The following is a 57,671-nucleotide window of genomic DNA, read 5'->3' as shown; positions in this document are numbered from 1 at the left end:
AATCCTTCCTAAAATGCAGAAAGGCTGCAAAACCTTACAACCTTTCCACCTTACAACTCTAAACTTAAATTCAAGCTTCCGACAACACCATCTTCTCCTTAACCTCACCCACAGACTCTTTCTTCGCCTTATTTCTCCTCCCCCACCAGATCAAAAATCCTGTCACCGGAAGTGAAGCGATAATCGCACTCAGGAAAAAAGCTAAAATCTTACCCGGCAAACCAGCAATGGCTCCCACATGCACATCATAGTTCATCCGCATGATTTTCTCGGCAACAGTAGCTTCTTCGAATCGGTTGTAAAAATGCTCCACAGGAAGTTCTTCCAAGGTATTCTGATCAAAATACCGGTAGTCAGACTTCCAATAAGTGGATGCATCCGGATTTGCATTGGCTGCAATCGCCGCTCCTTCGAATCCTGGAGGGTGAACTTCTATCCAATCAGCATTCGGATATTCCGCATTCATTTTCATCCAAACTGCGTCCAAAGCAGGGATTTCTCCCTTATAAGTCTGTGTGGAATCTGAAATAGGATCATAATATTCCACAAATTTCTCACCGCCGGAAGCGACAAAGTAAAGACCATCTCTGAACCACAAGAAGCCCCATACCAAACCTGTAATTGCAAAAACCAATGCAAAAGTCATCACATAGAATCCTAAGACTTGGTGCAGATCATAATTTTTCCTTCTCCACCGTGCTGACCACTTGACCTTCAGGCTTTGCTTCAAGTTCTTTTTCTTTGGCCACCAAAGGATCAAACCTGAGATCACCATAAATAGAAATATTAAAGTGAAGGAGGCTACTACGGGCTGACCTATTTCCGGTGGAAGCCATAGGTAAAAATGCCCGTCTAGAACGATTCGGAAAAAGTCCGCATACTCATCTTTTAGCTTGAGCACTTCACCGCTGTATGGGTTGATGTAGGCCGTCTGATAATGATCATGTCCCTCACCGTAGCTGAAGAAAATCGCCTGTGCAGATTTTTCTTTAGTAGGATAAAGTATGGCGTGAAGATGTCCTTCTGGAAAAGCTTCCTGAGCGATTTCACTGATCTGGCTTGGAGCCAAAACCGGAGCTTCCTGAGGCTCCACAGATAGAAACGGATAAGTCAAATCTTTGATCTCAGACTGAAAAGCATAGATGCAGCCAGTCACAGCCACTATAAACACAACGAGCCCGGATGTAAGTCCGAGCCAGAGGTGCAATTTATTTATTGTCTTTTTTAGATTCATCAAAATCTATAATTAAGGCTAAGCGATATGTTTCTTAGGTTCTGTGGGGTCACAGTGGACCAACCGGAATAATATTTTTGATCTGTCAGGTTATTGACTTTCAATGCTAAGAAATATTGAGAGCCGGTGTAAGAAAGTGAAGCGTTAAAAACCTGATAAGATGGAAGCGCAAACGAACCGATCACATCTCTATTGATAGTTAGGTATTCACTGGCAGTGTTTCCACCGAAGCCAAGACCGAAGCCTTTCAATGCGCCCGCTGAGAAATTATAGCTTGCCCAAAAATTGAACAAATCTGCTGGCCCTGCTTCTTCAGGACGTAGTCCCAAGTACCCACTTTCAGCATAATCCTTGGTCACTTCTGCGTCATTGTGACTAAAACCAGCCACCAAGTTCAATCCATTCACTGGACTTGCAATCACGCTAAACTCAAATCCTTTGCTGACTACCTCACCACCTTGGATAGAATTGTTCACGTTGGTAGGATCAGTCATCACGCGATTGCTGACGGTAATATTGTAGTAGCTGGCAGTTGCAGAGATTTTGTCGTTTAGCAAGTTGGTCTTCAGACCAAACTCATATTGGTTGGCTTTCTCAGCATCAAAAGTTTTAAAACGTGAATTGGTGCCGTCGGCATCTGTCACGGTGGTTGGTGCTATGTTTTTGAAGCCGTTCATGTAGTTACCAAAAATGGAAACTTTGTCTTTCACCGGCTGGTAAACCACTCCGAATTTAGGAGAAACAGCAGTTTGCGTATTCGATTCGTTATTGTCTCCCCAAGCTTCATTTTTGAAGTTATCCACCCGTAGACTTGCCATCACAGAAAGCTGCGAAGTCAATTCCAATACATCCGACACATAAGCACTCAAAACTCTCGTATTGCCGGTAGTATTTCCTTCGAACGTATCTTTCAACAATTCGTCTACGCCTGCCTGCGTCAAAACACCTGTGTCATTTCCATCAGAAAGTGTCACTACGCCATTTCCTACCCAGCCTGTGCTGCTGTTGATCAAATCCTGGTCATAATAATCTACACCTACGATCATTTTATTTTTCATAGCTCCCAACAGGAAATTGCCGATGAAATTTTGCTGAATGTCAGTGGAAATCGTCTGCGCATTTCTATCAGAAATATATCGGTAGAAAGAGTCTCCATCACTTCCATCAAATAGGTAGTGATAGTAACCGTCGGATTTGGTAGAGCTTCTAGAAACTACCGTCTGAGAAGTCCAGTTATTGGAAAGTTTGTAGAAAGCCTGAGCTTGAAGTGCATACGAAGCATTGTTGATACTCAGCTCATTTCCAGTAAATGAACGCTCATAATTACGTTCAAAAGGATCAATCGAATCAAAAGTGATTGGATTTGATCTGTTCAAAAAGATCATCGGCGCATTCACTGAAGTTGCGTTCAAAAACTCGGTGTTGATCAGGAAGGAAAGCCTTTCGCTAGCCTGAAACTTAAATGAAGGGGCAATGAAAAATGAATTTCTGTTTCCGGCATCCTGAAAGGTATTGTTGGACTGATATGCTGTATTTACACGCATAGAAGCATTTTCATTCAAAGGAACATTCACATCTCCTGTGATTCTATTTAACCCATAACTTCCTGTGATAAAACCAACTTCTCCTTTAAAGAAATCAGTGGGACGCTTGGTGGTGATATTGATCAAGCCTCCATAGGAAATCACTGAGCTACCGAAAAGCGTGCCTGACGGACCTTTGATCACATCCACAGTTTCGATATTTGCAGGATCAAGTCCACCATTATTTAAGCTTGGCATTCCGTTTACCATGGTTGGCTGCACAGAGAATCCTCTCATGGAATAATATTCTGCGCCATCACCTCCACGGCCAGTAGACTCCCAAAGTCTGGTAATACCTGTTGCATTTTTCAGGGCATCATTCATATTCGTTACCACTTGCTCTTTCAGAAGTTTGGAAGAAACTGAGTTGTAGACTTGCGGGTTTTCCAAATCTGTCAGAGGAAGTTTAGCTACAGTAAAGTTGCTGTCAGAATAAAAGCGATTGGAACTCATATCTGTAACGATCACTTCATTGAGATCAGTAGAACTTTCTGACAAAGTAAAATTCACAGAAAGTATTTCTCCAGCACTTAACTGGATATTTTTCTCCTGCTTTTCTATACCTACAAACGAAGCATAAACAGTATAGCTACCCGGAGCGATGTTCTTGATTTCAAAAAAACCATTTCTGTCAGTTGCATTGCCCTTCGCAAGGCCTTTGATCCCGACATTAACAAATTCCATCGGCTGGTCATCCGATGTCTTTACAAATCCTTTGATGCTGGCAGACTGGGCAAAAATGCCAAAAACGCAAAGGTAAAATAGGGTGGATAAGAGTAGAATTTTACGATTCATGTTGGTTTGGTTTTCAAATATTTCACAAACCTATTACTTAGAATAATTCTAAACAAGAGTTATTTAGAATTAATCTAATAAAGAATAAAAGAAATTTGTTTACTATTTCTCAAAGACTTTATTTCCAATACTTTAGAAAGAATTGATGCTTTATTTTTTGCCTCTCAGTAATTTCAGATACAGATGATATAAATGGTTAAGCCAGACAACTTTCTCAGAATTTTAAAAGTGCTTTCAATTGTGATCACAAATAAATCTATCCTCTCTTTTTTATTTTAAATATTTTGAAATCCACCAATTTACTTTTGCCAACAACAAAAACGTAAATCGTTGTCGAATAGATATTTAATCGTATTCAAACGTATTTTTCATTAGCTATTTCTGTGCAAAACTGATAACTTATTGCTTTCTTTTTAATGAATACTTTTAACCATTTATTTCATGTCTTATTTAAATTCTCCCCGCTTGACTTTTTCGGGACTGTTTCAGGCAGACCCATCCACAGTCAACAATGATCCTACCCATTTCAACAATGAAACCTTCCAGCCGAGTTTTCAAAAAATGCAAGAAGGTAAAAATGCCAACGGCTGGTGGAATCCAGAAGGCACAGGCAACTGGCGATTTCTGAATTGTGATGTAAAAAGTGTGACCTACCTTGATGGTACATTCACTACCAATAGTGCCGATGATCCAGTCCTGAGCATGTCTATCATGGACTCAGGCACAAAAGTGGCAGGTAAAATCGTCGACTTGGATACTCAGCAACAAATGGTCTCCGCACTATGGGGATTAGTTGTACGTCTCGTTTCTGGCGAAGAAGAAATACTCAAGGCTGATTACGAGGTTGCTTCATTCACCAATATCTGGATGAGTAGAGCTCCGTCTCTTAGTGGGGACACCACAGCAGCGGCCATCTATCAATCTGTTCTAAAAAACATTCATTGGAACATAGACCAGTCAGAGTCACGCTTCCTCAAAGAGCTTTATCTACTAGGAAGGTATCAACTCTCTATCCAGTTTACTGTGGATCTATACGACATGGATCATACTTCTCCACAATTTACCATCGGAAGAATTACGGGGTCCATAGCACCTCAATACAGTGAACCCAGTTTTTTCACCATTGGCAGACCACTTTTCCCTAACAGCAGCAAGGTAAATTATGCAAATGCCATCGTTGACCTGGAACAAAAAGCTATTGTACTGGACCTTGCCAATTCCTTTCCTATCAACCCCGATGGAAACTTATTAAACAATTCAAATTTATCGCTAGCGGTACTTGACAGCTCAAACAACAATAAGCCAATTGAAATCGGCGTGATCGATTTCCAAGATCCAAATTGGTACTCTGTGAAATCGGGAATTATGAGTTTCCCGATAGCAGATAAACTGGACCTTGTCGAAAACAACCCGTTGATCATCTTGGATCAAAATAAAAACGTGATTTTGAGAGAGAGTGTAGAATACGTATGCGCAGATAAATTTGTGTTTTATCTAAATCCAGGAGAGTCTTGTGAAGTAGAGTTCTATGCCACCACACTAGGCAAACCTCTCGCCAGCCAAATTATAGAGCTGCAACTCAATGCAAGTCAATTTGGCCCCACCCCTCCCCAAGTAGGATGGCCAGAATCAGCACTGTCATTTCCAGAAACTGTAACTCTGGATTACGCCGGAAGAGCAAAAGTGACTATCACTGCTGGTGATCCAGGGAATCCACGTGGATATATTGATGGTCAGGTGTATGGTATCGCCTATAATCTCTCTACAGATTTATTCTCAAACTGCAATCCCTCAAATTTCATCAGTATTCTAGTATTTGACAAAGTACCTGAAGATAAAATAGCTAACCCTACTTGGGATGACATACAGCCTATAATGCAGCAATATGCCAATCTTTACCCGCTGATGTCGAAAGGAATATTTAATCTGGCTAACAAAAAAGTCGTGGATGCCAATGCTGAGATTTTAAAATTTGTCTTTAGTAAGGATAAAACTGACCCCAACTACATGCCAGCTACTAGGGATCTCTCCCGAGATAAGTCCGCCATGATTCTAAACTATCTGGATTCTGTATTGAATCAAGGTACCCCGAAAGACTCCGTTACTTTTAAAAAATTATAATCCCTTAATCATGATTTTTCTTAAACAAATTTCTATTGACACCATAGAAGAACTCCGTACTGCCATTCAGACGGCAATTGAGCTGGAACATTCTACCATACCGCCATACCTCACAGCAAATTTCACACTATCCAATACAGGTAATGATGCTATCTCCAACGTGATCAGCTCGGTAGTCGGTGAGGAAATGCTTCATTTATCTATCGCCTGTAACCTGCTCAACGCGATCGGGGGAAGTCCAAATCTAAATCAACCTGAATTCATCCCCAAATATCCAGGGCCACTTCCAGGAGGTGTAGATACAGGGCTAATTGTTCCTTTGGAAAAATTTTCCGTAGAGCTGGTCAGTAATGTCTTTATGTCAATCGAAGAACCTGAAAAACCTATTCACATCAATGCTATGCCGGGAGCAGAAGGCTCTATGACCATAGGACAGTTTTATCAAAAAATAAGTGATAGACTCATCTTTTTTGAAAAAGAAGCCGAGAAATCAGGAAAAACAATATTTACCGGCGCCCTAGGCAAGCAACTTATTTACCCGAAGTTTTTCCCAGAAAAGTTACTTTTCCCTATCACAAGATTGGATGCAGCGCTGAAAGCCATAACAATCATTGTGGATCAAGGCGAAGGTACATCCACTGATCCTTTTGTCAGTCCAGACGACTCCGCTGTTGAAGAGCCAGCGCATTACTATCGGTTTCAGGAAATAGTCAAAGGAAAATCCCTGGTCCGTGATAGCTCAGGAGGATACTCCTACTCTGGATCTCCAGTGGCATTTGATCCTACGTCTGTTCCAAATATGAAAGCCAACCCCAAAATGGCTGATTTCCCAGTCAATTCCCTCGCTTACCAATACAGCAAATTGTTCAATTTTACTTACACCAGTTTGCTGAACAATCTGCATTTAGCTTTCAATGGTCAACCCGAGAAGATGGATGATGCTATGGGGCTGATGTTTTCGCTCAAACTCTATGCAGGCAAGTTGCTAGCGACCCCATATCCTAATCACCCGGGGTATGTTGCCGGCCCCAGCTTTGAATTCGTAGCCAATGAGGAAGTTCCTAAAGAAGGAAATCCTTTTATGGATAAAGCATTTTTTAAAGCAAACTCCTTAGTAATTAAGATCTCAGTAAGTGATATGGAAAGATCCAGGAATTTCTTTATACAGCTGCTGGGATTCACAGAGGATGAAAGGTACAGAATCAACAGCGGAGGAAATTTTGGAACGGAATCCTACATGCAACTAAACCTAACTAAAGGCGGACAAAATAGTGTGACTCTTGGCCTCTATAAAGACATCAACCAGCCTTTTCAGCCTGATCCACAAAATGGCACAGTGCCAAGTTTTATCGTTGAGGATATTGAGACTACTCTTAAGATTTTCCAGAAGGAACAGGTGAGAATTGATTTGCAGGATGGGCAAATTATAGTATCCAATACTTCAGACCAAGGGTATGTCGATCGCTTTTTTTTCTTCAGGGATCCTGACAATAACTCCTTTGTTATCCGTGAAAACATGACTTACGCGGATTAATCAATCCTAAAACTACAAATCCAAGAGACACCTCAATAATTGATTATTGAAGGTGTCTTTTTTTCTGGGGCGGATTCGCATTGTGATTCCTATAAAAATCATATTATGTATATCCGCTTTTCTGCCTATCAAGAGACTAAAGTAGTATAAGATTTGGCCAACATTAGTATTGAGGCTACTTCGGTCTCCCGATATCGGGACCTCATCGGTCTTCAAGCCAAAAAACCAAGGAAAATATGGCTACTGGCATCATTAAGGATAATCATAAACCATATTTAAGAATTCCTTAATACATATTTTAAAAAGAGTCTCACTTTTATACCCTTCTTTACATTCCTATTTTTACTAAACCACTGATTTAATGAATGCATCCAAGTACATATTCACCATTCTATTTTTAGTAGCGACATCCTCCACCCTTTTCGCCCAGCAATTCCTTCCATCCGAATTCCCAGATAGAATTGTACTAACCTGGTCAGATGATCCGATGACTACGCAGTCTGTGACGTGGAGAACTTCCCCAGAGATAACTGATTCCAAAGCGCAATTTATCTTAGCTCCAAATACTCCGATTTATACAGATAGTGTAGAGACATTTGATGCAAAAACAGAATTCTTGGATGTCGATAGCGTGCAGGCAAATTATCATTCCGTGACTTTCGAAGGCCTTCAGCCGGCAACTACTTATGCTTACCGAGTGGGAAAAGAAGGAACATGGAGTGAATGGTTTCAATTTACCACAGCACCGCAAAAAGGCACACCATTTTCATTCGTGTACTTTGGAGATGCGCAAAACAACCTGAAATCTCAGTGGTCTAGAGTTATTCGACAGGCATATTCCAATCTTCCCAAAGCGGCCTTCATGCTTCATGCTGGTGACCTCATCAACCGAACACAATCTGACTCGGAATGGGGAGAATGGAATTATTCTGGCTCATTTATTAATGCTATGATCCCGAGTATCGCCACTCCCGGAAATCATGAATATGACCGGGCAGAAAACGGAACCTTAGTCTTAGACTATCACTGGAAAAAGCAATTTACGCTTCCTGAAAATGGACCAAAGGAGTTTTCGGAGACTGTTTACTACACAGACTATTCAGATTTGAGAATGATCTCTCTCAATTCTCAAGAGATCGTTTTGGATGAAAATTCTATGGAAATCCAAAAAGTTTGGCTCGGGAAAGTATTGGAATCAAACACACAGAAATGGACGATTATCACTTTTCACCACCCGATCTATTCCTCAGGAACAGGGCGAGACAATAAGGAGTTTCGGGAAGCTTTCAAACCGATTTTTGACAAATACAAAGTGGACTTAGTTCTCCAAGGACATGATCACTCGTATGGCCGGGGAAGAAACTTACCTTCAGGGGTAGCCAATCAAGATCCGGAAGCCCAGGGTCCAGTTTATGTGGTTTCTGTCAGCGGACCAAAAATGTACAATCTCACCTTTGACAAATGGATGGATCGTGCGGCTTCCAATACCCAATTGTATCAGATAATTTCAATCGAAGGTGACCTATTAAGCTATGGTGCTTACACCGCAACTGGTGAATTATACGATGCCTTTGATCTGATAAAAGCCGAGGGCAAACCTAAGGAGTTCATCGATAGAGCTGACAAAGCAATCCAAGAAGCCATAGAACTTACTCCAGGATCAGAGAAAAAAATGACTCCTGAGGAAATGGCTGAATACATGCGAACTTATAAAAAAGGGAATTGAACAAAATTTAAAAGGCCTTCACACTAACAAAACATTCCTTAGTAGGTTTGTAAATAAAGACAACTTTATCGCATTCTGGCTTATTTCTTGACGGTTTATTAGGCTAGAGAAGAGGTCATTTATTTTCATCTACAAATAGTTTAATCCGATTAAAACTTTTCTTACCAAATTTTTCAAGATTTTAGGCATAGTGCTGGGTGTGATTTTGGCTTTAGCATTTATCCTGATTCTTTTTATCAGAAGCCCTTGGGGTCAGGGGATTATTGTGGACAAAGCCACCAACTACGTTTCTAACAAAACCGGCACTGAAGTATCAATAAAGCGCCTTTTCATCACGTTTTCCGGCAATATTTACCTCGAGGATTTGTACTTGGAAGATATCGATGGGGACACGTTGCTTTACTCAAAAAACTTAGAGGCTGGCGTTGCTTTTGCGCCCCTTCTGACCACAGGAAATATCAACGTGACAAAACTCGATTGGGAAGGTGTGGTCTCCAGAGTAAGTAGAAGTGCTGAAACTGAGAAATTCAATTTTGACTTTTTAATTGAGGCATTCGCTTCCCAGCCTGCGGATTCTACCCAAATAGCAGCAGACACCACTGCTTCCGATCCATTGAAAATTAAACTTTCGCCTATTTCTCTCAGAAATTTTGACATCACCTATTTGGATGAAGTGATGGGTATAGATGCGGCAATTGTTCTAGGAGAATTGGATGTCACGATTCCTGGTTTGGATTTAGAAGCATATGAGTTTGACATCAAACAGGTCTCGCTCCAAAACACCAAAATCAAGTATCATCAAACCAAGCCTTTTCCTCCATCTGAGGAATCAACGGAAGAATCTTTGATGCCAATAATCACATTGAATGAGTTGATTCTTAGCAATGTCTCCGCTGACTATATCAGCAAACCAGACAGCCAGGAAGCACAAGTTCAGATCGGCAATTTACTGGTAGAATTACCTGAAGCGGATCTTCAGTCTCAGACTATTATTCTTGAGAATATAGCGCTCGAAAACTCATCCATTTTATACCATGATTTCTCGATTCCACTCGCTTCTGACACAACAAATTCTACCCCGTCAGAACCTTTTACCTGGCCAGACTGGATCGTGGAAGCTGACAAAATATCGATAGCCTCTTCTTACATTGAATACAAATCTGAAGACATTTCTGTTAGAAAAGGGTATTTCAATCCTGAAGCAATCGTAATTTCTGATTTAACTTTTGATGCTGAATCCGTATTTCTGAAAGACGAAAAAGTTGGTGCAGATCTTCATGGATTCCATTTCTCGGAAGCCAGTGGTTTTGAACTGAAAGAATTCCAATTTGACCTCAAAGCCAGCAAGACTTCCGCAAGTCTCGAAAACCTACTTTTGGCTACCAATCGAAGTAAGTTAAATGCTGAACTTTCGCTGAAGTACCCATCGATTCAAGAAATAATAGAAAAGCCGGAAGCTATAAACTTTGATTTGCTGGTGAATGAAGCCATTCTGGAAGTAAAAGACAGTTACTATTTTGCCCCTGAATTGGCCCAAGACACCTTGATTCAAGAATTAGCTCTAGCGCCTTTTGCATTGGAATTACAGGCAACGGGAGATTTGGGCCGAATGGAAATCCCTAGGCTAGCTATCCATTGGGGTGAGTCAGACTTCAGCGCTAATGGCTCAGCAAATCAGGTGATGGATGTTGATCAATTGACATTTGATTTCCCGAAAATGAATCTACAGACCACACGGGAAACGCTCTTAAAATTTGTCAATGAAGAAGACTATGGAATAAAGTTTCCGGAAGACATAAACCTTCAGGCTAATGCCAAGGGAAAAATTGATGATCTCTTGGCTCAATTGGACCTTCAGACGGATATGGGAAATATTCTTTTGGATGGAGGATTTCAGAATGATGGCCAAATCGCGTTTGATGCCATTCTAAAAGTTGAGCAATTACAACTTGGCAATTTGATGAAGCAGCCTGAACTGGACACACTGACTTTTGAAATTAAAGCCAAAGGTTCTGGAGCTAGTTTAAATGAGCTGAATGCGGAATTGACCTCCACATTTGAGCGACTTAAACTTTATGGCTCAGATTACTCAGGCTTGAATTTGGAAGGAAAAATAGTGGATGGCAATGGAAATCTTAGCGCCGGATTGGATTCTGAGTTTTTGGATTTTGACCTTCTCACCAACTTTGAGCTAGATTCTACCAATTCAACTGTGGCGCTAAATTTAGACCTGAAAGGTGCTGATTTCTATGAATTGGGATTATCTGAGCAACCCTCACGAGCCCGACTTCAACTTGTTGCAAACTTTCAGGGAAACTTCGACGAATTCACCCTTACCTCAAAAGTGCAGGATGCAGTGCTGATTTATGACGGGAGAAATTATCCTGTCGGAACGATGGCTTTGGATGCCAATGTGAGTGAGGATTCCACCAGCGTTGATATTGCCAGTCGCCTGATTAATGGCTATATCAGTACTAACACCAACCCCACAGACCTTACTACAGCACTCTCATCTCATTTCCGCCAATACATAGATAAATCTGATTCTGTATACTCCTCAGGTGACCGAAATATTGTGATGAATATGGATTTAAAAATCGCAGATGATCCGTTGCTAACAGAAGTTCTATTGCAAGGGCTGGAGCAATTTGATTCTGCGAGAATTCAAACAACTTATATTCAAAACATAGACTCACTTACAGCTGATATCAATTTCCCATATATCAATTATTCGGGAACGGAAGTAGATAGTTTAGGCTTGAGAATCCGATCAAACAAGGAAGAATTGCGCCTGTATTTTGGATTCCAAAACCTGACCTCCGGACCACTTGATTTGGACAAAACGTTCTTGACTGGTCAGCTAGCTGATTCACGATTATTCTTTGATTTCCATTCGTATGAAGAGGATGACCGCACCTACCACGTGTCATCAGATATCGGCTTGAATAGCGATACGATTAGCTATCACGTCTCATCAATCGACCTCATACTAAAGGGAGAAGAATGGAAAGTACCGGAGAGGAATCTTGTGACATTCTCTGGAGAAAGCCTGGAATTTCGGGATTTCAAATTCACAAAAGGAAATCAGGAAATTTCATTTGTGAATAATGTGGATGGATTTACAGATGAAAACATCGCCATGTTATTCAGGGATTTCAGGCTGTCCACGATTACCAGTTTATTCAATCCAGAGGAGATTATTGCCGGAGGAAAAATGAATGGAAGGTTAGTCGTTGAAAATCCTTTTGGCGCTACTGGATTGATGGGCGAGTTAACAATAGATAGTCTAAAAGCAGTAAATGTACCGCTAGGAAACTTGAACCTAAAAGCCACAGCAAAAAGCCTTGGTAATTATATCATAGAACTAGGTCTAAAAGATGGAGGATTCGATCTGGATCTCAACGGGGATTTTGTAGCCAACGAGACTGGAGGAGACTTTGATATGAAACTCGATCTCAATAGGATCGAAATGGAAAAAGTAGCAGCGCTCTCACAGGATCAGCTACTGAATGCGGCTGGATATTTATCGGGTACAATTACGGCAAATGGAACCACCAATGATCCCAAATACCAAGGAGAAATTCAGTTTCATGAGACCTCCTTTGTTCCAGCTCAACTTAGCACCAAATATCTTCTCTCAGACGAAAAAATCAGCGTTGACAATGCTGGTTTGTATTTTGATAAATTCACACTAAGGGACTCAGAGAACAATACGTTTACAATTGATGGAACTGTAGGAACGGAGAGCTACCTCAATCCGACGTTTGACTTGAATCTGACCGCCAAAAACTTCATGGCTGTCAATTCAACCGACAAAGAAAATGACCTCATTTTTGGCAGAGGGACAATTGATGCCGATGTGTCGATTCAGGGAGATCTCATCCTCCCGATAGTACGAGCCACACTTGGAGTAAAAGACAATACAGACTTGACAGTGATCATTCCAGAGTCTGAACTTGACCTGGTAGAAAGGGAAGGTGCCGTAATTTTTGTCAATAAAGAAAACCCAGACGATATCCTGACAAAACAGTCTGAGGAAACGACGAGCGCGTTTTCCGGATTTGACATTCAGGCACTTTTGAAGGTAGATCCTAAAGCACTATTCACTATTGTCATCGATCCTGTCACAGGCGATAATCTTCAGATTGCCGGCGATGCAGATCTTCAGATGGATATCAATCCAAATGGTAGAATTACACTCAGTGGACTGTATGAGATTTCGGATGGGCACTATGAAATGTCACTTTATAACCTTGTCAGCAAGAAATTTGATATCAACCCCGGAAGTAGGATCAGTTGGAATGGTGATCCTATGGACGCTGACATGGACATACAGGCAATTTACAGGGTGGAAACCTCAGCTTCTCAACTGATGTCTGCGCAGCTTACCGGAAGTAATACCGAAACGCAGAGTCAATATCAGCAAAAGCTCCCATTTTTGGTCTACTTGAATGTAAACGGAGAATTGCTCAAGCCCGAAATCTCATTTACGCTGGACATGCCGGAAAATCAACGAGGTGCTTTTGGTGGAAATGTCTATTCTAGGGTTCTTCAAATCAACGAACAAGAGGATGAGTTGAACAAGCAGGTATTTTCATTACTTGTCCTTAATAGATTTTTCCCATCCTCAGGAAGTGATGGCTCTAATGGTGGAGCAGAAGCAATCGCTAGAAATTCCGTAAGCCAGGTACTCTCTGATCAAATGAATGCCTTGTCCAATAAATTATTTGGTGACAGCGGATTCCAAGTTGGGTTTGATGTGGACAGTTATCAAGACTACCAATCTGGTAGCGCGCAAAACAGAACTGACCTAAATATCAATGCACAGCAAACTCTATTTGATGATCGACTAGTGGTACAAGTGGGTAGCCAGGTAGACTTGGAAGGAAGCACTCAAGGATCCGATCAAGCCAATTCTATTTTAGCCAATGTGAGTTTTGAATATATGCTCACAGAAGACGGGCGCTGGAGAATTCGGGCTTTCCGGAAGAATCAGTTTGAAAGTATTATTGATGGGCAACTTGTAGTCACTGGTGGAGGTTTGATATTCAATAGAGAATTCAATGAATTTTCAGAGTTGTGGAGAGCACCTATAGCTCCAGAAGATCAGGACAATACTAATCCTATTGATGAGCTAGAGAAAAAGAACAAGAAGAAAAAAAAGGAAAAGAAAGTTAAAGAATCGGAAGAAAATGAGGATTAAGGGATTCCTATCGACGATGTGCATACTACTCATTGCGGCCACAGTAGGCTGTAATGTGAAAAAGTATATCCCAGAAGATGAATTCTTATATAAAGGTGCAAATCTAAAATTTCAAACCGAAGCTGATATTAAAGGACTAAAAGATATTGAAGAGGAATTGGAAGGGCTGCTGCGTCCTGAGCCTAATACAAAATTCTTAGGCATGTATGTGGGCCTTTGGGCTCACTACAAAGGAACGCAGGAAAAACCGGGATTTATTAATCGCTTTTTGAACAAAAAAATAGGGCAAGAACCTGTTTATTTCAGCCAGGTAAGTCCAAGTCGAACAGAAGAGCTTATCATAAATAGGCTTGAGAACAAGGGTTTTTTCTTCAGCACAACCAACTCAGAAGTCACTCGTGGAGAAAAATTCGCAGAGGTATCCTATTCAGCGAATATTTCTGAACCTTATAAACTCACCGAAATAGAAGTGGAGCGAGATAGCCTTGAAATAGACAAGGAAATCATTGCTCTGATGCAGGAGACATCGTTGGATTCTGGGAGTCGATTTGACTTAAATACATTGAATTTCGAAAGGAATAGAATTGACTCCGCACTGAAAGCCAAAGGTTATTACAATTTCAACAGCGATTATTTAATTTTTGAAGCAGACACTAACATTTCTGATACTGCCAGACTATTTAAGCTCTATCTAAGACTTAAAACCAATGTCCCTCAGAATGGAACAATCCCTTACAAAGTCGATACTATTAATGTTTTCCCGAACTATTCAATCACTGAAAATGGAGAGAAAATCGATACTGTGTCAATTGACGGGAAGAATTTCATTCAGGGAAATGATGTCTTCAAACCAAGGCTTTTGAACGATTACATACTTATTGAAAAAGGGCAGCGATATAACCCCAAACTTTCAAGACTTTCGAGCAATCGACTTAGCTCAATTGGAAATTATAAATTTGTCAATTTACGCTATGAGGAGTTAGGTATTTCAGATTCCCTTGGACACTTAAGGGCCAATTTCTACTTATCCCCAATGACCAAAAGATCAGTGAGGGCTGAACTGCTAGCAGTATCCAAATCCAACAATTTCGCTGGCCCGGCTTTAAATTTGGTCTACAGAAATCGTAATCTATTCAACGGTGGCGAGACCCTAAACCTAACAGGAAGAGTAGGCTACGAATTCCAAGTTGCTGGGGGCGAAGGAAGAAAAGGACTTCAATCCTTAGAGCTAGGTCTAAATGCAGATCTGATTTTCCCGAGAGTGATCTTTTTCGTCCCTATCAAGGAGAAATTCAGCTATTCAGTTCCCAAAACAAAAATGGGAGTAGGTATAGAATACCTGAGCCGAGGCGGACTGTATCACCTTAATTCAATTTCAGCCAATTACGGCTACTTCTGGAACGCAAACCAGTACGCTTATCATGAAATTAACCCGATAAGTCTGAGCGTGGTGAATCTAAGCAAGACCTCTCCTGAGTTCGATCAGATTTTGGCAGACAACCCCTTCCTTCAACGAAGCTTTGAGCAGAATTTTATCGCAGGAATTAATTACACGTTTAACTACAATAAGTTAAATGACAGATTCCGTACGCATGGTTATTTCATTGGCTTAGGACTGGATTTTGCGGGTAATACGTTGCATCTAATTGATAAAATTTCAGGTAAGGATGACGGTAAATTCCTTGGACTGGAATATGCGCAATACGGAAAAGCAGATCTTGATTTGCGATATCATCTAAACATTGATAAAAACCAGACAATTGCAACTCGACTATTTGCTGGATTTGGATTCCCATTTGGCAATTCCTCCTCTCTTCCCTACATCAAACAATACTTTTCGGGTGGACCTAATAGCGTAAGGGCCTTCCGCATCCGGTCCATCGGTCCAGGCACTTACCGTCCTGAGGACCAGAATGTCAATTCCTATTTTGATCAATCAGGGGATATCCGGATTGAAGGAAATATAGAATACCGCTTTCCTATTGTGTCCTTACTGAAAGGTGCTCTATTTATGGATGCTGGAAACATCTGGCTGGTGAATGAAAATGACGCCCTACCTGGAGGTAAATTCACATCTAACTGGTGGAATGAGCTAGCAATTGGCACAGGATTCGGGTTACGTGTGGATATTCAGTTTTTTGTGATTCGCTTCGATCTGGCGACACCTCTTCGAGTACCTTATTTACCTGAAGGAGAACGGTGGGGAAACAGCTTTGATATCGGAAGTAAAAGTTGGAGAAAACAGAATTTGATTTTCAACTTTGCCATTGGGTATCCATTCTAAGTTTTTATAGGAAAAAAGCAGAACTTTTCATAAGCCAATCAATTGGTTCAATTCCTCTGGCAATCGCTTAGTTTCTCAGTATATTGAATTTTAGAAATTCCGAAATGAATTTCAGCTTATTGTCTAACACCAAATAAATTCCACTAATAACTATGGCATTTATAGATTACTATAGCGTACTCGGCATTGATAAAAATGCAAGTGAGGCAGACATCAAAAAAGCTTATCGAAAGCAGGCGCGAAAATACCACCCGGATGTCAATCCCGATGATAAGGAAGCTGAGCTAAAGTTCAAGGAAGTCAATGAGGCCAATGAAGTTCTCAGTGATCCGGAAAAGCGTAAGAAGTATGATAAATACGGCAAGGACTGGAAGCACGCTGATCAGTATGAGCAAGCAGGGGCTAGAAGCGGTGGGCAGCAACGCAGCCAAGGAAGTACTGGTGCTGGATTTGGTGGAGAAAGCTTCGGGGGAACAGACTACTCGGATTTTTTCGAATCGATGTTTGGAGGATCTGGAGGAGGATTTCGACAAGGCGGCAGAAGTAATAAATTCAAAGGGCAAGACTTCAATGCACAACTGGAATTAAGCATTCACGACGCTTATAAAACACACAAACAAGTACTGACAGTCAATGGTGAAAATATCCGTCTCACTATAGCTGCGGGAATAGAAGATGGCCAAATAATCAAAATAAAAGGAAAGGGTGCACAGGGGATAAACGGCGGGCCAAACGGTGATTTATACATCAAATTTGTGATCAATAACAACACAAAATTCACACGCGAGGGAAATAATTTATACGCCCCTATTGAGTTGGATCTATACACCGCCATGTTAGGAGGTGATATTATTGCTGACACCTTTGATGGAAAAGTCAAACTCAAGGTTGCGCCCGAAACCCAAAATGGCACGAAAGTACGACTCAAAGGAAAGGGATTCCCTGTCTATAAAAAAGAAGGAGAGTTTGGGGATTTGATTCTTACCTACTCGATTAAAAATCCCACAAATCTCACAGCAGAAGAGAAAATGTTATTCGAAGAACTCCAAAAACTACGATAAGATGGCACAGCAAGAATTGATTTTGATAGAGACCCTTTGTACTCATTACGAGATTGAAGTTTCATTTGTGGACTCATTGTACAGTTTGGGTTTGATCGAGATTCAGACCGTAGAAAAGACACGTTTTATCCCTGAAGAGAAAGTAGCTGATCTCGAAAAAATGATCAGAATTCATCAAGATCTGGAGGTCAACCCGGAAGGCATAGATGTGATTTTTAATCTGCTTCAACGAGTAGATGATTTAAAAAGTGAATTGGCAGCTACTAAAAATACGCTGAAGCGATACAAACTTGAAAACCAATAAGGGAACAATCCAAAAACAAACTATGAATATAAATTTCGATATCTGGAGAAATACCCGATCCATCTACTCTAAATACCTTCAGAGCTATTCATTAGAGCAACTAAATAAAATCCCAACCGGATTCAGTAATAATTTGATGTGGAATATCGGACATGTGATTGTGGTGCAGCAGCGATTGGTTTATGATCTTTCAGGCCTCAAAATGAATATATCTGAAGATCTCTTTCTTAAATTCAAGCCTGGAACAAGGCCTGAAAATGCAGAACCAATTGAAACTTTAGAACTATTTAAAGAGCTTTTGATCTCGCCTATCGACCAGACCATAAGTGATTTCGAATCAGGCAACTTCAACACCTACAGTCCGCTTACTACCTCCAAGGGCTTTCATCTTGCCAATACAACAGATGCCATTATTTACAATAATTATCACGAAGCCATGCATCTGGGCACTATGATTTCCATCTCAAAATTTCTATCCTAACATCTCATCGTCATGAATAGATTCCTCGTTTCAGCCACCGCGTTGACAGGGGCATTCTGCCTCGGTATTTTCTTTAATTCAATATTCTATTTTGATCTTAGCCCATCAACTACTACTCAGCCTAAAACAAACACAGCCATGAAACTAGGAGCATTTTCTATTAGCCTTAGCGTCAAAGACCTTAAAGCTTCCAAAGCATTTTATGAGGATCTAGGTTTCACCCAGTTTGGAGGGGCAATGGAAAGCAATTACTTAATCATGAAAAATGAAAGTACCCTGATCGGATTGTTTCAAGGCATGTTTGAAGAAAACATCTTGACTTTCAACCCAGGCTGGGATGAAAATGCACAGGAAGTGGAAGGATTTCAGGATGTGAGGAAAATCCAGCAGCATCTTAAATCCGCAGGAGTAGAAATAATTAATCCAGCAGATGAAAAGAGCTCAGGACCTGCCAGTTTTGTAGTGAAAGATCCAGATGGAAATATGATTCTTTTTGATCAACATCTTTAATCATAAAACTTTTTTTTAAAACTTAGTCTCACTTATGAATAAATCCAGTACCGCAGAGATCCGCGAAAGATTCGACAATGATGTAGAACGATTTTCGAATCTAGATACAGGCCAGGTAGCTACCATCGATGCGAAAATATCCTTAGAACTCATCACAGAAGCAGCCAAGCGAATTGTCCCAAATGCAAAATCAATTTTAGACGTGGGTTGTGGGGCTGGGAATTATTCGCTCATGATGCTTTCTAAATTACCCGGGTTAAACTGTACCCTAGTAGATCTTAGCGGGAAGATGTTGGAAAAAGCAATGGAAAGAGTGTCACTGGAAACCAATGGTGATGTTTCTATTTTCCAAGGTGATATTCGAGATATTTTACTTCCTGAAGGCAACTATGATATAATTTTAGCTGGAGCTGTTTTGCATCATTTACGGGAAGATGAAGATTGGGAAAGAACCTTTTCGAAGCTCTATAAACTTCTCAAACCTGGAGGATGCTTGATGATTTCTGATCTAATCACTCAAGATACGGATTTGGTAAATGAGTATACATGGGAACGGTATGGCAACTATCTGGAAGAAATAGGTGGGAAAGAGTATCGGGAAAAAGTGTTAGCATATGTAGCAAAAGAAGACTCCCCAAGGTCAATGAATTATCAGCTTGACTTAATGAAAAAAGTAGGTTTTACTAAAGTTGAAATCCTTCATAAGAACATGTGTTTTGGAGCTTTTGGAGGGATAAAATAGAAAGACAAATGTTAACCATTTGTCACTAAAAGGAAGTTTTATGGGGAATAATAGAATCTAAAATCCTATTTTAGATCTAGCCTTAATTTTTAGAATTTACCCATGACTAACCTTCCCCTTTCCAACCACAAGCGGTTGGTTTCCTTAGATGTTTTCCGAGGGATAACCATGTTTTTATTAGTAGCTGAAGCTGCTTCTGTTTATCACACTTTACTGCACGCAAATCCTGAAGGCAGCTTTCTTCACAATTTCTTCGAGCAGTTTACTCATCATCCTTGGCATGGCCTGCGTTTTTGGGATTTAATCCAGCCATTTTTCATGTTTATAGTGGGAGTCGCCATGCCTTTTTCTCTAAACAAAAGAATGTCAGTAGCCAGGGACCGAAGTAAGGTGACTGGCCACATACTGAAGCGATGTCTTTTACTCTTTCTCTTCGGGACTTGTTTGCATTGCGTCTATGCGGGAGAGTTGGTATTTGAGCTTTGGAATGTTTTGACTCAGTTATCATTCACCATTCTGGTGACTTATTTCCTTTTAGATAGGTCATGGAAAGTACAATTGGGAGTTTCAATGGGACTGCTTGCCTTGACAGAAATCATGTATAGACTCTATAATCCCGAGGTACCTTATGAGCACGGATCCAACTTTGGGAATTACATGGATCAGATTCTGATGGGCCAGATAAATAAGGGAGGATGGGTAGCAATAAACTGCATCCCTACAGCTGCCCATACGATCTGGGGAGCAATTTGCGGGAATTTACTTCTTTCCAAAAGATCAGAAAAAGATAAAATAAGAACCCTAGTGGTAGTGGGAATACTCGGATTAGGATTAGGATATGGATTAGATCTAGCAGGAATTACTCCGATTGTAAAGCGGATTAGCACCACAGCATTTGCATTTGCTTCAGGTGGATATGCAATGTTGGCTTTAGCTTTCTGCTATTGGTTGGTGGATGTCAAAAAGGTAAATTCCTGGGTTTTCCCTTTTGTGATAGTTGGGATGAATTCCATATTCATTTATCTCTTTGCTGAGATTCTGGGCCATAGATGGCTTTATAGCTTTATAGAAATTTTCAGTAGTGGGGCTTTAGAACCGATTGGAGTTGGTGACTCTCTTATCGCCATTATTACCGCCTTCCTCACATTAGGGGCAATGTGGCACCTATGCTATTTCCTGTTTAAGAAGAATATTTTCTTTAAAATTTAGAATATATCGAAAAAAAAATGTGATCCAGTCTCTTGGATCACATCATTAACTTTAAAGAATTTTCTACTAAACTTTTAGAGTTCCTTCAATGGAATCATCCATTGTTTTGCCTGAAATAGCACTGATCAAAACCTTGATTCCAGCGACTGCATTTCCATGCTTATTGTCCCAGTAATATCCACTGTCAGGGATAAATTGGATCACTGAAATTCTAGGATCATCTTTTCCTTCAGTAAACCATGCTTTGACTGTTGGATCCCAAAGCTCTTCAATTTTTGCTTTATCATCAGTAATTCTCGCGTGACCGTTAAGCTCCAAGAAATCCGAGTAGGATGAGCCCTGAAAGTAAAGTGTCACATCGGTATCAGCTGCGATCTCCATATTTTTCATACTGTCCTTTGCGCTGAGAAACCAGATATTTCCAGCATCATCCGTTTTTTGCACAGACATAGGACGGGATTTATGGGAATTGTTAAGGCTGGTAGAAGTCACGAAAAAGCAAGACCCTGATTTATCTATCAGATCTCTAATTTTCTCCACAGCTTCTGATCCCATCAAATCTTCTCTATTTTTCTCTTCTTGGTTTTCGTTAATTGAGTTCATGGTATAGTTGGTTTAATATTTCAATTTGTAATCATTCGTTTTTACAATTGAATTAATGCAAACCCTCTGCCCAAGAGAACTCCGCTCTTCTAAACGATTCAAAATCCTTCCTAATAACCAACGGAGACGTATATGAAGGGTGATTCTTCATTTAAACAAGAAAATTACTCAGCTATTTTATAGCGATTATACCTCAATAGGGGAAAATGATTCCTAAGAAGTAATTAACCAAAAAGATCCGAACTCAAATATCTATCGCCGCGGTCACAGGTAATGCAAACAATAACACCTTCTTTCAACGATTTGGAAAGTTCAATAGCAGCATGCAATGCTCCACCACTACTCATACCTGCAAGGATCCCCTCTTCTCTAGCCATTCTACGGGTCATTTCAGTAGCCTGTTGCTCGCTTACATCTATTACCTGATCTACTCTATTTGGGTCAAAGATCTTAGGCAAAAATTCCGGAGACCATCTTCTTATCCCAGGGATACTGGATCCGTCTGTAGGTTGCGTACCTACAATCTGAATATCAGCATTTCTTTCTTTCAAGTATTTTGACACTCCCATGATCGTACCCGTAGTACCCATGGCTGACACGAAATGTGTGATTTCACCATCAGTATCTTCCCATATTTCAGGCCCGGTAGTCTTGTAATGAGCGAGGTAATTATCAGGATTCCCAAACTGATCCAGCATGAAGTAGCCCTCTTTGCTCATCTGCTCTGCAAGAGTTCTAGAATATTCAATAGTCTTTGCCGCAGGGGTCAAAATCACCTCAGCTCCGTAAGCTTCCATAGAGATTACCCTCTCTTTAGTGGAGTTATCAGGCATGATCAACGTCATCTCCAATCCAAGAACTTTGGCAACCATGGCCAAGGCAATGCCTGTATTCCCGCTGGTTGCCTCTACCAGCTTATAACCGGATTTGATTTCACCACGATCCATGGCACTTCGCAACATATTATAGGCAGCGCGATCTTTTACGCTTCCTCCTGGATTCTGACCTTCCAGTTTACAAAAAATCTTGACTTTTGGATTCACTGGAATATGTTCCAGTTGTATCAAAGGAGTGTTTCCTATCAGTTCAAATAGCCTCATCTTGATCGTTTTTGAAAATATACATATCCGTCACAGCAGATTCCGCATGATACATTTGTGTTTGATAATAGACTTTACTTCCTCTAGCCACGCTTTTGGTAAGCCATACATTGCCTCCTATCACACTTCCTCTTCCTATAACTGTATTACCGCCTAAAATCGTTGCGCCTGAATAGATCACCACATCATCTTCTATGGTTGGATGTCTTTTACTGTCGGCATCTGCTTTGTCCACACTTAAAGCTCCAAGAGTAACTCCCTGGTAGATCTTCACATTATTCCCGATTTCAGTAGTTTCCCCTATCACAACGCCAGTTCCGTGATCTATGCAGAAATACTGACCGATAGTTGCTCCTGGGTGAATATCAATCCCTGTACGGCTATGCGCAAATTCTGTAATCATTCTTGGAATCAATTTAACTCCCAATCCATTGAGCGAATGTGCAATTCTATAGGCTGCGATTGCATAAAAACCTGGGTAACTTCTAAGGATCTCAGTCCTTGATTTGGCTGCGGGATCACCTGCAAACATGGCATCTACATCCTGATGAATCCAGTCGAAAACCTGCTCAAGATTCAGAAAGAAAGCATGGGCTATTTTAGAACCAATTCCGTTATGTAAATGAGGATTGCGATCAAGTATCGAGGAAAGGTCGCTCTTCAATTGAAACAATGCAGCTTCTATTTGTGATTCCTCACTAATTTTATCAACCGTAAATTCTGGGAAAAGCAAACCTAGTGTATCTTCGAAAAACTGTTGAATTACCTTCGGAGAAGGACATTCTGAGCAATCCCGATGAGATTTGTATAGTTTTGAAACAAAAGAATCCATGAAAAGTGAGTTAGAAGTATCTACAGCACAAAACCCACACGGATCACGTATGGTTCACCATAGGGCGAACGAAGATTGTCATGTAATACATTATATAAGAAGGTGAAATTAACTCCACCTCTGGAACCAAAAGGCGCAAAATAACCACCTCCTAAAAAAAGTGCATTCGACCAAATTCGCTCAAACTCATCAGATAACAAATTGTAATTGTCAAAATTGATCGATTCATATTCTGCATGAGCAAAAATATTCGGAAAGATATTATACCTACTAAAAAGCCTTCCACCATAGGAAGAGGTCTCCCCACCGATATAGCGCTTATCATTAAAGTACTGGTAAGTGATCCCAACCCCTGAGGAGAATTTTGGAGTGATCATCACACCAACAAGAGGGGAAAAATCAATTAAAGTAACAGTACCAAATTGCATCCCAAAGTTCCCCCCATAATATAATCTCTCTTTGAAAGGAATGGAATCGCCTTCGTATATTTCTCGCTGAGCAAATGCGGACGTTTGAAACAGGACAAACCCTAGAAAAAATAAGAATAGGTATTTACTTTTTAACAATGACATAGAGATCTTCAGTATTTTTCTTCATTAAGTACTTCTCACGGGCAAACTTCTCCAAAAGTTCAGGATTACTCATCAATTCCTCTCGTTCAGCTTTGATTTTCTCTTTACGCTCTAGATAGAACTCTTTTTGATCTTCAAGTTGGCCCAGCTTACTACTCAACTTTACCTGGTTAACAACATTGTTTGAGTCAATAAAAATCATCCATGCAATAAAAAAAACAAGTCCCAGAAAATAGAAGCTTTTGGTGTACTTAAGGTATTTGCTCATATGAAATGATTGTTATACGGTTTCAAGTTACAAAAATGGTGCAAAAAAAAGACAGCCTACCTAGGTAAGCTGTCTTAAAAGAATACTTTTTATAAAGCACTGAATTAGAACTTGCCGTTGAAAACAGCTGAATCTCCTAATTGCTCTTCAATTCTAAGTAATTGATTGTATTTAGCCATACGATCAGATCTAGATGCTGAACCTGTTTTGATCTGTCCACAATTCAATGCAACTGCAAGATCAGCGATAGTTGAATCTTCAGTTTCACCTGATCTATGAGACATTACCGCTGTGAAACCTGCTTTGTGAGCAAGGTTAACTGCATTGATGGTCTCAGTCAATGTACCAATTTGGTTTACTTTGATCAAGATTGAATTTGCAGATTTCTCTTCAATTCCTCTCTGAAGGAATTTCACGTTAGTAACGAAAAGATCATCTCCAACTAGTTGTACCTTATTGCCAATTTTGGCAGTCAACATAGCCCATCCTTCCCAATCTTCTTCAGCACAACCATCTTCGATAGAATCGATAGGGTATTTTTCAGTAAGCTCAGCTAGGTAAGCAACTTGTTCTTCTCTACTTCTTGCTACGCCAGTAGAACCTTCAAATTTTGTATAGTCATATTTGCCATCCACAAAAAACTCAGATGCTGCACAATCCAATGCGATTGTAATATCATCACCAGCTTTGTATCCAGCCTTAGCGATAGCATCCAAAATACTTCCAAGAGCTTCTTCAGTTCCTCCAGAGAAGTTAGGAGCAAACCCGCCTTCATCACCTACAGCAGTGCTTAAGCCTTTGTCATGAAGAATTTTCTTCAAATTGTGGAAGATCTCAGTTCCCATTCTCATTGCTTCTGAGAAAGTAGGAGCACCCACAGGGCGGATCATAAATTCCTGGAACGCGATAGGCGCATCAGAGTGAGAACCACCGTTGATGATGTTCATCATCGGTACAGGAAGTGTATTTGCATTCACACCACCGATGTATCTGTAAAGTGGTTGATTAGACTCCATAGCTGCAGCTTTAGCGACTGCCAAAGAAACACCCAGAATAGCGTTAGCTCCTAAATTACCTTTGTTAGGTGTGCCATCAAGATCAATCATGATCTGGTCAATCGAATTTTGCTCAAATACGTCAAAACCTACAAGTTCAGAAGCTATGATGTCGTTCACATTGGCAACTGCTTTCATTACGCCTTTGCCCATATACGCACCCTTCTCACCATCGCGAAGCTCAACAGCTTCGTTGATACCAGTAGATGCGCCACTTGGAACAGCAGCTCGGCCAAAGGCTCCATTTTCTGTATATACATCTACTTCAATAGTAGGATTTCCTCTAGAATCGAGGATTTGTCTTGCATGAATTGATTGAATCAACGTCATAGTTTTAAAAGGTTTAAGGGTACTAGTTTTTATTAATTAAAGAAATAAAATCGTCAAACAAATAACGGGAATCATGCGGTCCTGGGGATGATTCCGGGTGATATTGAACGGAAAAAGCAGGTTTGTTTTTTAGACGGATTCCAGCAACAGTATTATCATTCAAGTGTACATGCGTAATTTCTACATCAGAATTTTGCTCGGTATCCTCACGGGTAATATTAAATCCGTGATTCTGGGAAGTGATTTCGCTTTTTCCAGTCAAAAGATTTTTGATAGGATGATTCAATCCTCTATGTCCATGGTGCATTTTATAAGTAGAGATGCCACATGCTTCAGCCAAAAGTTGGTGACCTAAACATATTCCGAAAACAGGCTTTCCCGTTTCTAAAATATCTTTAGTAGTATCTACCGCATATTCCATTACTGCTGGGTCTCCAGGACCATTTGACAAGAAATATGCATTAGGCGCCCATTCTTCCATTTCTGAAAGAGTTGTTTTGGCAGGAAAAACCTTACAATATGCACCACGATCAGCCAAGCTTCTCAAAATATTCTTTTTTATCCCGAAATCCATACAGGCCACTTTTATTGAAGAATTTTCATCTCCAAAGAAATAAGGTTCCTGAGTGGATACCGTGGAAGAAAGCTCAAGGCCATCCATATCTGGAACCCTTTCAAGTTCAGCTTGCAACCCTTCCAAATTATCTTCATATTCAGAGCTGATAATTGCATTCATTGCACCTTTAGAGCGAAGATGTCTAACCAATTGCCTAGTATCAATATCGGCAATCCCTGTGATGCTATTCTTTACAAGGTAATCCTGTAAAGAACCAGAAGCGTCTAGACGAGAGTATACATCCGAAAATGTATTGACTACTATTCCACCTATAGTAGGATGGTCAGATTCTACTTCTTCATCTATCACACCATAGTTTCCAATATGTGAAGTAGTTGTTACAATGATTTGACCAGTGTAGGAAGGATCTGTATAGATCTCCTGATAGCCTGTCATTCCGGTGTTGAAGCAAATCTCGCCACCATTCGTTCCTGGATTACCGATTAAAGAACCGTGAAAGACCGTTCCGTCGGCCAAGAGTAAAGTTGCTTTTTGTTTGATCATTTTGCTAAGTAATTGCCCAAAGTTAAATATTTATTGGGAAGGAAGTTAAATGAAAAGGGTATAAAAAAAGGATTGAACAAATGTCCAATCCTTCCAATATCGTGAATCCACTGACCAACTTATTTGTTATCAGTTTCTTCTTCAGCGGAATCAGCAGAAGCTTCAGGTGCCTTAGGCTCCTCAGTGTCCTTTGCAGGTGCTTCTTCTACTGCAGGTGCAGTAGTTGCTTTAGTTTCCTCAGCGGCAGCAGATTTACCAGAACCTCTACGAGATCTTCTAGTAGTTTTCTTAGCAGGCTGAGCATCTTTCAACATCAATTCGTTGAAGTCTACCAATTCGATGATACACATTTCTGCATTATCACCCAATCTGAAACCAGTTTTAATAATTCTGGTGTATCCACCTGGACGAGTAGCTACTTTAGAGATTACTTCACCGAATAGTTCGATGATAGCTTCCTTATTTTTCAAATAAGCGAAAGCCATACGTCTATTGTGCGTAGTATCTTCTTTAGCTCTTGTTACCAGTGGCTCCAAGTACTTCTTCAATTCTTTTGCCTTGGCAAGCGTGGTTGAGATACGCTTGTGAAGAATCAGCGAAGTTGCCATATTAGAAAGCATTGCTTTTCTATGAGCGGCCTTCCTTCCAAGGTGGTTAAATTTCTTACCGTGTCTCATTATTATTTATTCTTCATCAAGTTTATACTTAGAAATATCCATCCCGAAGGTCAGGCTTTTTTCTTGGATAAGTTGCTCAAGCTCAGCTAGGGATTTTTTACCGAAGTTTCTGAATTTCATCATATCAGAAATTTCAAGCTTGGCAAGATCGCCCAAAGTCTTCACGTCAGCAGCTTTAAGACAGTTGAATGCTCGAACAGAAAGGTCAAGGTCACCCAAAGAAGTCTTAAGAAGCTTTCTCATGTGCAAGAATTCTTCGTCAATTGGCTCCGGCTCCGCAATTCCTGTTGAATCTAGAACCATAGTCTGGTCAGAGAACAACATAAAGTGCTGGATAAGGATTTTGGCAGATTCCTGAAGGGCTTTCTCCGGGTGGATAGAACCGTCAGTAGAAACTTCCATAATCAATTTTTCGAAGTCAGTCTTCTGCTCTACCCGCGTATTTTCCACACTGTATTTCACATTCTTAATAGGAGTGAAAACAGCATCGATCGCAATAGTACCGAAGATTTGCTCTTTTGGTTTGGATTCTTCAGCTGGTAGATAGCCTCTTCCTTTTTCCATCGTTAACTCAATCTCAAAGTTTTTAGTCTCGTCGATGTGACAGATTATCAACTCTGGGTTTAAGATTTCGAAAGAAGAAGTGAACTTAGCAATGTCCCCTGCAGTGAACACAGACTGATTTTTAATCTCAACAGTGATTTTTCCGTCAAATGCTTCGTGCACCTTCTTGAATCTCACTTGTTTCAGGTTCAAAATAATATCTGTAACGTCTTCAACTACACCTTCGATGGTCGAAAACTCATGCACTACACCAGGAATCTTGATGGCAGTGATGGCATAACCTTCCAAGGAAGAAAGCAAAATTCTTCTCAGGGCGTTACCGATTGTAACTCCATAGCCTTTTTCGAGTGGTTTGAAAGTGAATAGGCCATGAAAATCATCGGCTTTTTCCATTACCACTTTCTCGGGCATTTGAAATGCTAGTATGGACATATATCTCGTTCTTTTTTAAAAGCTGAAAATATTAAAATATTACTTAGAGTAAAGTTCGACAATGAGTTGCTCCTTGATATTCTCTGGAATATCATCTCTGCCTGGAACACTGACGAATTTGCCGGTCAATGATGTGCCATCCCACTCTAACCAGGAATATTTATTAGCACCTCTACCTGCTAAGCTACTTGTGATTGCTTCTAGAGACTTAGATCTTTCTCTTACAGAAACTACATCACCTGGCTTAAGTGTAAACGAAGGAATGTTAACTACCTCACCGTTTACAAGCACATGCTTGTGAGAAACTAGTTGTCTAGCACCTCTTCTGGTAGGAGAAATTCCCATTCTATATACCGTGTTGTCCAATCTAGCTTCAAGAAGCTGAAGAAGGTTCTCTCCGGTGATTCCAGTTTTTCTGGAAGCAATATCAAACATCTTAGCGAATTGTCTTTCCAATACTCCGTAGATGTATTTTGCTTTTTGCTTCTCAGCAAGCTGGATTGCATATTCAGACTGCTTTTTTCTTCTACCTCTTCCGTGCATGCCGGGAGGGTAGTTTTTCTTTGCAAGTGCTTTGCTATGTCCTTCTATAGCTTCGCCGAATTTTCTGGCAATTTTTGCTTTAGGACCTGTATATCTAGCCATTGTATTACAATTTTATGATTAAACTCTTCTACGCTTAGGAGGACGACAACCGTTGTGCGGCATTGGAGTCACATCGATGATCGTAGTCACATCCAATCCTACATTTTGCAATGTTCTGATCGCTGATTCACGACCAGATCCTGGACCTTTTACAAATACTTCGATTTTTCTCAAACCTAAGTCATATGCTACTTGTCCACAGTTTTGCGCCGCCATTTGAGCTGCGTAAGGAGTATTTTTCTTTGAACCTCTGAAACCCATTTTACCGGCAGAAGCCCAAGATATTACTTGACCTGCATTGTTGGTAAGAGAGATAATGATGTTGTTGAAGGATGCTCTGATGTGAGCCTGCCCTACAGCTTCAACCTTTACTACTCTTTTTTTACCCTTTGCTTTATCGTTTCTTTTCTGAGCCATAATCTAATCAGGTTTTATTTAGTCGCTTTTTTCTTGTTAGCAACTGTTTTTCTCTTACCCTTCCTTGTTCTGGCGTTGTTCTTGGTATGCTGACCACGAACTGGAAGTCCTTTTCTGTGTCTCAAACCTCTATAGCAACCAATATCTTGTAGTCGCTTGATGTTCAATTGGATCTCTGACTTTAATACACCTTCGGTTCTGAACTCTTCAGCAATAATATTACGGATAGCAGTTGACTCATCGTCATCCCACTCACCTGCTTTTTTATCGAAAGAGATACCGGCCTTGGTCAGGATAGCTTTGGCTGCAGATCTACCTATTCCGAAGATATAGGTAAGACCGATTACGCCACGCTTATTGTCTGGTATATCTACACCTGCAATTCTAGCCATAATTTAACCTTGTCTTTGTTTAAACTTAGGATTCTTCTTATTGATGACATACAAAACCCCTTTTCTACGGATTAGCTTGCAGTCAGCACTTCTTTTTTTGATGGATGTTTTTACTTTCATCTCAGTCTTATTTATATCGATATACAATTCTGCCTTTACTCAAATCATAGGGAGACAGTTCCAACTTTACTCGATCACCAGGAAGAATCTTGATATAATTCATCCTCATCTTACCAGATATGTGAGCGATCAGTTGATGCCCATTCTCTAGTTCCACTTTGAACATCGCATTAGACAATGCCTCTTTAATCGTACCGTCTTGCTCTATTGATGTTTGCTTGGCCATATTAGAATTTAAAATTCTCTTCTATGTATTTATGAGAGGTTAACACCTCTGTTCTATCTTCAAATATCGCTACTGTGTGCTCATAATGTGCTGAAGGTTTCCTATCCGCAGTACGAATAGTCCATCCATCCCGCTCTTGGACAATATTCCGTGTTCCAAGATTTATCATGGGCTCAATTGCGATCACCATTCCATCTTTAAGTAAAGGACCGCTTCCCTTTTTTCCATAATTAGGAACTTCAGGTGCTTCATGTAGACTTCTACCCAATCCATGTCCAACAAGCTCTCTGACTACGGTGTAGCCTTTTGCTTCTACAAACTTCTGAATTGCATTGCCTACATCGCCAATTCTTTTCCCAAAGACAGCTTGCTCAATTCCAATGTAAAGTGAATCTTTAGTGGCTTTTAATAATGCTTTTACAGCAGGAGAGACCTCACCAATAGGGTATGTATAAGCGGAATCGCTATGAAAACCTTGGTGAAAGACTCCACAATCTACTGAGATTATATCGCCATCTTTCAATTCATATTCACTGGGAAAACCATGTACAACTACTTCATTCACAGAAATACATAGTGAAGCAGGAAATCCATTGTAGCCCTTAAATGAAGGAACTCCATTGTGATCCCTGATAAACTCCTCAGCAATTTTGTCTAGAAAAGAGGTCTTTACCCCTTCCTTAACATACTTCGCTACTTCCCCATGGGCTTTTGCTAATATGTCGGCACTTTCTTTTATTAACTTAACTTCTTCCGAAGTCTTGTAATTGATCATCTTAGGCAACTTGGTAATTAGAAGGATTATTCTTCACATTACCGCTTTTCATCATGCCTTCGTAGTGTCTCATCAACAAGTAACTTTCAATCTGTCTCAAGGTATCCATGATCACCCCTACCATAATTAATAGAGAGGTACCACCATAGAACTGAGCAAACTCTCCACCCACTCCGGAAATAATTGCGAGAGCAGGAAGAATAGCTACTGCAGCTAATAGAATAGATCCCGGAAGTGTAATTTTGGAAATAATTCCATCAATAAATTCCGATGTAGGAGCTCCCGGCTTAATACCTGGAACAAAGCCTCCATTTCTCTTCATATCTTCAGCGATCTGCTCAGGGTTAACTGTAATAGCAGTGTAGAAGAAAGTGAAAAGAATGATCATTGCTGCGAAAAGCAGATTGTATTGCCAAGAAGTGAAATCACTGAACGTAGCTCCAATATAGTTGGCGATGTCATTTTCTGAAGCCCAAATCTGAGCGATCAAAGCTGGAACAAACATCAACGACTGTGCAAAGATGATTGGCATGACTCCAGACGCATTTACCTTGATAGGTATATACTGTCTTTGTCCACCATATACTTTACCACCTACTACTTGCTTAGCGTACTGTACAGGAATTCTTCTAGTCGCTTCGGTCAAGGCAATCACCCCAACTACCACGAAGAACAATACGGCGGCTTCAATAAGAAGAAGCAACATACCTGAAGTACCTTTCTCTAGACCTTCAGCTATGATCGCTCCAGGGAATCTAGATATGATACCAATCATAATAAGCATTGAGATACCGTTACCTATACCTTTTTCAGTGATTTTCTCTCCGAGCCACATGCAGAACATGGTACCGGCAGAAAGTAAAACCAAAGAGCTAAACATAAATAAAGTAGAGCTAACCATCACCGCACCTGTAGGCATTATAGTAGCGGAAACATATCCGATACCTTGCGCAATAGTGATTAGGATAGTCAAAACTCGAGTGATCTGGTTGATTCTTTTTCTACCAGATTCACCCTCTTTTTGCATTTTTTGAAAATATGGTACTCCGACAGTCAATAACTGCAACACAATGGATGCAGATATATATGGCATGATGCCTAGACCGAAGATAGATGCGTTACTGAACGCTCCACCAAGGAAGGTATCGATCAATCCAAAGATCCCTTCTGGGGCTTCACCTAAACGAGAAGGATCAACACCAGGAAGAACTATGAACGACCCTAATCTGAATATGATCAGAAAACCGATCGTATTCATGATTCTAACTCTAAGGTCTTCGATAGAGAAAATGTTCTTAACTGTCGAAATAAACTTTTTCATTAACTTAAATTGTGTTTACCGTTCCACCCAACTTCTCAATAGCTGCTGTTGCAGTTGCTGAGAATTTATGAGCAGTTACGTCTAATTTGGATTTCAATTCACCTCCACCGAGGATTTTGATTTTGTCATTCTTAGAAGCAATACCATGAGAAACCAAAGCTTCCATGTTTACAACTTCAAGATTGTATTGCTCAGCAATGCTTTGCAATGTATCCAAATTTACTGGTTTGAACTCAACTCTATTCAAGCTTTTGAATCCAAATTTAGGAACTCTTCTTTGAAGTGGCATTTGACCACCTTCAAAACCTAATTTAGACTTGTAGCCTGATCTAGATTTCGCTCCTTTATGACCTCTTGTAGAAGTTCCACCTCTACCTGAACCTGTACCTCTACCAATTCTCTTACGATTTTTGGTAGATCCTTCAGCTGGTGTTAATGTATGCAGTTTCATAATTAAGCTTCCTCCACTTTTACAAGGTGATTAACTTTATTTACCATACCGGCAATCTGAGGCGTATTCTCTACGGTCACTGATTTGCTGATACGACCAAGACCCAAAGCAGTGATAGTTGCTTTTTGATCTTTTGGTCTATCAATGGTACTTTTGGTTTGCGTGATTTTGATCTTAGCCATTTCGATTATCCGTTAAAAACTTTAGACATTTTAATGCTTCTCTGTTGTGAAACAGCGATTGCATCTCTTAGCTGAGTCAAAGCTTCAATTGTAGCTTTTACCACGTTATGAGGGTTAGATGATCCTTTAGATTTTGCCAATACGTCAGTAACGCCAGCACTCTCTAACACTGCACGCATTGCACCACCTGCGATAACGCCTGTACCTGCTGCTGCTGGTTTGATCAAAACAAATCCTCCACCGTATTTTCCAATTTGCTCGTGAGGGATAGTGCCTTTCAAAATTGGCACTTTCACCAAATTCTTCTTTGCGTCTTCGATACCCTTAGTGATTGCATCTGTTACTTCGTTGGCTTTACCCAATCCATAACCTACAACACCTTGGCCATCACCCACTACAACAATTGCTGAAAAAGAGAATCTTCTACCACCTTTTACCACTTTGGCAACTCTGTTGATAGCTACTACTTTTTCCTTTAGATCTGTATCTGTAGCCCTGATAGGCTTTCTTCTTAATTGAGACATAGCTTATTAAAATTTAAGGCCTCCTTCTCTGGCACCATCTGCCAAAGCTTTCACATTCCCATGATACAAGTAGCCATTTCTGTCAAATACTACGGAGTCAACTCCGTTTGCAACAGCTCTTTCAGCAAGTTTTTTACCTACTTCTTTGGAAACTGATACATTAGCGTTAGCCTTTGCTCCCAATTCTTTGGAAGAAGCCTGCGCCACAGTCTGACCTTTAAGGTCATCGATAAGCTGAGCGTAAATGCCAGTATTGCTTTTGAAAACTGACAAACGAGGTCTGGAATCAGTACCAGAAATCTTTCTTCTGATACCCTGCTTGATTCTAAGTCTTCTGGAATTCTTATTAAATGCCATAACCTATTATTTTTTAGCGGCAGTTTTACCAGCCTTACGTCTAACTTGTTCACCAACGAAGCGCACACCTTTTCCTTTGTAAGGTTCAACCTTACGAAGTGATCTGATTTTTGCAGCAACTTGTCCAATCAATTCTTTATCTATCGATTCTAAGGTAATGATTGGATTCTTACCTTTTGCAGTCTCAGCTTTAATAGCAACCTCTTCAGGAAGCATCATAAAGATGTTGTGAGAGTAACCAAGATTCAATTCAAGAATCTGACCTTGATTAGACGCCTTATAACCTACACCTACAAGCTCCAAATCCTTCTTGTACCCTTCAGAAACACCAATCACCATATTGTTGATTAGTGATCTGTAAAGACCATGAATAGACTTGTGTCTTTTGGAATCAGTAGGTCTAGTGACAACGATCTCGTTGTCCTCTACTTTCACTGTAATATCGGGATTCACATCCTGAGTCAGTGTACCCTTTGGACCTTTAACAGTCACAGTTCCATGAGCTGTGACGTCTACAGTAACACCGCCGGGTATATTTATTGGTTTTTTACCTATTCTAGACATGATAGTAAATTAGTATACGTAGCAAAGAACTTCTCCACCTACACCTTCAGTGCGGGCTTCTTTGTCTGTCATCACACCTTTAGAGGTAGAGACGATTGCTATGCCGAGCCCGTTGATTACTCTAGGAAGCTCCGTATGTTTCACATATTTTCTCAAACCTGGCGTACTAACTCTCTTCAAGCTTACAATAGCATTTTGCTTAGTGACAGGATTGAATTTCAGAGCAATTTTGATAGATCCCTGAGGACCATTTTCTTCAAACTTGTAATTCTGAATGTATCCTTTGTCGTGCAATACTTTTGTAATCTCTTTCTTGATGTTAGAAGCAGGGATTTCTACGATTCGGTGAGATGCCTTGATGGCATTTCTCAACCTAGTCAGATAATCAGCTATTGGATCAGTCATTGTATTTTATAGTCTAGCTACACCCGTTTTGGGCGTGCAAAGTTACGAATTGATTTTTATAATAAAAACTACTGTCGTTATTTTACCAGCTGGACTTTGTCACTCCAGGGATCTTGCCTGCTGAGGCCATTTCTCTGAAGGTTACCCTGTTGATACCGAACTTTCTCATGTAGCCCTTAGGACGACCAGTTAGTTTACATCTGTTGTGAAGTCTAACTGGAGACGCGTTCTTAGGCAATTTATCAAGTGCTTCATAATCGCCAGCAGCTTTAAGTGCGGCTCTTTTATCAGCATACTTGGCTACCAGACGCTCTCTTTTTCTCTCACGAGCTTTGATTGACTCTTTTGCCATGACTATTCTTCTTTAGTTTTTTTAACGAAAGGCATTCCGAAAGCTTTGAATAATTCTAAGCTTTCCTCATCTGTTTTAGCAGAGGTAACGAATGTAATATCCATACCTGAGATTCTGTTGACTTTCTCAATGCTGATCTCAGGGAAGATAATTTGCTCTTGCACACCAAGTGTGTAATTGCCTCTTCCGTCAAATCCTTTATCAGAAATACCTTTGAAATCTCTTACACGTGGAAGTGCAATAGTGATCAAACGATCAAGGAATTCATACATAGTCTGACCTCTCAAAGTAACTTTAGCTCCGATTGGCATTCCTTCTCTCAACTTAAAGTTGGAAACAGAAGTCTTTGCGATAGTCGAAACAGCTCTCTGACCAGTGATCAAAGAAAGCTCTTCTACACCTTGGTCTACCAATTTTTTATCTGCTACAGCAGCTCCGATACCTTTGTTGAGAACAATTTTCTCCAACTTAGGTACTTGCATTACTGAAGAGTATTGGAATTTCTCTTTCAAAGCAGGGACGATTTCGTCCACGTACTTTTGTTTGATTCTTGGATTAGCCATTGATCACCTCCCCAGTTTTCTTAGAGTATCTTACTAATTTACCATTTTCACCTTCTTTGCGACCTGTTCTAGTGGCTTCACCAGTCTTAGGATCTACAAGTTTCAGGTTACTAATATGGATAGAAGCTTCTTTCTTATCGATACCGCCCTGAGGCTTAGCTGCTGTAGGCTTCACGTGTTTAGTGATCATGTTAAGACCTTCCACGATTGCTCTACTTTTTTGCTTATCTACAGAAAGTACTTTTCCTGTTTTGCCATTGTCATCACCTGCGATCACCTTTACAGTGTCACCAGTTTTGATATGAAGCTTTGTTTGCTTGTTCATTTTTCTTTCCATGATTACAATACTTCAGGAGCCAATGAAACGATTTTCATAAACTGCTTCTCTCTCAACTCTCTAGCCACTGGGCCGAAGATACGCGTGCCTCTTGGCTCATCGTTGTTGTTCAATAACACAGCTGCGTTGTCCTCGAAACGGATATAAGAACCGTCTTTTCTTCTTATTTCTTTACGAGTACGCACGATTACCGCTCTTGAAACGGTACCTTTTTTCATGCTGCTGGAAGAAAGCGCAGATTTTACTGTCACAACGACTTTATCGCCGATGGAAGCATATCGCTTTTTTGTTCCTCCCAATACGCGGATTACCAATACCTCTTTGGCACCAGAGTTGTCCGCTACGCTTAGTCTTGATTCTTGCTGGATCATAATTACTTAGCCCTTTCAATAATTTCAACTACTCTCCAACGCTTGTTCTTACTCAGCGGACGAGTTTCGCTGATTTTCACCAAGTCACCTGGGTTACAATCATTTGTCTCGTCATGAGCCATAAATTTGGTTGTTTTGGTAACAAACTTACCATAGATGGCGTGCTTTACGCGACGCTCGATCAATACGGTAATGGACTTATCCATCTTGTTACTTACCACCTTACCAATTCTTTCTTTTCGAAGATTTCTCTCTGTCGTAGCCATATTCTTTTTGTTAGCTATTATTTGGCAGCCAATGCAGTCTTTAATCTTGCGATAAAGCGCTTGGTCTCGCGGATTCTGTTAGGATTCTCTATAGGAGATATCGAGTGCGCAAACCTAAGTTTGGTTAGATTCTCCTGCTCAGCGACTAGTCGCTCGGCGATTTCACTGTTAGACAGTGATTTGATTTCAGTATTTTTCATAGTGCTTATTATTCAGCGTAATCTCTACGAACAACAAATCTAGTGCTTACAGGTAGCTTTTGCTGTGCAAGTCTCAACGCCTCTTTAGCTGTCTCCTGGCTCACGCCAGTAGCTTCGAAAAGGATCGTTCCTGGCTTGATAACGGCTACCCAATATTCTGGAGCACCTTTACCTTTACCCATACGAACCTCTGCGGGCTTTTTAGTGATAGGTTTGTCAGGGAATATTCTGATCCAAACCTGTCCTTCTCTTTTCATTGCTCTCGTCATCGCGATACGAGCTGCCTCGATCTGACGGGAGGTGATCCATCCTGCTTCAAGGGACTTGATGCCAAAGTTGCCAAAAGAAAGCGTATGCCCTCTTTGTGCAATGCCTTTGACACGGCCCTTTTGCATTTTCCTATATTTAGTTCTTTTTGGCTGTAACATGAGTTCTCACTTATGGGCGAAAATTAGTTATTTCTTTTTCTTCGTCTTGGACCATCATTTCTCTTAGGACCTGCATTACGAGCACCTTTAGGCTCATTAGCTGCTCCCTGATTAGGAGAAAGATCTCTCTTACCGTACACTTCACCTTTGAAGATCCAAACTTTGATTCCGATCAAGCCATATACCGTAAGGGCTTCTGACAAGGCGTAATCAATATCTGCTCTCAATGTGTGAAGAGGAATTCTTCCTTCTTTGTACATTTCAGAACGGGCCATTTCAGCTCCGCCTAGACGTCCAGAAAGTTTAACTTTAATTCCTTCCGCTCCCACTCTCATGGATGCTGCAATAGCTTGCTTCATAGCTCTTCTGAAAGAAATTCTTGCTTGAAGCTGCTGAGCGATTGATTCACCTACCAATTTCGCATCCAATTCAGGACGCTTGATCTCGAAGATATTAATCTGAATATCCTTGTTGGTGATATTCTTAAGTTCTTCTTTCAGTTTATCTACTTCGGCTCCACCTTTACCAATTACAACACCTGGACGGGCAGTATGTATCGTAAGAGTGATTCTTTTAAGCGTACGCTCAATAATCACTTTAGAAATACCTCCCTTAGGAATTCTGGCAAGGACGTACTTACGGATTTTCTGATCTTCATATAGCTTTTCAGCGAAGTCTTTCCCACCATACCAGTTGGAATCCCAGCCTTTGACTACACCAAGTCTAAATCCTATTGGGTTGATCTTTTGTCCCATAGTCTGTTCTTAATTTGCCTTTTCGTTTGTTTCTACTACATCAGCGGTAACTTCTTGCGTGTCGAATGAATCAACAATAAGCGTTACATGATTTGATCTCTTGCGGATTCTATGACCTCTACCTTGAGGAGCTGGTCTTAATCTCTTAAGCATTCTACCTTCATCTACCATTACAGTCTTGATGAATAGGTCAGCTTCTTCCAATTTGGCATCAGGGTTTTTCGCTTGCCAGTTGGCTACAGCGGAAAGCAACAACTTCTCAAGTCGAGCAGCTCCATGATTAGGAGTAAACTTCAATATGCTAAGTGCCAATCCTACTCTCTTGCCTCTGACAAGGTCAGCCACAAGGCGCATCTTACGCGGAGATGTAGGGACATTATTTAATTTTGCTAATGCTTCCATGATTATCTCTTTCCTTTATCTTTTTTGGCAATGTGGCCTCTGAAATTTCTGGTAGGAGCAAATTCACCTAGCTTATGACCTACCATGTTGTCTGTTACAAATACTGGAATGAATTTATTCCCATTATGCACAGCGAAGGTATGTCCTACGAAATCCGGAGAAATCATTGATTTTCTTGACCAAGTCTTGATTACCGATTTCTTGCCTGATTCGTTCTGAGCATCCACTTTTTTCACAAGATGGTGCTCGATATAAGGACCTTTTTTTAATGAACGTGCCATAATTATTTAGATCTTTTGCTTACGATGAACTTGTTTGAATACTTCTTAGGAGATCTTGTTTTCTTACCTTTAGACAATAGACCTTTTCTAGATCTAGGGTGTCCTCCAGAAGAACGACCTTCACCACCACCCATTGGGTGATCTACTGGGTTCATTGCTACCCCTCTTACACGAGGACGAGCTCCGAGCCATCTCTTACGACCGGCTTTACCCAATACTACGTTCATGTGATCACCATTGGAAACAGTTCCAATAGTTGCCATACACGTATTAAGAACAAGTCTCATCTCACCAGATGGAAGTTTCACTGTCACGTATTTCCCGTCACGGGCTACGATCTGTGCATAACCTCCGGCACTTCTTACCATTGCGGCACCTTTTCCTGGCTTCAACTCCAAACAGTGTACAATCGTACCCATTGGAATGTTCACCACTGGCATCGCGTTGCCCACTTCTGGAGCAACTTGCTCACCGGAAATCACTGTTTGTCCCACTGACAAACCTTCCGGGGCGATAATGTAGGCCTTCGCACCATCTGCATAATATAGTAGGGCAAGACGTGCTGTTCTGTTTGGATCATACTCGATAGATTTAACTACCGCAGGTACGCCGAACTTGTTTCTTTTGAAGTCTACAATACGTAGTCTTCTCTTATGACCACCGCCAATATTACGGACAGTCATTTTGCCTTCATTATTTCGTCCACCTGACTTCTTGATAGGAGCAAGAAGAGATTTTTCCGGCTTTGACGCTGTAATCTCGTCAAATGCTGGAGCTACTCTGAATCTTGTCCCTGGAGTTACAGGCTTCAACTTTTTAATTGCCATGATATAGATTCAATTAAATTTCTCCGTAAAAATCAATCACTTCACCGTCGGCTACTTGCACGATTGCTTTCTTGAAAGCATTGGTAAAGCCTGAAACCACTTTAGCTTTGGTGTATCTAGATTTATGCTTTGCTGCATATCTGATGGTTCTGATAGAAACCACTTTCACACCAAACGTTTTTTCTACAGCAAGTTTGATTTCCGGTTTCTTCGCAGTTTTTTCCACGATGAATCCATAAACGCCTCTTTCGTTCATGGCAGAAATCTTTTCTGTAATTAAAGGCTGCTTTAGAATATCCATTGTCTTATTTCGATAAAATGGTTTCCAACTTACTTAAAGAACCTTCACAGATCACTAGGTGATCAGCGTTAAGAACCTGGTAAGTATTTACATCATTTACAGTCACAACTTTTGCCTTTGGCAAGTTTCTGCTGGAAAGGAACACGTTAGCATTTTCCTCAGGAAGTACTAGTAACGTCTTCTTATCTCCTAGAGACAAACCGTTCAGCAATGCCAAGTAACTCTTAGTTTTTGGAGAGTCAAATGAAATGCTTTCCAATACTGACAAGCTGTTATCTTTCACTTTATAAGTAAGTGCAGATTTTCTGGCTAGTTGTTTTACCTTTTTATTCAATTTGAAAGAATAGTCTCTTGGCTGCGGGCCAAATACTCTTCCTCCTCCTCGGAATAGTGGCGACTTGATAGATCCAGCACGTGCACTACCAGTGCCCTTTTGCTTTTTGATCTTACGAGTAGAGCCAGCTATCTCATTTCTCTCCTTAGACTTGTGCGTACCTTGTCTTTGGTTTGCCAAGTACTGCTTTACATCAAGGTAGATCGCGTGATCGTTTGGTTCGATTGCGAAGATCTCATCAGACAAGCTGATTTTTCTACCTGTGTCTTCTCCTTTTTGATTAATTACTGCTAATTCCATGGCTTACTTCTCTAGAATAACGAAAGAATTTTTAGGACCAGGTACAGAACCAGAAACCAATAGTAGGTTTTTGTCAGCATAGATTTTCAACACTCTAAGGTTGACAACCTTCACTCTGTCTCCGCCCGTTCTACCAGCCATTCTCATTCCTTTGAATACTCTGGATGGCCAAGAACATGCACCAATTGAACCTGGGTGTCTACCTCTGTTGTGCTGACCGTGAGTTTGTCCACCCACACCAGCAAAACCATGACGTTTTACTACACCCTGGAATCCTTTACCTTTTGAAGTTCCGATAGCATCTACGAAGTCACCTTCGATAAATACCTCACCAGCCTTCACAGTAGCTCCTAGATTTACCTGGCCTTCAAATTCGACCCGGAACTCTCTGAACTCAACAACTTTGTGCTTTGGTGTTGTACCAGCCTTTTTAAAATGACCGATCAATGGTTTTGGCGTATTTTTCTCTTTACGCTCACCATAAGCCAACTGCACTGCGTTGTACCCGTCTGTTTCAACGTTTTTTACTTGCGTCACTACACAAGGACCAGCTTCTATTAGCGTGCATGCGACGTTACGTCCATCGGCACTGAAAATGCTAGTCATTCCTACTTTTCTACCTATTATACCAGACATCTTTTATAAGATAATATAATAACCCACAGGCATTTGTCTGCCGGGGCTCCTTTTAAAGGACTGCAAAGTTACTGAAATAAAATTCTGTAACAAATCCGAAATCCTAAATTTTAACTCTATTGCAAAATATTTCCGTTGTGACTCAGGCATTTATAGCCCTAGAGCCTCCGTATAAACCCACTTAAGCAAAAAAGACCTGCTCCGAAAAGCAGGTCTTTAGTATATTAATCCAGTCCGATCAAACTTTGATCTCTACATCAACTCCACTTGGAAGCTCGATTTTCATCAAAGCATCTACCGTTTTGGAGGAGTTAGAGTAGATATCCACCAATCTCTTGTAAGTACAAAGTTGGTATTGATCTCTAGCTTTCTTAGACACGTGTGGAGATTTCAATACGGTGAATTTCTCCTTCTTTGTAGGCAATGGAATTGGCCCTACTACTACTGCGCCAGTGGCTTTCACTGCCTTTACAATCTTCTCTGATGACTTATCCACCAGGCTGTGATCGTATGATTTTAATTTTATTCTGATTTTCTGATTCATCGCAAATATTATTTAGTCCTTCTGACCTTTTACTGTAGCAATTACACCTTCGGCAATGTTGTTAGGCACTGACTCATAGTGAGAGAATGTCAATGAAGCTGTAGCTCTACCAGATGTGATAGTTCTTAGATCAGTAATGTAACCGAACAACTCAGACAATGGTACAGATGCTTTGATTACAGAAGAAGTACCTTTAGTGTCCATTCCCTTCATCAAACCTCTTCTTCTATTCAAGTCACCAGTGATTGGACCAGTGTACTCATCAGGAGAAACCACATCTACTGCCATAATTGGCTCAAGCAATTGAGGCTTACATCTTTTAGCGGCATCTTTGAAGCCAAGTCTAGCTGCTAATTCAAAAGAAAGAGCATCTGAATCGACATCGTGGAATGATCCATGGAACAATCTCACTTTCATAGACTCGATAGGATAACCTGCCAAAGGACCATTTTTCATGGACTCAGCAAATCCTTTCTGTATGGAAGGGATAAATTCTTTAGGGATTACACCACCTACGATAGCGTTTACAAACTCAAGACCTGGCTTGATTTCTCCAGTTTCTGGATCTGGATCTCTCGGGCTAAGTTCGAATGATATATCCGCAAATTTACCCTTACCACCTGTCTGCTTCTTGTAAACTTCTTTATGTTCAACAGAACCAAATAAAGCTTCTTTGTAAGCCACTTGAGGAGCTCCTTGGTTGATTTCAACCTTGAATTCTCTCTTCAAACGATCGATGATAATATCCAAGTGAAGTTCACCCATTCCTCTCAAGATAGTCTGACCAGTTTCGTGATCAGTGTTCACTTGAAGTGTAGGATCTTCTTCTACTAGTTTAGCGATAGCCATACCTAGCTTATCAACGTCAGCTTGAGTCTTAGGCTCGATAGCATAACCAATTACAGGCTCAGGGAATACCATTGATTCCAATACCACCTTACGGCTTTCGTCGCAAAGTGTATCACCAGTTTTGATATCTTTAAAGCCTACCACTGCACCAATATCACCAGCTCTTAGGGCATCGATTTGGTTTTGCTTGTTAGCATGCATTTGGAAAACTCTAGAAATACGCTCTTTATTTCCAGAACGGCTATTGTATATATAAGAACCTGAATTCAGGATACCTGAATAAGCTCTTACAAAGCAAAGACGACCTACAAATGGATCTGTAGCAATTTTGAAAGCAAGTCCTGCAAATGGCTCAGTCTCATCAGGAGAGATTCTTACGTCTTTCTCCTCGTCATCTATATCATGTGCAATGATATCGTCCTTATCCATAGGAGAAGGAAGCAATTCCATTACTAGATCAAGCATGGTCTGAACACCTTTGTTTTTGAAAGAAGATCCACATACCATAGGTACAATCTTCATGTCAATCACTGCTTTTCTCAAAGCTTTAAGGATTTCCTGCTCAGTGATGGACTCTGAATCCTCAAAGAATTTCTCCATCAAAGACTCATCGTAATCAGCAACAGCTTCAAGCAAGTACTCCCTGTATTCCGCTACTTCGTCTAGCATATCTTCAGGAATCGGAACTTCTTCGAAAGTCATTCCGAAATCTTCCTCATTCCATACGATCGCACGGTTATTGATCAAATCAACTACACCGCGGAATCTATCTTCAGCACCGATAGGAAGTTGCAAAGGAACAGCGTAGCTGCCTAGCATTTCTTTTACCTGCTTACAAACCTCAAGGAAGTTTGCGCCGGCACGGTCCATTTTGTTTACGAATCCAATACGGGCAACTTTATAGTTATCCGCAAGTCTCCAGTTAGTCTCGGACTGTGGCTCTACGCCATCTACAGCACTGAAAAGGAATACCAATCCATCGAGAACACGAAGTGATCTGTTTACTTCAACAGTAAAATCAACGTGACCGGGAGTATCGATGATGTTGATCTGGTATTTTTTCTCTCTGTAATTCCAAAAAACGGTAGTCGCAGCAGAAGTAATAGTAATACCTCTTTCCTGCTCCTGAGCCATCCAGTCCATGGTAGCTGCACCGTCGTGAACCTCACCTATTTTGTGAGATACGCCCGAATAAAAAAGAATTCGTTCTGTCGTTGTAGTTTTACCCGCATCAATGTGCGCGGCAATACCAATATTTCTGGTAAGTGTTAAATCTCTTTTAGCCATATTGATTAGAATCTAAAGTGGGAGAATGCTTTGTTGGCCTCAGCCATTCTGTGCGTATCATCTTTCTTCTTCACTCCGGCACCTTCGCCTTTGGAAGCAGCGATAATTTCGCCAGCTAGTCTGTCCATCATTGTCTTCTCACCTCTTCTTCTGGCGTAGCTGATCATCCATTTCATTCCCAATGCAACCTTTCTGTCAGGACGGACTTCCATTGGAACCTGGAATGTAGCACCACCAACTCTACGACTCTTCACCTCAACGGATGGAGAAATATTGTTTAGCGCTTTTTTCCAAACTTCAAGACCATTCTCACCTACTTTTTCTTCAACTTTTTCTACTGCATCGTAGAAAATTCTGTAAGCAATACTCTTCTTCCCATCTACCATTAGGTTGTTCACGAATCTAGTCACTAGCGTATCGTTGAACTTCGGATCAGGAAGAATATATCTCTTCTTTGGTTTCGCTTTTCTCATTTTTTCTAAATGTTATAAAGTATTATTTCTTTGCCGGAGCGCCTTTTCCAGCCTTCGGTCTTTTAGCACCATACTTAGAGCGACCTTGCTTACGGTCTTTAACTCCTGCGGTATCTAGTGCACCACGGATGATGTGATATCTCACACCTGGTAGATCTTTCACACGACCACCTCTGATCAAGACGATCGAGTGTTCTTGTAGATTGTGACCTTCTCCAGGAATGTAAGCATTCACTTCTTTTCCGTTTGTCAATCTCACCCTCGCCACTTTTCTCATTGCAGAGTTTGGCTTCTTAGGGGTTGTAGTGTATACTCTGGTACAAACTCCTCTTCGCTGTGGACATGCATCCAAAGCTCTAGATTTTGATTTGGTCTCCAGTGTAGTTCTACCTTTTCGTACTAACTGTTGAATAGTAGGCATTAACTGATAAAATTTAGTTTTCCCGTAAACTGTTAAATTTTGGACTGCAAAGGTAAACAAAGTAATAAGAGTAACAAAGCTAAGCAGTTATATTTTTACTAGGCTTCTCCCGGTGTTCCGAAACTTATCGGAAACTGGGGTGCTCCTCCTGACTGGCTTATCTTTCCAAAGGCTGCTTCATACTTCTCGATATTATCTTTTAAAGCTGAAAGCAACCTCTTCGCATGATCCGGAGTCACGATGATTCGTGACTTCACTTTTGCCTTGGGCACGCCAGGCATCAGGCGAATAAAATCAATAACAAATTCTGAATTAGAATGAGCAATCATCGCCAAATTGGAATATACTCCCTCAGCAACTTCTTCTGAAAGCTCTACATTAATCTGCTGGTCTGCTTTTTTTTGTCCGTTGTCGTCTTGCATGGTTGATGTTATTTATATAATTATCCCTAATGATGCCAGTACCGCTATTTCCTTTGTTTATTAGGCTGGAAGACAGATGACAGGTGACCGAAGTAGCCTCAATGCCATTGTTGATCCAACTCTGTAATGCATAAGTCTCTTAACTATTAACAAGGAGACTAATGAATACTAAATTACCTATAACCAATTAACTAGCTTATTTATCCAGTTGGCAACTCTGGTTCATCATAAGATATCTAAACTGCGTTCTCTGCGCAAACCTTCGCGTCCACCGCGGTTAATAAAGACATTCATAAAAAAGGCCTGTCGCGAAACAGGCCTTTTAAATTAATTTACTAGAATATTACAGGATTGCTTCGCTTGATCTTTTAGCGTTACGCTCCATGTTTTCTGAAAGCTTCTCATATTCTTCCTGAGAACCCACGATGATTGGCTGCAATCTTCTCTGGCCGGTACCGGCAGGAATCAAGTGACCAACGATTACGTTCTCTTTCAGACCTTTCAATTCATCTCGTTTGCCTCTGATAGCTGCCTCGGAAAGCACCTTAGTAGTCTCCTGGAAGGAAGCTGCAGAGATAAATGACTCAGTACCCAAAGATGCGGCAGTGATACCCTGTAGTGTAGGCTTAGAAACCGCAGTTTCAGCATCACGTACTTGCACCAGCTTAAGATCCTTACGCTTCAAGCTAGAATTCTCATCTCTCAATCTTCTTGCAGAGATAATCATACCTGGCTTCAACGTAGAAGAATCACCAGCATCCATAACCACCTTACGGTCAAGAATATTATCATTCTCTTCTCTGAATGCCCACTTATCCACTACTTGGTTCTGCAGGAATCCAGTATCACCAGCATCAAGGATTTCAACTTTCTGCATCATTTGAGATACGATCACCTCGATATGCTTATCGTTGATTTTCACACCTTGAAGACGATAGACTTCCTGGATTTCATTTACTAAGTATTCTTGAACAGCAGTTGGGCCTTTGATAGACAAGATATCATTTGGAGTGATCGCTCCATCAGAAAGTGGTTCACCAGCTCTGATAAAGTCATTCTCCTGAACCAAGATATGCTTAGAAAGAGATACCATGTATTTCTTAATTACTCCATCTTTGGACTCAATGATGATTTCTCTGTTACCTCTCTTGATACCTCCATAAGATACTACACCATCAATTTCAGAAACTACAGCCGGATTGGATGGGTTTCTTGCTTCGAATAGCTCGGTAACTCGTGGAAGACCACCGGTAATATCTCTAGTCTTACCAACAGATCTTGGGATTTTCACCAAGATTTGACCTGATTTCACTTTGTCTCCAGCCTCAATTGCCAAGTGAGCTCCTACAGGAATGTTATATCCTTTAGACTCTTCACCATAGTTGACAATGATTGCAGGGTTCTTAGTTCTATCTTTTGTATCGATAATTACTTTCTCACGGAAGCCTGTCTGATCATCGGACACTTCTTTGAAAGTAACGCCTTCTACGATTGCTTCGAATTCAATTTTACCATCGAATTCAGATAGGATAACTGCATTATATGGATCCCACTTACAAAGAGTCTGACCCTTAGTAACTTTCTCCTTATCCTTCACATTGACAATTGAACCATATGGGGCATGATTAGACACTAATGTCTTACCTGTCTTAGGATCATTCACTTTGATCTCACCAGATCTACCCATGACCACCGTTACTGGTTCGCCATCCTTATTGGTAGTCTCGATTAATCTCAATTCATCGTCAAATTCTACAACACCGTCGAACTTAGCTATCACACTCGCTTCTACAGCCATGTTTGATGCAGTACCACCTACGTGGAAAGTTCTAAGTGTAAGCTGAGTACCAGGCTCACCGATTGATTGTGCAGCGATAACACCTACAGATTCACCTGTCTGTACCATATGGCCAGATGAGGTTAGATTTCTTCCGTAGCATTTCCCACATACACCTCTACGAGTCTCACACGTCAATACAGATCTGATCTCAACCTCGTCAATACCAGATTCGTCAATCAACTGAGCAACCTCATCGCTGATCATAACTCCTGATTCAATGATCAACTCATCCGTTTCTGGATGGTATATATCATGGACAGAAACTCTACCTACAACTCTCTCAGAAAGTGGCTCGACGATATCGTCATTATCTCTCAATGGCTGAACCATCAATCCTCTCAAACTACCACAATCGTCTTCAGTCACAATCATATCCTGCGCCACATCCACTAGACGTCTGGTTAGGTAACCAGCATCGGCAGTTTTCAATGCAGTATCGGCGAGACCTTTACGTGCACCGTGCGTAGAGATAAAGTATTCCAATACATCCAGTCCTTCTTTGAAGTTTGAAAGGATTGGGTTTTCAATGATCTCACCTACAGAACCTTGAAGGTTTTTCTGTGGCTTAGCCATCAAGCCTCTCATACCACCCAGCTGACGAATTTGTTCTCTGGAACCACGGGCTCCTGAGTGCATCATCATGTAGATCGCATTGAATCCTTGCTTATCCTCTTCCATCTGCTTCATTAGATTATTAGTCAAATGAGAGTTGGTACGAGTCCAAATATCAATTACTTGATTGTATCGTTCGTTATCCGTGATTAGACCCATTAGGTAGTTGTTCCATACTTGGTCAACTTCGTCTTTGGCCTTAGTAATCATCGGCTCTTTTTCTTCTGGGATGATTACATCATTCAGACCCATAGATAGACCTCCTTTGTAGGCCATCTGGAATCCAAGGTTTTTGATATCATCTAAGAATTGAGCTGTACGTGCCATTCCACACACCTTAACCACCTTAGCAATAATCTGCTGAAGTTTTTTCTTGGTCAAAAGCTCATTTACATAACCTACTTCTTTTGGTACGAACTGGTTGAAAATCAATCTACCGGCTACGGTTTCAATGATCTCATCCTTGTAACCTCCATCTTCGGTTCTTACCTGCACTTTACACTTGATATTCGCATGTTTGGAGATTTGCTCTTCATTCATTGCGATAATCACTTCTTCAGTGCTGTAGAATGTCATTCCTTCACCTGGAACCTTCTCCTCTGGAGTAGATCTCTTACCTTTGGTCACGTAGTATAGACCCAATACCATATCCTGAGAAGGTACAGTAATCGGAGCTCCGTTAGCAGGGTTAAGAATATTGTGCGAAGAAAGCATCAACGTAGAAGCTTCCAAGATTGCCTCATGTCCAAGCGGTACGTGAACTGCCATCTGGTCACCGTCAAAATCGGCGTTGAATGCAGTACATACCAATGGGTGAAGCTGGATAGCTTTTCCTTCTATTAGTTTTGGCTGGAAAGCCTGGATACCTAATCTGTGAAGCGTAGGAGCACGGTTAAGGAGCACAGGGTGTCCTTTTAGTACATTTTCCAAAATATCCCAAACCACTGGATCTTTACGATCAACAATTTTCTTGGCCGACTTAACTGTCTTCACAATACCTCTTTCGATCAGTTTTCTGATGATGAAAGGCTTGAAAAGTTCAGCAGCCATATTTTTAGGGAGACCACACTCGTGAAGCTTCAACTCTGGTCCTACCACGATCACAGAACGACCGGAGTAATCCACACGCTTACCGAGCAAGTTTTGACGGAATCGACCTTGCTTACCTTTCAACATATCAGAAAGGGATTTTAAAGCACGGTTTCCATCAGATCTTACCGCATTTACTTTTCTAGAGTTATCGAATAGAGAATCTACAGCTTCCTGAAGCATTCTTTTTTCGTTTCTCAAAATGACCTCTGGAGCTTTGATATCTATCAAACGCTTCAGACGGTTGTTTCTGATGATAACTCTTCTATAAAGGTCATTCAAATCAGAAGTCGCGAAACGACCGCCATCCAAAGGAACCAATGGACGCAATTCAGGTGGGATCACAGGAACCATACGAACTACCATCCACTCAGGACGGTTTTCGATTCTGGTTCTAGCATCACGGAATGCTTCTACCACTTTCAGTCTCTTAAGTGCTTCTGCCTTTCTCTGCTGAGAAGTATCAGTAGCAGCTTGGTGACGAAGTGCATACGAAAGGTCATCCAAATCAATTCTTGCCAATAGCATCTCCAACGCTTCAGCACCCATTTTGGCGATGAATTTATTTGGATCCTCATCGTCAAGCATATGGTTTTCCTTAGGAAGCTTGTCCATGATATCCAAGTATTCATCCTCAGTCAAGAAGTCCAGATACTGAACACCCTCTTCTGCTTTGATACCTGCCTGAACAACCGCATAACGCTCGTAATAGACAATCTGATCAAGCTTCTTGGTTGGAAGTCCAAGAAGATAACCGATTTTATTAGGAAGAGATTTGAAATACCAAATGTGAGCAACTGGAACTACCAGTTCGATGTGCCCCATTCTCTCTCTTCTTACTTTCTTCTCTGTAACCTCTACACCGCAGCGATCACAGATAATACCTTTATACCTGATGCGCTTGTACTTGCCACAATGACACTCCCAGTCTTTTACCGGACCAAAGATTCTCTCACAGAACAAACCACCCATTTCAGGCTTGTAGGTTCTATAGTTGATCGTCTCTGGCTGGGTCACTTCACCGTTTGAGCTATCCAGAATAGATTCTGGGGAAGCCAAACTAATGGTGACTCTGGAAAAATCATTGTTAAGTTTTTTATTTTTTCTGAACGCCATAGTTTTTTGAAAGATATGTAAAGGGCTCTTGCGAGCCCATTCGCTTTATTAATCTAGGGTAATTTCAAGAGCCAAACCTCTCAACTCATGAACCAATACGTTGAATGATTCAGGAATATTTGGTTTTGGAAGGTTTTCACCTTTCACAATCGCTTCGTAAGCTTTTGCTCTACCAATTACGTCATCAGACTTCACTGTCAGGATCTCCTGAAGTACGTGTGATGCACCGAATGCCTCAAGTGCCCAAACTTCCATTTCTCCGAAACGCTGACCACCAAACTGAGCTTTACCACCCAATGGCTGCTGCGTGATCAAAGAGTATGGACCGATTGAACGTGCGTGCATCTTATCATCTACCAAGTGACCAAGTTTCAGCATGTATGCGATACCTACTGTAATTGGCTGGTCAAATTTAACACCTGAAAGACCATCGTATAGGTAAGTACGTCCATAAGCTGGAAGACCTGCCAATTCCAATTCGTGAGATACTTCTTCCATAGAAGCACCATCAAAGATTGGTGTAGCGTATTTCTTATCCAGCTTCTGTCCAGCCCAAGCCAATACAGTTTCAAAGATCTGCCCGATGTTCATACGAGAAGGTACACCTAGTGGATTCAATACGATATCCATTGGAGTTCCATCCTCTAGGAAAGGCATATCCTCGTCTCTTACGATTCTAGCAACGATACCTTTGTTACCGTGACGGCCCGCCATCTTATCACCTACTTTAAGCTTACGCTTTTTAGCGATGTACACTTTGGCAAGTTGAACGATACCAGCAGGAAGTTCATCTCCTACCTCAAGAGTGAATCTTTCTCTCTTGAAGGTACCAGCAATCTCATTTCTTGAATTGATGAAGTTTTTCACCAATTGAGCAATCAACTCATTGGTATGAGGATCATTGGTCCAATCGTCAAGAACGATATCAGAAATAAGGTTAGCCTCTTCCGGAACATTGTAATTGCTCTCATCTCTGTAAGGATTCTTAGCAGGGAAAAGATTATTTTCAATGTTCTTAGCATTAAACTTCTGTCCTTTAGTGATGATCTCATCACCAAACTTATGCTTAACGCCTTGTGAAGTTTTACCATCAAGGATAGTCACCATCTTATTAATCATTCGAGCTCTGATGCCCAATAGATCTTTAGAGTATCTACCTTTAAGTTTTTCAACCTCCGCCTTAGACTTAGCTCTTACGTCTTTGTCTTTCTTTGGCCTTGCGAAAAGCTTAGTCTCGATCACCACACCATTCAATGAAGGTGAAGCTTTCAAAGAAGCATCTTTCACGTCACCAGCTTTATCACCGAAGATTGCTCTAAGCAATTTCTCTTCCGGAGTAGGATCAGTCTCTCCTTTTGGAGTGATCTTACCGATGATGATATCGCCTTCCTTCACTTCAGCTCCTATCGCAATGATACCATGCTCATCAAGATTTTTAACTGCTTCTTCAGAGACGTTAGGAATTTCAGAAGTCAATTCTTCTTCACCTCTCTTTGTATCACGAACTTCCAGTTGGAATTCTTCTACGTGGATTGAAGTAAAGATATCTTCTCTTACTACTCTCTCAGAGATTACGATCGCATCCTCAAAGTTGTATCCTTGCCATGGCATGTAAGCCACTTTCAGGTTTTTACCAAGAGCAAGCTCACCGTTATTAGTAGAGTAACCTTCTACTAGAACCTGACCTTTTTTCACTTTCTGGCCTTTAAGCACCAAAGGAGTAAGGTTGATTGTAGTATCCTGGTTCGTTCTTCTGAATTTGATCAAATCATAAGACTTGTACTCATCTGTGAAATTCACCAAAAGCTCATCATCAGTCAGGTCATACTTAATGACAATTTTCTTAGCGTCCACATAATCTACTACACCACTTGCTTCCGCAATGATGAGAGATCTAGAATCTACAGCTGCTTTTGCCTCAAGACCAGTACCTACGATAGGTGCTTCCGCTTTCAACAAAGGAACTGCTTGACGTTGCATGTTTGACCCCATCAATGCACGGTTCGCATCATCATGCTCCAAGAAAGGAATCAAAGATGCCGCAACAGATACAATTTGGTTAGGAGCAACGTCCATATAGCTAATTTCAGATGGCTCCAATACTGGGAAGTCACCCTCAAATCTTGCTTTTACTTTTTCATTGATAAACTTACCAGTTTCGTCCAATGGAGCATTTGCCTGAGCAATGTTATGATCGTCTTCTTCTTCAGCCGTTAGGAACAAAACATCCTCAGCTTTAAGACTGGCTTTTCCATCCTTCACCTTACGATAAGGAGTTTCAAGGAAGCCCATTGAGTTCACTTTAGCATGAACACATAGCGAAGAAATCAAACCAATGTTTGGACCTTCTGGAGTTTCGATAGTACATAGACGACCGTAGTGCGTATAGTGAACATCTCGAACCTCAAATCCTGCTCTTTCTCTAGATAGCCCCCCTGGACCCAAAGCCGAAAGTCTTCTCTTGTGAGTCAACTCCGCCAATGGATTGGTTTGATCCATGAACTGAGAAAGTTGGTTTGTACCAAAGAATGAATTGATCACAGAAGAAAGCGTACGTGCGTTGATCAAATCGACTGGTTTAAAGTCTTCATTGTCACGAACGTTCATTCTTTCACGGATCGTTCTGGCCATTCTTGCCAAACCTACACCGAACTGGCTGTAGAGCTGCTCGCCTACAGTTCTTACACGTCTATTGCTCAAGTGGTCAATATCATCGACCACAGCCTTAGAGTTGATAAGTCCAATTAGGTATTTTACGATGTTGATAATATCTTCTTTCGTAAGAACGATTTTATCAGAATCGATGTCAAGACCTAGTTTCTTGTTGATTCGATAACGACCAACTTCACCCAGATCATAACGCTTATCAGAGAAGAACAAGCTATGAATCACCTCACGAGCCGTTGACTCATCAGGAGCTTCAGTGTTTCTCAACTGACGGTAGATAACCTCTACTGCCTCTTTTTCAGAGTTAGAGCTATCTTTTTGTAATGTATTATAGATGATTGAGTAATCAGCTACGTTCACATCTTCTCTATGAAGAATAATGCTTTTCGAGCCTGAATCCAAAATCATTTCAATGTCTTCGTCTGTAAGAACGGTATCACGCTCTAGCAAAACCTCATTTCTATCGATAGAGACTACTTCACCAGTATCTTCATCAACGAAATCTTCTACCCAAGTTCTTAGAACCCTCGCAGCAAGCTTACGGCCAGCTACTTTTTTCATTGCTGTTTTCGTAGCATTGACTTCTTCAGATAGCCCGAACAGATCAAGAATATCTTTATCAGAGCCATAGCCAATTGATCTTAGCAAAGTAGTTACAGGAAACTTCTTCTTACGATCGATGTAAGCATACATGACATTATTAATATCAGTAGCAAATTCAATCCAAGATCCTTTGAAAGGGATAATTCTGGCGGAGTAAAGTTTCGTACCATTGGTATGCTTGCTTTGCGCAAAGAACACACCTGGTGAACGGTGAAGTTGTGAAACAATAACTCGTTCTGCACCATTAATTACAAATGACCCTTTCTCGGTCATATACGGAAGATTACCTAAGAATACTTCTTGCTCAATCGTTTCGAAATCTTCATTATCCTCATCATGACAAAGTAATCTCAACTTTGCTTTCAACGGTACAGAGTAGGTCAAGCCACGGTCAATGCATTCGCTCACAGAATATTTCGGTGGGTCTACTGCGTAGTCAATAAACTCAAGAGTAAAATTCTCTCTAGAATCACTGATTGGGAAGTTTTCTGCGAATACTTTAAATAAACCGTCTGCCCGGCGCTTTTCAGCTGGAGTATCCAATTGGAAAAAGTCTTTGAAAGACTGCAACTGAATATCTAGAAAATCCGGATAGTTTTTGACCACCTTAATGGAGGAGAAACTTTTCCTTTCGGTTTGATTCTTGATAGCCAAGGTAGTGTATGTTTATGGTGAAATGTTATTAGCGAAATAATCTTATTTTCGCTTAGAATAATGCAATTTTAAACCTGTGCATAAACAGGAAAAGACCTGACTAAAATAGTCAGGTCTTAGGTGTGAACCCCAACCTAATAGTTGCGGTTCAGCAAATTATTTGATCTCTACTTCAGCACCAGCTTCTTCCAAAGACTTCTTCAAGCCTTCAGCTTCGTCCTTAGCTACACCTTCTTTCAATGCTTTAGGAGCAGAGTCAACTAGTTCTTTAGCCTCTTTAAGACCAAGACCTGTCAATTCTTTTACAAGCTTAACAACTGCCAGTTTAGATCCACCAGCAGCTTTCAAGATTACGTCGAAAGTCGACTTCTCTTCTTCAGCTGCAGCTTCTCCAGCACCAGCACCACCTGCTACAACTACTGCGCCTGCAGCAGCTGGCTCGATGCCATACTGATCCTTAAGGATATCTGTCAATTCTTTAACCTCTTTTACAGTCAAGTTTACCAACTGATCTGCAAGTTGCGTAAGATCTGCCATTGTATTTGAAATTTAATATTTGTTTGAATTATTTTTTTAAACTTATTTTTCCTCTCTATCAGCAAGCGTTTTAAGCACACCAGTAATGTTGTTCTGGCCACTTTGCAATGCTGAGATAAGATTCATCGCTGGAGATTGTAGCAAGCTGATTAGATCGCCTAACAATTCCTCCTTTGACTTCAACTTAGATAACATTTCTAGGTTTTCTTCTCCGATGAAAATATCTGCATCGATAGAAGCGCCTTTAAATGCTGGCTTAGTTGCTTTTTTTCCTAATTTTTTTCTAAAATCCAGCAATACGTTTGCTGGAAGATTACTCGTCTCTTTTGAGAATAAAATTCCAGAGAATCCCTTCAATGCTTTTTCTGACAACTCCGAGAAGTCAGCATCTAAATTTTCCAGCGCTTTAGTAACAAGGGTGTTTTTGTACACTTTGTACTCAACGCCTTTGTCAAAACAAGCTCTTCTGAAAGCATTCACTTGAGCTACAGAAAAACCTGAAGCATCAGTGATATAGAAGAAAGGGTTTTCTTTAAATTTCTCAGTAAGACCGTCGATTATTATTTTCTTTTCGTCTCTAGTCATGATTAAATTCCTTGAATGCTACCCTTGTCCACTGCTATACCAGGAGACATTGTACTGGATAAATGAATACTCTTGAAATATGTTCCTTTAGAGGATGAAGGCTTAAGCTTAGAGATTGTAAGGATAAGTTCTTTTACATTCTCTTCGATCTGCGCTGCAGTGAAGGATGCCTTACCGATACCCGCGTGAATAATTCCAAATTTATCTACTTTGAAATCAATTTTACCCGCTTTTACTTCTCTTACTGCCTTAGCTACATCCAGAGTAACAGTTCCTGATTTAGGATTTGGCATAAGACCTCTTGGTCCTAATACTCTACCCAATCTACCTACTTTCGCCATTACGTTAGGCATAGTGATGATGACATCAATGTCAGTCCATCCGCCTTCGATTTTAGCTATGTAGTCGTCCAAGCCTGCGTAATCTGCACCTGCTTCGGTTGCTTCTGCTACTTTGTCAGGAGTACAAAGCACCAATACTTTGATGTCTTTGCCTGTACCATGAGGAAGCGCAACAACGCCTCTTACCATTTGATCTGCTTTACGTGGATCTACACCCAAACGGATGTCAAGATCTACAGAAGCGTCAAACTTCGTCATAGTAATATCCTTCACGATAGTAGAAGCTGCCTCCAGGGAGTACACTTGGCTTGGGTCGTACTTAGAAAGAGCTTCTTTTTGCTTTTTTGTTAACTTAGCCATTGTTTTTTATTTATACTTCCCAAGGGGCTTTACCAGATACTGTGATTCCCATGCTTCGTGCTGTACCAGCTACCATTTTCATAGCAGACTCAACTTTGAAAGCATTAAGGTCAGGCATTTTAACCTCTGCAATCTCCTTAACCTGATCCCAGGTTACTGATCCCACCTTCTTACGGTTTGGTTCAGCAGAACCGCTTTTAAGTTTCGCAGCCTCTAGCAACATGTTCGCTGCAGGAGGAGTTTTTACTACGAAGTCAAAAGACTTGTCTGAGTAGATAGTAATCAATACTGGAAGCACTTGACCCATTTTTTCTTGGGTACGTGCATTGTACTGCTTACAAAACTCCATTATGTTCAGACCCTTGGAACCAAGAGCTGGACCTACTGGAGGCGACGGGTTTGCCTGGCCACCTTTCACTTGTAGTTTTAAATAACCAGTGATTTCCTTAGCCATTGCTTAGTCTTGTTTTTCTACTTGTATAAAGTTTAATTCGACAGGAGTATTTCGGCCGAAGATCTTAACCATAACATTAAGTTTTTTCTTCTCCTCAAATATCTCCTCTATTGTTCCGGTAAATCCACTGAAAGGACCGTCCATTACTTTGACAGTCTCTCCGACTATAAATGGTGTATCCAGTTTCTCTGCGAACTCGTCGATCTCTTCAACCTTACCTAAAATACGGTTGATTTCTGACTGACGAAGTGGCTCAGGGGTTTTGGAAGCCCCACCTGAGTTTGATCCTAAGAAACCGATTACTCCCGGAATACTTGTAATTACGTGATTGGCCTCACCATTTGAGAGATCCGCATTGACTAAAACGTAGCCAGGAAAGAAGTTTCTCTCTCTAACTCGCTTTTTACCGTTACGCATCTCGTATACTTTCTCTGAAGGTATTAGGACTTCAGGAATAAAATCTCCAATCGCCTGTCTGGAAATTTCATTATCCAAATAGGTTTTAGTTTTTTTCTCCTGCCCCGCTACTACTCTGAGTACGTACCATTTATGTTCAGCCATTCTGTAATGTCAATTCTATTAGAATAAATCGTAAAACCATTTCATGATGTTCTCAAATCCTAAATCCACCACGCCTATAAATAGGGCAAAGATCAAAGAAGCGACTAACACCAATACTGCACTATTTTGAAGAAATGAAAATTTCGGCCAGGTGACCTTATTTACCATTTCGTCATAAGACTCTAGGACAAAGTTTTTTAGATTCATAGTGTACTTAACTTACTGGCACGGGCAGAGAGATTCGAACTCCCATCAACGGTTTTGGAGACCGCTATTCTGCCGTTGAACTATGCCCGTGTAAATGAACGCCCCGCTAATGGGAACGCAAAATTAGGTATTGATTACTAAAGAAACAAATGCGATCCCAAAATAATTTGAGATCGCATTGTATAAATAGTCAATCTGTGATTGATGAATTAGTCAAGAATTTCAGTAACCTGACCAGCTCCTACTGTTCTACCACCCTCACGGATCGCAAAACGAAGACCTTTCTCAAGAGCAACTGCGTTAAGCAAAGTCACTTCGATAGTCACGTTATCACCTGGCATTACCATCTCAACGCTTTCTGGAAGTTTGATCTCACCAGTTACGTCAGTAGTTCTAAGGTAGAACTGTGGACGGTATTTGTTGAAGAATGGCGTGTGACGTCCACCTTCTTCTTTAGAAAGAACGTAAACTTCAGCGTTGAAGTGAGCGTGAGGCTTCACAGATCCTGGCTTACAGATAATCATACCACGTTTGATTTGTGATTTTTCAATACCTCTTAGCAATAGACCTACGTTATCACCAGCTTCACCTCTGTCAAGAATCTTACGGAACATCTCAACACCAGTTACTGTAGACTTAAGTCCTTCAGCACCCATACCGATGATATCAACAGGCTCTCCAGAGTTGATTACACCTCTTTCAATTCTACCAGTAGCTACTGTACCACGACCAGTGATCGAGAATACGTCCTCTACAGGCATCAAGAAATCTTTGTCAACAGCTCTTTCTGGAAGAGGGATATAAGAATCAACAGCATTCATCAATTCCATTACAGTTTCAACCCACTTTTCTTCACCGTTCAATGCACCAAGTGCAGAACCAGCGATTACAGGGATATTGTCACCGTCGAATTCGTAGAAAGAAAGTAGTTCTCTGATTTCCATTTCCACAAGCTCAAGAAGCTCAGGATCGTCAAC

At 40.8% G+C, this 57,671-nt stretch carries 63 protein-coding genes and 1 tRNA gene (1 of these 64 running past the window's edge); 11 read left to right on the top strand and 53 right to left on the bottom strand.

The features are described 5' to 3' along the window. Positions 1 to 70: 70 nt before the first annotated feature. Together AACZ87_RS16245 and AACZ87_RS16240 are read right to left on the bottom strand one after the other, a co-directional pair. Positions 71 to 1,234, bottom strand: coding sequence for a PepSY-associated TM helix domain-containing protein (locus AACZ87_RS16245; RefSeq protein WP_339868742.1), 1,164 nt, complete (start codon positions 1,232 to 1,234; stop codon positions 71 to 73). Next, positions 1,234 to 3,612, bottom strand: a complete 2,379-nt coding sequence (locus tag AACZ87_RS16240) for a TonB-dependent receptor (RefSeq protein ID WP_339868740.1) — start codon at positions 3,610 to 3,612, stop codon at positions 1,234 to 1,236. Before AACZ87_RS16240 ends, AACZ87_RS16245 begins: the two co-directional genes overlap by 1 nt. 441 nt (positions 3,613 to 4,053) lie before the next feature. Between AACZ87_RS16240 and AACZ87_RS16235 the strand changes: the two genes are divergently transcribed. The 11 genes from AACZ87_RS16235 (at position 4,054) to AACZ87_RS16185 (ending at position 20,787) form a co-directional block, all read left to right on the top strand. Then, on the top strand, positions 4,054 to 5,733 hold the full coding sequence (locus tag AACZ87_RS16235) for a hypothetical protein (protein ID WP_339868739.1): 1,680 nt from the start codon (positions 4,054 to 4,056) through the stop codon (positions 5,731 to 5,733). Positions 5,734 to 5,743: 10 nt separating this feature from the next. After that, positions 5,744 to 7,267, top strand: a complete 1,524-nt coding sequence (locus tag AACZ87_RS16230; RefSeq protein WP_339868737.1) for a ferritin-like domain-containing protein — start codon at positions 5,744 to 5,746, stop codon at positions 7,265 to 7,267. 361 nt (positions 7,268 to 7,628) lie between these two features. Next, entirely contained in the window at positions 7,629 to 8,993 is a 1,365-nt protein-coding gene (locus tag AACZ87_RS16225; protein ID WP_339868736.1) for a metallophosphoesterase family protein, read from the top strand. Positions 8,994 to 9,192: 199 nt separating this feature from the next. After that, positions 9,193 to 14,196: a translocation/assembly module TamB domain-containing protein gene (locus AACZ87_RS16220; protein WP_339868735.1), complete on the top strand. Its 5,004-nt coding sequence runs from the start codon at positions 9,193 to 9,195 to the stop codon at positions 14,194 to 14,196. Continuing rightward, on the top strand, positions 14,186 to 16,480 hold the full coding sequence (locus AACZ87_RS16215; RefSeq protein WP_339868734.1) for a BamA/TamA family outer membrane protein: 2,295 nt from the start codon (positions 14,186 to 14,188) through the stop codon (positions 16,478 to 16,480). Before AACZ87_RS16220 ends, AACZ87_RS16215 begins: the two co-directional genes overlap by 11 nt. Positions 16,481 to 16,632: 152 nt before the next feature. Continuing rightward, positions 16,633 to 17,541, top strand: a complete 909-nt coding sequence (locus AACZ87_RS16210) for a J domain-containing protein (RefSeq protein WP_339868732.1) — start codon at positions 16,633 to 16,635, stop codon at positions 17,539 to 17,541. A gap of 1 nt (position 17,542) precedes the next feature. Continuing rightward, positions 17,543 to 17,845, top strand: coding sequence for a chaperone modulator CbpM (locus AACZ87_RS16205; protein ID WP_339868730.1), 303 nt, complete (start codon positions 17,543 to 17,545; stop codon positions 17,843 to 17,845). A 22-nt stretch (positions 17,846 to 17,867) separates the two neighbouring features. Further along, positions 17,868 to 18,326, top strand: a complete 459-nt coding sequence (locus tag AACZ87_RS16200; RefSeq protein WP_339868728.1) for a DinB family protein — start codon at positions 17,868 to 17,870, stop codon at positions 18,324 to 18,326. A gap of 12 nt (positions 18,327 to 18,338) precedes the next feature. Continuing rightward, positions 18,339 to 18,836 carry a VOC family protein gene (locus tag AACZ87_RS16195; protein ID WP_339868727.1) on the top strand — a complete coding sequence of 166 codons (498 nt, stop codon included), beginning with the start codon at positions 18,339 to 18,341 and terminating at the stop codon, positions 18,834 to 18,836. A 34-nt stretch (positions 18,837 to 18,870) separates the two neighbouring features. After that, positions 18,871 to 19,578, top strand: a complete 708-nt coding sequence (locus tag AACZ87_RS16190) for a class I SAM-dependent methyltransferase (protein WP_339868726.1) — start codon at positions 18,871 to 18,873, stop codon at positions 19,576 to 19,578. Positions 19,579 to 19,680: 102 nt separating this feature from the next. Beyond that, positions 19,681 to 20,787, top strand: coding sequence for a DUF5009 domain-containing protein (locus AACZ87_RS16185; protein WP_339868724.1), 1,107 nt, complete (start codon positions 19,681 to 19,683; stop codon positions 20,785 to 20,787). 66 nt (positions 20,788 to 20,853) lie between these two features. On the opposite strand, the gene AACZ87_RS16180 is transcribed toward AACZ87_RS16185, so the two are convergent. From AACZ87_RS16180 to tuf, 51 genes are all read right to left on the bottom strand, one after another. Next, a complete protein-coding gene (locus tag AACZ87_RS16180) occupies positions 20,854 to 21,390 on the bottom strand; it encodes a pyridoxamine 5'-phosphate oxidase family protein (protein ID WP_339868722.1) in 537 nt (178 codons plus the stop codon). 224 nt (positions 21,391 to 21,614) lie between these two features. Next, entirely contained in the window at positions 21,615 to 22,490 is an 876-nt protein-coding gene (gene cysM, locus AACZ87_RS16175) for a cysteine synthase CysM (protein ID WP_339868721.1), read from the bottom strand. Beyond that, a complete protein-coding gene (locus AACZ87_RS16170) occupies positions 22,477 to 23,322 on the bottom strand; it encodes a serine acetyltransferase (protein ID WP_339868719.1) in 846 nt (281 codons plus the stop codon). The genes cysM and AACZ87_RS16170 overlap by 14 nt, the downstream gene beginning before the upstream one ends. A gap of 20 nt (positions 23,323 to 23,342) precedes the next feature. After that, the gene (locus AACZ87_RS16165) at positions 23,343 to 23,894 is read right to left on the bottom strand and encodes a hypothetical protein (RefSeq protein ID WP_339868717.1); all 552 of its coding nucleotides are present in this window, start codon (positions 23,892 to 23,894) and stop codon (positions 23,343 to 23,345) included. Further along, on the bottom strand, positions 23,875 to 24,162 hold the full coding sequence (locus AACZ87_RS16160) for a septum formation initiator family protein (RefSeq protein ID WP_339868715.1): 288 nt from the start codon (positions 24,160 to 24,162) through the stop codon (positions 23,875 to 23,877). The genes AACZ87_RS16165 and AACZ87_RS16160 overlap by 20 nt, the downstream gene beginning before the upstream one ends. Before the next feature lie 104 nt (positions 24,163 to 24,266). Then, positions 24,267 to 25,547: a phosphopyruvate hydratase gene (gene eno / locus AACZ87_RS16155; RefSeq protein WP_339868713.1), complete on the bottom strand. Its 1,281-nt coding sequence runs from the start codon at positions 25,545 to 25,547 to the stop codon at positions 24,267 to 24,269. Between the two features lie 22 nt (positions 25,548 to 25,569). Beyond that, complete coding sequence (carA, locus tag AACZ87_RS16150) at positions 25,570 to 26,667, bottom strand: glutamine-hydrolyzing carbamoyl-phosphate synthase small subunit (RefSeq protein WP_339868711.1); 1,098 nt, start codon at positions 26,665 to 26,667, stop codon at positions 25,570 to 25,572. Between the two features lie 119 nt (positions 26,668 to 26,786). Then, positions 26,787 to 27,344: a 50S ribosomal protein L17 gene (gene rplQ / locus AACZ87_RS16145; RefSeq protein WP_339868709.1), complete on the bottom strand. Its 558-nt coding sequence runs from the start codon at positions 27,342 to 27,344 to the stop codon at positions 26,787 to 26,789. A gap of 6 nt (positions 27,345 to 27,350) precedes the next feature. Then, a complete protein-coding gene (locus AACZ87_RS16140; protein WP_339868707.1) occupies positions 27,351 to 28,340 on the bottom strand; it encodes a DNA-directed RNA polymerase subunit alpha in 990 nt (329 codons plus the stop codon). 39 nt (positions 28,341 to 28,379) lie between these two features. Further along, entirely contained in the window at positions 28,380 to 28,985 is a 606-nt protein-coding gene (rpsD, locus tag AACZ87_RS16135; RefSeq protein WP_111611463.1) for a 30S ribosomal protein S4, read from the bottom strand. Between the two features lie 18 nt (positions 28,986 to 29,003). Continuing rightward, positions 29,004 to 29,402 carry a 30S ribosomal protein S11 gene (gene rpsK / locus AACZ87_RS16130; RefSeq protein WP_057939435.1) on the bottom strand — a complete coding sequence of 133 codons (399 nt, stop codon included), beginning with the start codon at positions 29,400 to 29,402 and terminating at the stop codon, positions 29,004 to 29,006. Between the two features lie 14 nt (positions 29,403 to 29,416). Next, a complete protein-coding gene (gene rpsM, locus AACZ87_RS16125; RefSeq protein WP_091692107.1) occupies positions 29,417 to 29,794 on the bottom strand; it encodes a 30S ribosomal protein S13 in 378 nt (125 codons plus the stop codon). 3 nt (positions 29,795 to 29,797) lie between these two features. After that, on the bottom strand, positions 29,798 to 29,914 hold the full coding sequence (gene rpmJ, locus AACZ87_RS16120) for a 50S ribosomal protein L36 (RefSeq protein WP_082632371.1): 117 nt from the start codon (positions 29,912 to 29,914) through the stop codon (positions 29,798 to 29,800). Between the two features lie 7 nt (positions 29,915 to 29,921). After that, the gene (infA, locus tag AACZ87_RS16115; RefSeq protein WP_057939437.1) at positions 29,922 to 30,140 is read right to left on the bottom strand and encodes a translation initiation factor IF-1; all 219 of its coding nucleotides are present in this window, start codon (positions 30,138 to 30,140) and stop codon (positions 29,922 to 29,924) included. A 1-nt stretch (position 30,141) separates the two neighbouring features. Further along, the gene (gene map, locus AACZ87_RS16110; RefSeq protein WP_339868701.1) at positions 30,142 to 30,915 is read right to left on the bottom strand and encodes a type I methionyl aminopeptidase; all 774 of its coding nucleotides are present in this window, start codon (positions 30,913 to 30,915) and stop codon (positions 30,142 to 30,144) included. A gap of 1 nt (position 30,916) precedes the next feature. Beyond that, positions 30,917 to 32,236: a preprotein translocase subunit SecY gene (secY, locus tag AACZ87_RS16105; RefSeq protein WP_283414143.1), complete on the bottom strand. Its 1,320-nt coding sequence runs from the start codon at positions 32,234 to 32,236 to the stop codon at positions 30,917 to 30,919. Positions 32,237 to 32,240: 4 nt separating this feature from the next. After that, the gene (gene rplO, locus AACZ87_RS16100; protein WP_339868699.1) at positions 32,241 to 32,687 is read right to left on the bottom strand and encodes a 50S ribosomal protein L15; all 447 of its coding nucleotides are present in this window, start codon (positions 32,685 to 32,687) and stop codon (positions 32,241 to 32,243) included. Between the two features lie 2 nt (positions 32,688 to 32,689). Further along, positions 32,690 to 32,869 (bottom strand): 50S ribosomal protein L30, encoded by a 180-nt coding sequence (gene rpmD / locus AACZ87_RS16095; RefSeq protein ID WP_057939441.1) that lies wholly within the window; start codon positions 32,867 to 32,869, stop codon positions 32,690 to 32,692. Between the two features lie 5 nt (positions 32,870 to 32,874). Further along, complete coding sequence (gene rpsE / locus AACZ87_RS16090) at positions 32,875 to 33,393, bottom strand: 30S ribosomal protein S5 (RefSeq protein WP_111611459.1); 519 nt, start codon at positions 33,391 to 33,393, stop codon at positions 32,875 to 32,877. A 6-nt stretch (positions 33,394 to 33,399) separates the two neighbouring features. Beyond that, positions 33,400 to 33,750: a 50S ribosomal protein L18 gene (rplR, locus tag AACZ87_RS16085; protein WP_111611458.1), complete on the bottom strand. Its 351-nt coding sequence runs from the start codon at positions 33,748 to 33,750 to the stop codon at positions 33,400 to 33,402. Between the two features lie 6 nt (positions 33,751 to 33,756). Continuing rightward, positions 33,757 to 34,314 carry a 50S ribosomal protein L6 gene (gene rplF / locus AACZ87_RS16080; RefSeq protein WP_339868696.1) on the bottom strand — a complete coding sequence of 186 codons (558 nt, stop codon included), beginning with the start codon at positions 34,312 to 34,314 and terminating at the stop codon, positions 33,757 to 33,759. 9 nt (positions 34,315 to 34,323) lie between these two features. Beyond that, complete coding sequence (gene rpsH / locus AACZ87_RS16075; RefSeq protein WP_057939445.1) at positions 34,324 to 34,719, bottom strand: 30S ribosomal protein S8; 396 nt, start codon at positions 34,717 to 34,719, stop codon at positions 34,324 to 34,326. A gap of 82 nt (positions 34,720 to 34,801) precedes the next feature. Continuing rightward, on the bottom strand, positions 34,802 to 35,071 hold the full coding sequence (gene rpsN / locus AACZ87_RS16070) for a 30S ribosomal protein S14 (protein WP_086539683.1): 270 nt from the start codon (positions 35,069 to 35,071) through the stop codon (positions 34,802 to 34,804). Between the two features lie 2 nt (positions 35,072 to 35,073). Further along, the gene (rplE, locus tag AACZ87_RS16065) at positions 35,074 to 35,634 is read right to left on the bottom strand and encodes a 50S ribosomal protein L5 (protein WP_086539684.1); all 561 of its coding nucleotides are present in this window, start codon (positions 35,632 to 35,634) and stop codon (positions 35,074 to 35,076) included. After that, complete coding sequence (gene rplX, locus AACZ87_RS16060) at positions 35,627 to 35,971, bottom strand: 50S ribosomal protein L24 (protein WP_339868691.1); 345 nt, start codon at positions 35,969 to 35,971, stop codon at positions 35,627 to 35,629. The genes rplE and rplX overlap by 8 nt, the downstream gene beginning before the upstream one ends. 2 nt (positions 35,972 to 35,973) lie before the next feature. Next, positions 35,974 to 36,342 (bottom strand): 50S ribosomal protein L14, encoded by a 369-nt coding sequence (gene rplN / locus AACZ87_RS16055; protein WP_086500285.1) that lies wholly within the window; start codon positions 36,340 to 36,342, stop codon positions 35,974 to 35,976. A gap of 2 nt (positions 36,343 to 36,344) precedes the next feature. Continuing rightward, positions 36,345 to 36,608 carry a 30S ribosomal protein S17 gene (gene rpsQ / locus AACZ87_RS16050; RefSeq protein WP_283414136.1) on the bottom strand — a complete coding sequence of 88 codons (264 nt, stop codon included), beginning with the start codon at positions 36,606 to 36,608 and terminating at the stop codon, positions 36,345 to 36,347. A gap of 17 nt (positions 36,609 to 36,625) precedes the next feature. Next, positions 36,626 to 36,808 carry a 50S ribosomal protein L29 gene (gene rpmC / locus AACZ87_RS16045; RefSeq protein WP_283414135.1) on the bottom strand — a complete coding sequence of 61 codons (183 nt, stop codon included), beginning with the start codon at positions 36,806 to 36,808 and terminating at the stop codon, positions 36,626 to 36,628. Between the two features lie 8 nt (positions 36,809 to 36,816). Continuing rightward, entirely contained in the window at positions 36,817 to 37,236 is a 420-nt protein-coding gene (gene rplP / locus AACZ87_RS16040) for a 50S ribosomal protein L16 (RefSeq protein ID WP_283414134.1), read from the bottom strand. 23 nt (positions 37,237 to 37,259) lie between these two features. Next, a complete protein-coding gene (rpsC, locus tag AACZ87_RS16035; RefSeq protein WP_086500275.1) occupies positions 37,260 to 37,991 on the bottom strand; it encodes a 30S ribosomal protein S3 in 732 nt (243 codons plus the stop codon). Positions 37,992 to 38,000: 9 nt separating this feature from the next. Further along, entirely contained in the window at positions 38,001 to 38,393 is a 393-nt protein-coding gene (rplV, locus tag AACZ87_RS16030; protein ID WP_283414133.1) for a 50S ribosomal protein L22, read from the bottom strand. A gap of 2 nt (positions 38,394 to 38,395) precedes the next feature. Continuing rightward, positions 38,396 to 38,674 carry a 30S ribosomal protein S19 gene (gene rpsS, locus AACZ87_RS16025; RefSeq protein WP_057939455.1) on the bottom strand — a complete coding sequence of 93 codons (279 nt, stop codon included), beginning with the start codon at positions 38,672 to 38,674 and terminating at the stop codon, positions 38,396 to 38,398. Between the two features lie 2 nt (positions 38,675 to 38,676). Further along, positions 38,677 to 39,501: a 50S ribosomal protein L2 gene (gene rplB, locus AACZ87_RS16020; protein WP_339868686.1), complete on the bottom strand. Its 825-nt coding sequence runs from the start codon at positions 39,499 to 39,501 to the stop codon at positions 38,677 to 38,679. A 13-nt stretch (positions 39,502 to 39,514) separates the two neighbouring features. Next, positions 39,515 to 39,802, bottom strand: coding sequence for a 50S ribosomal protein L23 (gene rplW, locus AACZ87_RS16015; protein ID WP_111611451.1), 288 nt, complete (start codon positions 39,800 to 39,802; stop codon positions 39,515 to 39,517). A gap of 4 nt (positions 39,803 to 39,806) precedes the next feature. After that, positions 39,807 to 40,436: a 50S ribosomal protein L4 gene (gene rplD, locus AACZ87_RS16010; protein WP_283414131.1), complete on the bottom strand. Its 630-nt coding sequence runs from the start codon at positions 40,434 to 40,436 to the stop codon at positions 39,807 to 39,809. 3 nt (positions 40,437 to 40,439) lie between these two features. Beyond that, a complete protein-coding gene (gene rplC / locus AACZ87_RS16005) occupies positions 40,440 to 41,072 on the bottom strand; it encodes a 50S ribosomal protein L3 (RefSeq protein WP_091692120.1) in 633 nt (210 codons plus the stop codon). A 238-nt stretch (positions 41,073 to 41,310) separates the two neighbouring features. Beyond that, positions 41,311 to 41,616 (bottom strand): 30S ribosomal protein S10, encoded by a 306-nt coding sequence (gene rpsJ, locus AACZ87_RS16000; RefSeq protein ID WP_008203035.1) that lies wholly within the window; start codon positions 41,614 to 41,616, stop codon positions 41,311 to 41,313. A 12-nt stretch (positions 41,617 to 41,628) separates the two neighbouring features. Beyond that, positions 41,629 to 43,752 carry an elongation factor G gene (gene fusA, locus AACZ87_RS15995; protein WP_339868679.1) on the bottom strand — a complete coding sequence of 708 codons (2,124 nt, stop codon included), beginning with the start codon at positions 43,750 to 43,752 and terminating at the stop codon, positions 41,629 to 41,631. Positions 43,753 to 43,757: 5 nt separating this feature from the next. Next, complete coding sequence (gene rpsG, locus AACZ87_RS15990; protein WP_283414129.1) at positions 43,758 to 44,225, bottom strand: 30S ribosomal protein S7; 468 nt, start codon at positions 44,223 to 44,225, stop codon at positions 43,758 to 43,760. A gap of 22 nt (positions 44,226 to 44,247) precedes the next feature. Continuing rightward, positions 44,248 to 44,646 carry a 30S ribosomal protein S12 gene (gene rpsL, locus AACZ87_RS15985; RefSeq protein WP_057939461.1) on the bottom strand — a complete coding sequence of 133 codons (399 nt, stop codon included), beginning with the start codon at positions 44,644 to 44,646 and terminating at the stop codon, positions 44,248 to 44,250. A gap of 98 nt (positions 44,647 to 44,744) precedes the next feature. Then, positions 44,745 to 45,068, bottom strand: coding sequence for a DUF3467 domain-containing protein (locus AACZ87_RS15980; RefSeq protein ID WP_339868677.1), 324 nt, complete (start codon positions 45,066 to 45,068; stop codon positions 44,745 to 44,747). A gap of 343 nt (positions 45,069 to 45,411) precedes the next feature. Then, the gene (gene rpoC / locus AACZ87_RS15975; protein WP_339868675.1) at positions 45,412 to 49,725 is read right to left on the bottom strand and encodes a DNA-directed RNA polymerase subunit beta'; all 4,314 of its coding nucleotides are present in this window, start codon (positions 49,723 to 49,725) and stop codon (positions 45,412 to 45,414) included. Between the two features lie 48 nt (positions 49,726 to 49,773). Next, the gene (gene rpoB, locus AACZ87_RS15970) at positions 49,774 to 53,649 is read right to left on the bottom strand and encodes a DNA-directed RNA polymerase subunit beta (RefSeq protein WP_339868673.1); all 3,876 of its coding nucleotides are present in this window, start codon (positions 53,647 to 53,649) and stop codon (positions 49,774 to 49,776) included. 156 nt (positions 53,650 to 53,805) lie between these two features. After that, positions 53,806 to 54,186: a 50S ribosomal protein L7/L12 gene (gene rplL / locus AACZ87_RS15965; protein WP_339868671.1), complete on the bottom strand. Its 381-nt coding sequence runs from the start codon at positions 54,184 to 54,186 to the stop codon at positions 53,806 to 53,808. A gap of 42 nt (positions 54,187 to 54,228) precedes the next feature. Next, positions 54,229 to 54,771 carry a 50S ribosomal protein L10 gene (rplJ, locus tag AACZ87_RS15960; protein ID WP_339868669.1) on the bottom strand — a complete coding sequence of 181 codons (543 nt, stop codon included), beginning with the start codon at positions 54,769 to 54,771 and terminating at the stop codon, positions 54,229 to 54,231. A gap of 2 nt (positions 54,772 to 54,773) precedes the next feature. Next, entirely contained in the window at positions 54,774 to 55,472 is a 699-nt protein-coding gene (rplA, locus tag AACZ87_RS15955) for a 50S ribosomal protein L1 (protein WP_057939467.1), read from the bottom strand. Positions 55,473 to 55,482: 10 nt separating this feature from the next. Further along, on the bottom strand, positions 55,483 to 55,926 hold the full coding sequence (gene rplK, locus AACZ87_RS15950; protein ID WP_339868667.1) for a 50S ribosomal protein L11: 444 nt from the start codon (positions 55,924 to 55,926) through the stop codon (positions 55,483 to 55,485). Between the two features lie 3 nt (positions 55,927 to 55,929). Beyond that, positions 55,930 to 56,487 carry a transcription termination/antitermination protein NusG gene (gene nusG, locus AACZ87_RS15945; protein WP_283414123.1) on the bottom strand — a complete coding sequence of 186 codons (558 nt, stop codon included), beginning with the start codon at positions 56,485 to 56,487 and terminating at the stop codon, positions 55,930 to 55,932. 18 nt (positions 56,488 to 56,505) lie between these two features. Next, complete coding sequence (secE, locus tag AACZ87_RS15940; protein ID WP_086543367.1) at positions 56,506 to 56,694, bottom strand: preprotein translocase subunit SecE; 189 nt, start codon at positions 56,692 to 56,694, stop codon at positions 56,506 to 56,508. Positions 56,695 to 56,710: 16 nt separating this feature from the next. Further along, positions 56,711 to 56,784: transfer RNA gene (locus AACZ87_RS15935), tRNA-Trp, on the bottom strand. A gap of 119 nt (positions 56,785 to 56,903) precedes the next feature. After that, positions 56,904 to 57,671: the 3' portion of an elongation factor Tu gene (tuf, locus tag AACZ87_RS15930; RefSeq protein WP_339868664.1), read on the bottom strand. It continues 420 nt past the right edge of the window; only the last 768 of its 1,188 coding nucleotides appear in the window; the start codon falls outside the window, past its right edge — the gene reads right to left on this strand; the stop codon is at positions 56,904 to 56,906.

This window comes from uncultured Algoriphagus sp., assembly GCF_963974365.1.
Lineage (GTDB): Bacteria > Bacteroidota > Bacteroidia > Cytophagales > Cyclobacteriaceae > Algoriphagus.
Note: the sequence above shows the minus strand (reverse complement) of the source record. Positions and strands in the feature narration are given on the sequence as shown.

Coding starts and splice junctions, on each gene's coding strand:
- rplR (WP_111611458.1), bottom strand. CDS start 33,750: ATGGCATTTAATAAGAATTCCAGAAGACTTAGAATCAAGCAGGGTATC.
- rplK (WP_339868667.1), bottom strand. CDS start 55,926: ATGGCTAAGGAAATCACTGGTTATTTAAAACTACAAGTGAAAGGTGGC.
- rpsD (WP_111611463.1), bottom strand. CDS start 28,985: ATGGCTAGATATACAGGTCCTAAAGCAAAAATTGCCAGAAAATTCGGC.
- AACZ87_RS15980 (WP_339868677.1), bottom strand. CDS start 45,068: ATGCAAGACGACAACGGACAAAAAAAAGCAGACCAGCAGATTAATGTA.
- AACZ87_RS16210 (WP_339868732.1), top strand. CDS start 16,633: ATGGCATTTATAGATTACTATAGCGTACTCGGCATTGATAAAAATGCA.
- rpsN (WP_086539683.1), bottom strand. CDS start 35,071: ATGGCAAAAGAGTCAATCAAAGCTCGTGAGAGAAAAAGAGAGCGTCTG.
- rpsH (WP_057939445.1), bottom strand. CDS start 34,719: ATGACTGATCCAATAGCTGATTATCTGACTAGGTTGAGAAATGCCATC.
- AACZ87_RS16200 (WP_339868728.1), top strand. CDS start 17,868: ATGAATATAAATTTCGATATCTGGAGAAATACCCGATCCATCTACTCT.
- rplW (WP_111611451.1), bottom strand. CDS start 39,802: ATGGATATTCTAAAGCAGCCTTTAATTACAGAAAAGATTTCTGCCATG.
- AACZ87_RS16240 (WP_339868740.1), bottom strand. CDS start 3,612: ATGAATCGTAAAATTCTACTCTTATCCACCCTATTTTACCTTTGCGTT.
- rplO (WP_339868699.1), bottom strand. CDS start 32,687: ATGAAACTGCATACATTAACACCAGCTGAAGGATCTACCAAAAATCGT.
- AACZ87_RS16245 (WP_339868742.1), bottom strand. CDS start 1,234: ATGAATCTAAAAAAGACAATAAATAAATTGCACCTCTGGCTCGGACTT.
- fusA (WP_339868679.1), bottom strand. CDS start 43,752: ATGGCTAAAAGAGATTTAACACTTACCAGAAATATTGGTATTGCCGCG.
- secY (WP_283414143.1), bottom strand. CDS start 32,236: ATGAAAAAGTTTATTTCGACAGTTAAGAACATTTTCTCTATCGAAGAC.
- rplD (WP_283414131.1), bottom strand. CDS start 40,436: ATGGAATTAGCAGTAATTAATCAAAAAGGAGAAGACACAGGTAGAAAA.
- rpsE (WP_111611459.1), bottom strand. CDS start 33,393: ATGTCTCAATTAAGAAGAAAGCCTATCAGGGCTACAGATACAGATCTA.
- nusG (WP_283414123.1), bottom strand. CDS start 56,487: ATGGCTGAACATAAATGGTACGTACTCAGAGTAGTAGCGGGGCAGGAG.
- AACZ87_RS16185 (WP_339868724.1), top strand. CDS start 19,681: ATGACTAACCTTCCCCTTTCCAACCACAAGCGGTTGGTTTCCTTAGAT.
- infA (WP_057939437.1), bottom strand. CDS start 30,140: ATGGCCAAGCAAACATCAATAGAGCAAGACGGTACGATTAAAGAGGCA.
- AACZ87_RS16195 (WP_339868727.1), top strand. CDS start 18,339: ATGAATAGATTCCTCGTTTCAGCCACCGCGTTGACAGGGGCATTCTGC.
- rplB (WP_339868686.1), bottom strand. CDS start 39,501: ATGGCAATTAAAAAGTTGAAGCCTGTAACTCCAGGGACAAGATTCAGA.
- rpmD (WP_057939441.1), bottom strand. CDS start 32,869: ATGGCTAAGATCAAAATCACGCAAACCAAAAGTACCATTGATAGACCA.
- map (WP_339868701.1), bottom strand. CDS start 30,915: ATGATCAATTACAAGACTTCGGAAGAAGTTAAGTTAATAAAAGAAAGT.
- AACZ87_RS16215 (WP_339868734.1), top strand. CDS start 14,186: ATGAGGATTAAGGGATTCCTATCGACGATGTGCATACTACTCATTGCG.
- AACZ87_RS16225 (WP_339868736.1), top strand. CDS start 7,629: ATGAATGCATCCAAGTACATATTCACCATTCTATTTTTAGTAGCGACA.
- rplN (WP_086500285.1), bottom strand. CDS start 36,342: ATGATCCAGCAAGAATCAAGACTAAGCGTAGCGGACAACTCTGGTGCC.
- AACZ87_RS16140 (WP_339868707.1), bottom strand. CDS start 28,340: ATGTCCATACTAGCATTTCAAATGCCCGAGAAAGTGGTAATGGAAAAA.
- rpoC (WP_339868675.1), bottom strand. CDS start 49,725: ATGGCGTTCAGAAAAAATAAAAAACTTAACAATGATTTTTCCAGAGTC.
- AACZ87_RS16160 (WP_339868715.1), bottom strand. CDS start 24,162: ATGAGCAAATACCTTAAGTACACCAAAAGCTTCTATTTTCTGGGACTT.
- AACZ87_RS16190 (WP_339868726.1), top strand. CDS start 18,871: ATGAATAAATCCAGTACCGCAGAGATCCGCGAAAGATTCGACAATGAT.
- rplP (WP_283414134.1), bottom strand. CDS start 37,236: ATGTTACAGCCAAAAAGAACTAAATATAGGAAAATGCAAAAGGGCCGT.
- rpsG (WP_283414129.1), bottom strand. CDS start 44,225: ATGAGAAAAGCGAAACCAAAGAAGAGATATATTCTTCCTGATCCGAAG.
- rplV (WP_283414133.1), bottom strand. CDS start 38,393: ATGGAAGCATTAGCAAAATTAAATAATGTCCCTACATCTCCGCGTAAG.
- carA (WP_339868711.1), bottom strand. CDS start 26,667: ATGATCAAACAAAAAGCAACTTTACTCTTGGCCGACGGAACGGTCTTT.
- AACZ87_RS16165 (WP_339868717.1), bottom strand. CDS start 23,894: ATGTCATTGTTAAAAAGTAAATACCTATTCTTATTTTTTCTAGGGTTT.
- rpsC (WP_086500275.1), bottom strand. CDS start 37,991: ATGGGACAAAAGATCAACCCAATAGGATTTAGACTTGGTGTAGTCAAA.
- AACZ87_RS16170 (WP_339868719.1), bottom strand. CDS start 23,322: ATGGATTCTTTTGTTTCAAAACTATACAAATCTCATCGGGATTGCTCA.
- rplX (WP_339868691.1), bottom strand. CDS start 35,971: ATGGAAAGAAAAATGAACAAGCAAACAAAGCTTCATATCAAAACTGGT.
- rplF (WP_339868696.1), bottom strand. CDS start 34,314: ATGTCTAGAATAGGTAAAAAACCAATAAATATACCCGGCGGTGTTACT.
- rpsL (WP_057939461.1), bottom strand. CDS start 44,646: ATGCCTACTATTCAACAGTTAGTACGAAAAGGTAGAACTACACTGGAG.
- rpmJ (WP_082632371.1), bottom strand. CDS start 29,914: ATGAAAGTAAAAACATCCATCAAAAAAAGAAGTGCTGACTGCAAGCTA.
- rpsS (WP_057939455.1), bottom strand. CDS start 38,674: ATGGCACGTTCATTAAAAAAAGGTCCTTATATCGAGCACCATCTTGTG.
- eno (WP_339868713.1), bottom strand. CDS start 25,547: ATGACGTTGATTCAATCAATTCATGCAAGACAAATCCTCGATTCTAGA.
- rpmC (WP_283414135.1), bottom strand. CDS start 36,808: ATGAAAAATACTGAAATCAAATCACTGTCTAACAGTGAAATCGCCGAG.
- rpsM (WP_091692107.1), bottom strand. CDS start 29,794: ATGGCTAGAATTGCAGGTGTAGATATACCAGACAATAAGCGTGGCGTA.
- rplE (WP_086539684.1), bottom strand. CDS start 35,634: ATGGCTAATCCAAGAATCAAACAAAAGTACGTGGACGAAATCGTCCCT.
- AACZ87_RS16180 (WP_339868722.1), bottom strand. CDS start 21,390: ATGAACTCAATTAACGAAAACCAAGAAGAGAAAAATAGAGAAGATTTG.
- rpsJ (WP_008203035.1), bottom strand. CDS start 41,616: ATGAATCAGAAAATCAGAATAAAATTAAAATCATACGATCACAGCCTG.
- rplC (WP_091692120.1), bottom strand. CDS start 41,072: ATGTCTGGTATAATAGGTAGAAAAGTAGGAATGACTAGCATTTTCAGT.
- rplJ (WP_339868669.1), bottom strand. CDS start 54,771: ATGACTAGAGACGAAAAGAAAATAATAATCGACGGTCTTACTGAGAAA.
- AACZ87_RS16235 (WP_339868739.1), top strand. CDS start 4,054: ATGTCTTATTTAAATTCTCCCCGCTTGACTTTTTCGGGACTGTTTCAG.
- rplA (WP_057939467.1), bottom strand. CDS start 55,472: ATGGCTAAGTTAACAAAAAAGCAAAAAGAAGCTCTTTCTAAGTACGAC.
- cysM (WP_339868721.1), bottom strand. CDS start 22,490: ATGAGGCTATTTGAACTGATAGGAAACACTCCTTTGATACAACTGGAA.
- secE (WP_086543367.1), bottom strand. CDS start 56,694: ATGAATCTAAAAAACTTTGTCCTAGAGTCTTATGACGAAATGGTAAAT.
- rplL (WP_339868671.1), bottom strand. CDS start 54,186: ATGGCAGATCTTACGCAACTTGCAGATCAGTTGGTAAACTTGACTGTA.
- AACZ87_RS16205 (WP_339868730.1), top strand. CDS start 17,543: ATGGCACAGCAAGAATTGATTTTGATAGAGACCCTTTGTACTCATTAC.
- AACZ87_RS16230 (WP_339868737.1), top strand. CDS start 5,744: ATGATTTTTCTTAAACAAATTTCTATTGACACCATAGAAGAACTCCGT.
- rplQ (WP_339868709.1), bottom strand. CDS start 27,344: ATGAGACACGGTAAGAAATTTAACCACCTTGGAAGGAAGGCCGCTCAT.
- rpsQ (WP_283414136.1), bottom strand. CDS start 36,608: ATGGCTACGACAGAGAGAAATCTTCGAAAAGAAAGAATTGGTAAGGTG.
- rpsK (WP_057939435.1), bottom strand. CDS start 29,402: ATGGCTCAGAAAAGAAACGATAAAGCAAAGGGTAAAAAAAGAGTAGTA.